This is a genomic window from Proteus alimentorum, assembly GCF_002607735.1.
Classification (GTDB): domain Bacteria; phylum Pseudomonadota; class Gammaproteobacteria; order Enterobacterales; family Enterobacteriaceae; genus Proteus; species Proteus alimentorum.
This window is the reverse complement of record NZ_NBVR01000010.1, coordinates 1-57671: the sequence shown is the minus strand read 5'-3', so window position 1 is coordinate 57671 and position 57671 is coordinate 1. Positions and strand designations below refer to the sequence as shown.

At 38.1% G+C, this 57671-nt stretch carries 48 protein-coding genes and 13 tRNA genes (1 of these 61 running past the window's edge); 19 read left to right on the top strand and 42 right to left on the bottom strand.

The annotated features are described in order from the left end of the window. Nucleotides 1-427 carry the 3' portion of a LacI family DNA-binding transcriptional regulator gene (locus B6258_RS01505; protein WP_099073792.1) on the top strand. Its footprint begins 620 nt before the window's first position, so the window shows 427 of its 1047 coding nt (coding positions 621-1047); its start codon lies off the left edge, out of view; its stop codon occupies nucleotides 425-427. Here B6258_RS01505 and yfcD read toward each other — a convergent pair. After that, nucleotides 424-966 carry an NUDIX hydrolase YfcD gene (yfcD, locus tag B6258_RS01500; protein ID WP_099073791.1) on the bottom strand — a complete coding sequence of 181 codons (543 nt, stop codon included), beginning with the start codon at nucleotides 964-966 and terminating at the stop codon, nucleotides 424-426. The two genes, B6258_RS01505 and yfcD, sit on opposite strands and share 4 nt — an antisense overlap. Nucleotides 967-1164: 198 nt before the next feature. On the opposite strand from yfcD, the gene B6258_RS01495 reads away from it, so the two are divergent. Together B6258_RS01495 and B6258_RS01490 are read left to right on the top strand one after the other, a co-directional pair. Then, nucleotides 1165-1779, top strand: coding sequence for a glutathione S-transferase N-terminal domain-containing protein (locus B6258_RS01495; RefSeq protein ID WP_099073790.1), 615 nt, complete (start codon nucleotides 1165-1167; stop codon nucleotides 1777-1779). Nucleotides 1780-1845: 66 nt separating this feature from the next. Further along, on the top strand, nucleotides 1846-2751 hold the full coding sequence (locus B6258_RS01490) for a TIGR01777 family oxidoreductase (protein ID WP_099073789.1): 906 nt from the start codon (nucleotides 1846-1848) through the stop codon (nucleotides 2749-2751). 163 nt (nucleotides 2752-2914) lie between these two features. Here B6258_RS01490 and B6258_RS01485 read toward each other — a convergent pair whose 3' ends face one another. The 11 genes from B6258_RS01485 to B6258_RS01435 all read right to left on the bottom strand — a co-directional run bounded on the left by B6258_RS01485 (nucleotide 2915) and on the right by B6258_RS01435 (nucleotide 13678). Next, complete coding sequence (locus tag B6258_RS01485; RefSeq protein WP_099073788.1) at nucleotides 2915-3496, bottom strand: UbiX family flavin prenyltransferase; 582 nt, start codon at nucleotides 3494-3496, stop codon at nucleotides 2915-2917. Between the two features lie 130 nt (nucleotides 3497-3626). Beyond that, a complete protein-coding gene (gene purF / locus B6258_RS01480; protein ID WP_099073787.1) occupies nucleotides 3627-5144 on the bottom strand; it encodes an amidophosphoribosyltransferase in 1518 nt (505 codons plus the stop codon). A 30-nt stretch (nucleotides 5145-5174) separates the two neighbouring features. Then, nucleotides 5175-5666, bottom strand: a complete 492-nt coding sequence (gene cvpA, locus B6258_RS01475) for a colicin V production protein (RefSeq protein ID WP_023581692.1) — start codon at nucleotides 5664-5666, stop codon at nucleotides 5175-5177. Nucleotides 5667-5852: 186 nt separating this feature from the next. Continuing rightward, on the bottom strand, nucleotides 5853-6518 hold the full coding sequence (gene dedD / locus B6258_RS01470) for a cell division protein DedD (RefSeq protein WP_099073786.1): 666 nt from the start codon (nucleotides 6516-6518) through the stop codon (nucleotides 5853-5855). Beyond that, a complete protein-coding gene (gene folC / locus B6258_RS01465; protein WP_099073785.1) occupies nucleotides 6508-7806 on the bottom strand; it encodes a bifunctional tetrahydrofolate synthase/dihydrofolate synthase in 1299 nt (432 codons plus the stop codon). The genes dedD and folC overlap by 11 nt, the downstream gene beginning before the upstream one ends. Further along, nucleotides 7799-8767, bottom strand: a complete 969-nt coding sequence (gene accD / locus B6258_RS01460; RefSeq protein WP_099073784.1) for an acetyl-CoA carboxylase, carboxyltransferase subunit beta — start codon at nucleotides 8765-8767, stop codon at nucleotides 7799-7801. The genes folC and accD overlap by 8 nt, the downstream gene beginning before the upstream one ends. Before the next feature lie 169 nt (nucleotides 8768-8936). Continuing rightward, nucleotides 8937-9638: a DedA family protein gene (locus tag B6258_RS01455; protein ID WP_099073783.1), complete on the bottom strand. Its 702-nt coding sequence runs from the start codon at nucleotides 9636-9638 to the stop codon at nucleotides 8937-8939. Nucleotides 9639-9662: 24 nt separating this feature from the next. Next, the gene (truA, locus tag B6258_RS01450) at nucleotides 9663-10547 is read right to left on the bottom strand and encodes a tRNA pseudouridine(38-40) synthase TruA (protein ID WP_240531505.1); all 885 of its coding nucleotides are present in this window, start codon (nucleotides 10545-10547) and stop codon (nucleotides 9663-9665) included. Continuing rightward, a complete protein-coding gene (locus B6258_RS01445; RefSeq protein WP_099073782.1) occupies nucleotides 10547-11557 on the bottom strand; it encodes an aspartate-semialdehyde dehydrogenase in 1011 nt (336 codons plus the stop codon). Before B6258_RS01445 ends, truA begins: the two co-directional genes overlap by 1 nt. A 45-nt stretch (nucleotides 11558-11602) precedes the next feature. Then, the gene (pdxB, locus tag B6258_RS01440) at nucleotides 11603-12745 is read right to left on the bottom strand and encodes a 4-phosphoerythronate dehydrogenase PdxB (protein WP_099073781.1); all 1143 of its coding nucleotides are present in this window, start codon (nucleotides 12743-12745) and stop codon (nucleotides 11603-11605) included. A gap of 150 nt (nucleotides 12746-12895) precedes the next feature. After that, complete coding sequence (locus B6258_RS01435; protein WP_099073780.1) at nucleotides 12896-13678, bottom strand: AraC family transcriptional regulator; 783 nt, start codon at nucleotides 13676-13678, stop codon at nucleotides 12896-12898. Nucleotides 13679-13799: 121 nt separating this feature from the next. Between B6258_RS01435 and B6258_RS01430 the strand changes: the two genes are divergently transcribed. After that, on the top strand, nucleotides 13800-14720 hold the full coding sequence (locus tag B6258_RS01430) for a DMT family transporter (RefSeq protein ID WP_099073779.1): 921 nt from the start codon (nucleotides 13800-13802) through the stop codon (nucleotides 14718-14720). A 564-nt stretch (nucleotides 14721-15284) separates the two neighbouring features. On the opposite strand, the gene fabB is transcribed toward B6258_RS01430, so the two are convergent. After that, the gene (fabB, locus tag B6258_RS01425) at nucleotides 15285-16496 is read right to left on the bottom strand and encodes a beta-ketoacyl-ACP synthase I (protein WP_099073778.1); all 1212 of its coding nucleotides are present in this window, start codon (nucleotides 16494-16496) and stop codon (nucleotides 15285-15287) included. 205 nt (nucleotides 16497-16701) lie between these two features. Here fabB and mnmC point away from each other — a divergent pair, with 205 nt between their 5' ends. The 3 genes from mnmC to B6258_RS01410 all read left to right on the top strand — a co-directional run bounded on the left by mnmC (nucleotide 16702) and on the right by B6258_RS01410 (nucleotide 20152). Next, nucleotides 16702-18753 (top strand): bifunctional tRNA (5-methylaminomethyl-2-thiouridine)(34)-methyltransferase MnmC2/FAD-dependent 5-carboxymethylaminomethyl-2-thiouridine(34) oxidoreductase MnmC1, encoded by a 2052-nt coding sequence (mnmC, locus tag B6258_RS01420; protein WP_099073777.1) that lies wholly within the window; start codon nucleotides 16702-16704, stop codon nucleotides 18751-18753. A 144-nt stretch (nucleotides 18754-18897) separates the two neighbouring features. Further along, nucleotides 18898-19332 carry an STM0539 family protein gene (locus B6258_RS01415; RefSeq protein WP_099073776.1) on the top strand — a complete coding sequence of 145 codons (435 nt, stop codon included), beginning with the start codon at nucleotides 18898-18900 and terminating at the stop codon, nucleotides 19330-19332. A gap of 1 nt (nucleotide 19333) precedes the next feature. After that, nucleotides 19334-20152 (top strand): DUF2145 domain-containing protein, encoded by an 819-nt coding sequence (locus B6258_RS01410; protein ID WP_240531504.1) that lies wholly within the window; start codon nucleotides 19334-19336, stop codon nucleotides 20150-20152. Between the two features lie 64 nt (nucleotides 20153-20216). On the opposite strand, the gene B6258_RS01405 is transcribed toward B6258_RS01410, so the two are convergent. The 7 genes from B6258_RS01405 to prmB all read right to left on the bottom strand — a co-directional run bounded on the left by B6258_RS01405 (nucleotide 20217) and on the right by prmB (nucleotide 26214). Next, nucleotides 20217-20768 (bottom strand): GNAT family N-acetyltransferase, encoded by a 552-nt coding sequence (locus B6258_RS01405; RefSeq protein WP_099073775.1) that lies wholly within the window; start codon nucleotides 20766-20768, stop codon nucleotides 20217-20219. Nucleotides 20769-20875: 107 nt separating this feature from the next. Then, entirely contained in the window at nucleotides 20876-21772 is an 897-nt protein-coding gene (locus tag B6258_RS01400) for a hypothetical protein (RefSeq protein ID WP_099073774.1), read from the bottom strand. A 327-nt stretch (nucleotides 21773-22099) separates the two neighbouring features. Next, nucleotides 22100-22372, bottom strand: a complete 273-nt coding sequence (locus tag B6258_RS01395) for a YfcL family protein (protein ID WP_006533359.1) — start codon at nucleotides 22370-22372, stop codon at nucleotides 22100-22102. A gap of 153 nt (nucleotides 22373-22525) precedes the next feature. Next, nucleotides 22526-23080 carry an elongation factor P hydroxylase gene (locus B6258_RS01390; protein WP_099073773.1) on the bottom strand — a complete coding sequence of 185 codons (555 nt, stop codon included), beginning with the start codon at nucleotides 23078-23080 and terminating at the stop codon, nucleotides 22526-22528. Nucleotides 23081-23097: 17 nt separating this feature from the next. Then, nucleotides 23098-23898 carry a sulfite exporter TauE/SafE family protein gene (locus tag B6258_RS01385; protein WP_099073772.1) on the bottom strand — a complete coding sequence of 267 codons (801 nt, stop codon included), beginning with the start codon at nucleotides 23896-23898 and terminating at the stop codon, nucleotides 23098-23100. A gap of 169 nt (nucleotides 23899-24067) precedes the next feature. Beyond that, a complete protein-coding gene (gene aroC / locus B6258_RS01380) occupies nucleotides 24068-25153 on the bottom strand; it encodes a chorismate synthase (RefSeq protein WP_099073771.1) in 1086 nt (361 codons plus the stop codon). Between the two features lie 140 nt (nucleotides 25154-25293). Then, on the bottom strand, nucleotides 25294-26214 hold the full coding sequence (gene prmB / locus B6258_RS01375) for a 50S ribosomal protein L3 N(5)-glutamine methyltransferase (RefSeq protein ID WP_099073770.1): 921 nt from the start codon (nucleotides 26212-26214) through the stop codon (nucleotides 25294-25296). A 580-nt stretch (nucleotides 26215-26794) separates the two neighbouring features. Here prmB and smrB point away from each other — a divergent pair. After that, nucleotides 26795-27337 (top strand): endonuclease SmrB, encoded by a 543-nt coding sequence (gene smrB / locus B6258_RS01370; RefSeq protein WP_099073769.1) that lies wholly within the window; start codon nucleotides 26795-26797, stop codon nucleotides 27335-27337. 119 nt (nucleotides 27338-27456) lie between these two features. Here the strand turns inward: smrB and sixA are convergent, their stop codons facing one another. The 4 genes from sixA to B6258_RS01350 all read right to left on the bottom strand — a co-directional run bounded on the left by sixA (nucleotide 27457) and on the right by B6258_RS01350 (nucleotide 32309). Further along, a complete protein-coding gene (gene sixA / locus B6258_RS01365) occupies nucleotides 27457-27930 on the bottom strand; it encodes a phosphohistidine phosphatase SixA (RefSeq protein WP_099073768.1) in 474 nt (157 codons plus the stop codon). 387 nt (nucleotides 27931-28317) lie between these two features. Beyond that, the gene (gene fadJ / locus B6258_RS01360; RefSeq protein ID WP_099073767.1) at nucleotides 28318-30474 is read right to left on the bottom strand and encodes a fatty acid oxidation complex subunit alpha FadJ; all 2157 of its coding nucleotides are present in this window, start codon (nucleotides 30472-30474) and stop codon (nucleotides 28318-28320) included. Further along, on the bottom strand, nucleotides 30474-31778 hold the full coding sequence (fadI, locus tag B6258_RS01355) for an acetyl-CoA C-acyltransferase FadI (RefSeq protein WP_099073766.1): 1305 nt from the start codon (nucleotides 31776-31778) through the stop codon (nucleotides 30474-30476). The genes fadJ and fadI overlap by 1 nt, the downstream gene beginning before the upstream one ends. A gap of 234 nt (nucleotides 31779-32012) precedes the next feature. Beyond that, complete coding sequence (locus tag B6258_RS01350; RefSeq protein ID WP_099073765.1) at nucleotides 32013-32309, bottom strand: YfcZ/YiiS family protein; 297 nt, start codon at nucleotides 32307-32309, stop codon at nucleotides 32013-32015. A gap of 345 nt (nucleotides 32310-32654) precedes the next feature. Between B6258_RS01350 and fadL the strand changes: the two genes are divergently transcribed. Beyond that, a complete protein-coding gene (fadL, locus tag B6258_RS01345; RefSeq protein WP_099073764.1) occupies nucleotides 32655-33962 on the top strand; it encodes a long-chain fatty acid transporter FadL in 1308 nt (435 codons plus the stop codon). An 82-nt stretch (nucleotides 33963-34044) separates the two neighbouring features. On the opposite strand, the gene mlaA is transcribed toward fadL, so the two are convergent. From mlaA to B6258_RS01330, 3 genes are all read right to left on the bottom strand, one after another. Next, nucleotides 34045-34785, bottom strand: coding sequence for a phospholipid-binding lipoprotein MlaA (gene mlaA / locus B6258_RS01340; protein WP_099073763.1), 741 nt, complete (start codon nucleotides 34783-34785; stop codon nucleotides 34045-34047). A gap of 389 nt (nucleotides 34786-35174) precedes the next feature. Next, a tRNA-Arg gene (locus tag B6258_RS01335) sits at nucleotides 35175-35246 on the bottom strand. A 195-nt stretch (nucleotides 35247-35441) separates the two neighbouring features. Further along, the gene (locus B6258_RS01330) at nucleotides 35442-36218 is read right to left on the bottom strand and encodes an AraC family transcriptional regulator (protein WP_099073762.1); all 777 of its coding nucleotides are present in this window, start codon (nucleotides 36216-36218) and stop codon (nucleotides 35442-35444) included. A gap of 104 nt (nucleotides 36219-36322) precedes the next feature. Here B6258_RS01330 and B6258_RS01325 point away from each other — a divergent pair, with 104 nt between their 5' ends. The 6 genes from B6258_RS01325 to B6258_RS01300 all read left to right on the top strand — a co-directional run bounded on the left by B6258_RS01325 (nucleotide 36323) and on the right by B6258_RS01300 (nucleotide 45134). Further along, nucleotides 36323-37126 (top strand): sulfite exporter TauE/SafE family protein, encoded by an 804-nt coding sequence (locus B6258_RS01325; RefSeq protein WP_099073761.1) that lies wholly within the window; start codon nucleotides 36323-36325, stop codon nucleotides 37124-37126. An 883-nt stretch (nucleotides 37127-38009) separates the two neighbouring features. Further along, nucleotides 38010-40289 carry a thiosulfate reductase PhsA gene (gene phsA, locus B6258_RS01320; protein WP_099073760.1) on the top strand — a complete coding sequence of 760 codons (2280 nt, stop codon included), beginning with the start codon at nucleotides 38010-38012 and terminating at the stop codon, nucleotides 40287-40289. Between the two features lie 14 nt (nucleotides 40290-40303). Continuing rightward, complete coding sequence (locus tag B6258_RS01315) at nucleotides 40304-40882, top strand: 4Fe-4S dicluster domain-containing protein (protein WP_023581663.1); 579 nt, start codon at nucleotides 40304-40306, stop codon at nucleotides 40880-40882. Beyond that, nucleotides 40879-41658: a thiosulfate reductase cytochrome B subunit gene (phsC, locus tag B6258_RS01310; RefSeq protein ID WP_099073759.1), complete on the top strand. Its 780-nt coding sequence runs from the start codon at nucleotides 40879-40881 to the stop codon at nucleotides 41656-41658. The genes B6258_RS01315 and phsC overlap by 4 nt, the downstream gene beginning before the upstream one ends. A gap of 275 nt (nucleotides 41659-41933) precedes the next feature. Beyond that, nucleotides 41934-44075 carry a TonB-dependent receptor gene (locus B6258_RS01305; protein ID WP_240531503.1) on the top strand — a complete coding sequence of 714 codons (2142 nt, stop codon included), beginning with the start codon at nucleotides 41934-41936 and terminating at the stop codon, nucleotides 44073-44075. Nucleotides 44076-44087: 12 nt separating this feature from the next. Beyond that, nucleotides 44088-45134, top strand: a complete 1047-nt coding sequence (locus tag B6258_RS01300) for an ABC transporter substrate-binding protein (protein WP_099073758.1) — start codon at nucleotides 44088-44090, stop codon at nucleotides 45132-45134. 590 nt (nucleotides 45135-45724) lie between these two features. On the opposite strand, the gene B6258_RS01295 is transcribed toward B6258_RS01300, so the two are convergent. The 11 genes from B6258_RS01295 to B6258_RS01245 all read right to left on the bottom strand — a co-directional run bounded on the left by B6258_RS01295 (nucleotide 45725) and on the right by B6258_RS01245 (nucleotide 49305). Continuing rightward, nucleotides 45725-46027, bottom strand: coding sequence for a helix-turn-helix domain-containing protein (locus tag B6258_RS01295; RefSeq protein ID WP_088495080.1), 303 nt, complete (start codon nucleotides 46025-46027; stop codon nucleotides 45725-45727). 2191 nt (nucleotides 46028-48218) lie between these two features. After that, nucleotides 48219-48294, bottom strand: a tRNA-Val gene (locus tag B6258_RS01290). 14 nt (nucleotides 48295-48308) lie between these two features. After that, nucleotides 48309-48384 (bottom strand) — tRNA-Lys (locus B6258_RS01285). A 30-nt stretch (nucleotides 48385-48414) separates the two neighbouring features. Further along, nucleotides 48415-48490: transfer RNA gene (locus B6258_RS01280), tRNA-Lys, on the bottom strand. A gap of 40 nt (nucleotides 48491-48530) precedes the next feature. Then, nucleotides 48531-48606, bottom strand: a tRNA-Lys gene (locus tag B6258_RS01275). Between the two features lie 38 nt (nucleotides 48607-48644). Beyond that, nucleotides 48645-48720: transfer RNA gene (locus tag B6258_RS01270), tRNA-Lys, on the bottom strand. Between the two features lie 41 nt (nucleotides 48721-48761). Next, nucleotides 48762-48837, bottom strand: a tRNA-Val gene (locus B6258_RS01265). A 43-nt stretch (nucleotides 48838-48880) separates the two neighbouring features. Continuing rightward, nucleotides 48881-48956 (bottom strand) — tRNA-Val (locus B6258_RS01260). Between the two features lie 43 nt (nucleotides 48957-48999). Then, a tRNA-Val gene (locus B6258_RS01255) sits at nucleotides 49000-49075 on the bottom strand. Between the two features lie 39 nt (nucleotides 49076-49114). Next, nucleotides 49115-49190 (bottom strand) — tRNA-Val (locus tag B6258_RS01250). 39 nt (nucleotides 49191-49229) lie between these two features. Next, a tRNA-Val gene (locus tag B6258_RS01245) sits at nucleotides 49230-49305 on the bottom strand. A gap of 321 nt (nucleotides 49306-49626) precedes the next feature. Between B6258_RS01245 and gltX the strand changes: the two genes are divergently transcribed. The 3 genes from gltX to B6258_RS01230 all read left to right on the top strand — a co-directional run bounded on the left by gltX (nucleotide 49627) and on the right by B6258_RS01230 (nucleotide 51381). Continuing rightward, complete coding sequence (gene gltX, locus B6258_RS01240) at nucleotides 49627-51045, top strand: glutamate--tRNA ligase (protein ID WP_099073757.1); 1419 nt, start codon at nucleotides 49627-49629, stop codon at nucleotides 51043-51045. Nucleotides 51046-51202: 157 nt separating this feature from the next. Next, nucleotides 51203-51278, top strand: a tRNA-Ala gene (locus B6258_RS01235). Nucleotides 51279-51305: 27 nt separating this feature from the next. Beyond that, nucleotides 51306-51381: transfer RNA gene (locus B6258_RS01230), tRNA-Ala, on the top strand. A 259-nt stretch (nucleotides 51382-51640) separates the two neighbouring features. Here B6258_RS01230 and B6258_RS01225 read toward each other — a convergent pair. The 4 genes from B6258_RS01225 to zipA form a co-directional block, all read right to left on the bottom strand. Then, nucleotides 51641-51856: a DUF3820 family protein gene (locus B6258_RS01225; protein ID WP_099073756.1), complete on the bottom strand. Its 216-nt coding sequence runs from the start codon at nucleotides 51854-51856 to the stop codon at nucleotides 51641-51643. A gap of 166 nt (nucleotides 51857-52022) precedes the next feature. Next, nucleotides 52023-53207, bottom strand: coding sequence for a NupC/NupG family nucleoside CNT transporter (locus B6258_RS01220; protein WP_099073755.1), 1185 nt, complete (start codon nucleotides 53205-53207; stop codon nucleotides 52023-52025). Nucleotides 53208-53434: 227 nt separating this feature from the next. Continuing rightward, nucleotides 53435-55462 carry an NAD-dependent DNA ligase LigA gene (gene ligA, locus B6258_RS01215; protein ID WP_099073754.1) on the bottom strand — a complete coding sequence of 676 codons (2028 nt, stop codon included), beginning with the start codon at nucleotides 55460-55462 and terminating at the stop codon, nucleotides 53435-53437. Between the two features lie 55 nt (nucleotides 55463-55517). After that, nucleotides 55518-56546: a cell division protein ZipA gene (zipA, locus tag B6258_RS01210; RefSeq protein WP_099073753.1), complete on the bottom strand. Its 1029-nt coding sequence runs from the start codon at nucleotides 56544-56546 to the stop codon at nucleotides 55518-55520. Between the two features lie 223 nt (nucleotides 56547-56769). Here zipA and cysZ point away from each other — a divergent pair, with 223 nt between their 5' ends. After that, nucleotides 56770-57540 (top strand): sulfate transporter CysZ, encoded by a 771-nt coding sequence (gene cysZ, locus B6258_RS01205; RefSeq protein WP_099073752.1) that lies wholly within the window; start codon nucleotides 56770-56772, stop codon nucleotides 57538-57540. Nucleotides 57541-57671: the final 131 nt, after the last annotated feature.

The window sequence follows — 57671 nt, the reverse complement described above, 5'->3', positions numbered from 1 at the left end:
AGGTTGGTCACGAGCGTTACTCAAAAATTATTTAAATGCTGAGCAAAGTGTCACTACACCTGATCCTGCGTCTATGGCATACGGCCGACAAGCATTAACAGAAATTTTATTGCGTCAACCCGAACTGGATGCGGTTATTTGTAGCCATGAAAGTATTGCACTCGGTATGATTTTTGAGTGTCAACGTCGATTAATTAAGATCCCACAAGATCTGGCTATCGCTTGTTTAGAAGGTTCTGAAAATAGTGATCAGATATCCCCTTCTCTCACATCAATTCGTTTTGATTATCACAAAATGGGAAAAGAGGCAGGAAAACATCTGATAGCACTTTTACAACGTTTAAGAGACGAAGATGATAACGCTATATTCGAAGATACCGTTATCAACTATGCTTATCGATTTGAATTAGGGCAAAGCACCCCTTAGTCTACGGTTTCTCTACTTTCTAAGCGTGTACTGTTGTTACGCGTCAACCAAAGAGAAAGGGCTTTTAATGAATCAGGCGTGAATTCATCACAACGTTCAGTAATTTCAGAGGGAGTTAACCAACACACTTCCTCAATTTCTTCTGCTTGTAGTGCGAAAGGTCCATGAGAAACACAGCTAAACAAGCTTCCCCATACACGACAACTTTCATCATCATAATAAAACTGACCATGCTCCGCAAAAGGGACACCAGCAATACCTAACTCTTCTTCGGCTTCACGACGCGCGCTTTCAAGTAAATTTTCACCTTGTTGAACCACACCGCCCGCCGTCGCATCTAACCAACCGGGATAAAAATCTTTTATTTCAGTTCGACGCTGTGCCAAGATTTTCCCCATGCCATCATGAACAACGATATAAGTTGCTCTATGTCTTAGATTTTCAGCTCGCATTTGTTGACGTGTTGCTTGTGCAACGACTTCATTTTTGTCATCAACGATATCAACCCATTCAACCAATGCCGTCTTTTCTTGTTCCATCCTCAACAAACCTTTTTTAACCGATACTAAACGATCGTAATTTTTATCCTGAATATACCAAAATCACTATTTTTCACCACTACAATAATCATACGTGACTTGTTTTATCCATCTTGCACTTTTTTGCTTTTTATGATTTTAGAAGGCAGACTGTGATTATATTGTGTATTGAGTGCCTACTTTATTTTGGAGCCTTTAATGATTGACTTATATTATGCAGATACCCCAAATGGCCAAAAAATAACGCTTTTTCTTGAAGAAACTGGCATACCTTATCAGTTACATCGCATCGATATTAGTAAAGGCGATCAATTTAAACCTGAATTTTTAGCAATTTCGCCCAATAATAAAATTCCCGCGATTGTAGATAACTCACCTATTGATGGAGGTGAGCCTATCTCTATTTTTGAATCAGGTGCTATTCTTATCTATCTAGCTGAAAAAAGTGGCAAATTGCTCAGTCAAAATTTACGAGAAAAAACAACACAACTACAATGGCTGTTTTGGCAAGTGGGTGGATTTGGCCCAATGTTAGGACAAAATCATCACTTCACCCGTTATGCTACAGAAAAAGTCCCTTATGCGATTAAACGTTATACTGAAGAAACACAGCGTCTATATAGCGTATTAGAGAAAAGATTAGCGCAATCACCTTATCTTGGTGGAAAAGAGTACAGCATTGCGGATATCGCCACATATACATGGGCTCGTCTGCACGATCACCACAATATTGATTTAGCAAATTATCCAGCAATTGATAAATGGCTAAACAACATTAACCAGCGCCAAGCGGCGAAAAAACTCTTTGGCTAATATAAGCAATTTATATATCAGGATGATATTTATTCTTTATCAAGCAAGTCAATCAGGAGGATTGTGATGAAAATACTTATCACAGGTGGTACAGGATTAATTGGCAAAGCATTAGTTTGTGAGCTTGCACTCGCCAATAATGATATTACGGTGCTTTCTCGTTCACCTCAAAAAGTTTATTCGCATTTTTGTAATGAGATCACCTGTTGGACTCAACTCAACGATAAACAAAATCTTAATGGGTTTGATGCCGTTATTAATCTTGCTGGAGAGCCTATTGCTGATAACCGTTGGACACCTTCTCAAAAACAAAAGCTGGTTAATAGCCGTTGTCATTTAACCCAGAAATTGGTTGATTTGATTAAAGCTAGCGATTCGCCCCCAGCTGTTTTTATTTCTGGCTCTGCAGTCGGTTTTTATGGTGATCAAGCTGATACTCGAGTCACAGAAGAGACGCCAGCAAATCCTGAATTTACACACGAGCTTTGCGCTAAGTGGGAAAGTATCGCCCTTGAAGCACAAACTCCATTAACGCGAGTTTGCTTATTACGTACTGGGATTGTACTTTCAACACTTGGTGGCGCACTGCCTAAAATGAGCAAACCCTTTAAGTTAGGATTAGGTGGCAAATTGGGTAGCGGAAAACAGTATATGCCGTGGATCCATATTGATGATATGGTCAGTGCAATTGTTTTCTTGCTTAAGACCCAAGATGCTAAAGGCGCGTTTAACTTAACAGCGCCTAATCCTGTACAGAATAAAGAGTTTACTCGCCTATTAGGAAAAGCGTTTAATCGCCCAGCCTTAATGACCGTACCTGAAAGCATATTACGTTTAGTCATGGGCGAAAGCGCAACATTGGTATTAGGTGGGCAACAAGCGATCCCAGAAAAACTACTCAAGGCTGGTTTTGAATTTCGTTACCCACAATTAGAAGTAGCATTAAAAGATATTGTTACCACAGGAAAATGATCTCTTTTAATTAGAAATAGGTATTCTACTAAATAGATACTCTAAATAATTCAAGATGCAGCTAGGCGACAAGTGAATGAGTCGCTAGTCACATACAATAGTATGTGACTAGCGCGAATAAACGCAGTCAACAACGCTGCAACTTGAAGTATGACGAGTATACTTAGCGAGTTGGCTTATCGCCCTCCCACCGTTGAAAAAGATCATCAGGTAGATCAATCTCAAACTGATCGAGCACACGATTAACCGTTTGATTCACAATATCATCAATTGTTTTAGGCTGAAAATAGAATGCAGGTACAGGCGGCATAATTACGGCACCTAACTCAGAAGCGTGTGTCATTAATCGCAAATGACCTAAATGCAATGGCGTTTCACGCACGCATAACACTAACTTACGCCCTTCTTTTAATACCACATCCGCAGCACGAGTGACTAAGGTATCTGTATAGCTATGAACAATACCTGACAAGCTTTTGATTGAGCAAGGTAATATGACCATTCCATTGACACGAAATGAGCCTGAGGAAATAGATGCACCAATATCGCGATCGTCATAGATCACATCCGCTAAAGCATGAATATCTTTTAGCGAATAATCGGTTTCTAATGAAATCGTACGGCGTGCAGCTTGGCTAATCACTAAATGTGTTTCAACTGACGGTACAGATTTTAGTATCTCTAATAAACGTATACCGTAAATTGCACCACTGGCACCTGTTAGCCCAACTATCAGCTTTTTCATTATAATCCTCAGAATATATACCTTTGTTAATCATTATGATGATTAACCCTCAAAAAACAAGCGTCGATGCAGAACACACTGGCATCGACGCTTTATAAGGAGACTATGTTACCGAAAAATTACCGAAAAACTAACCTTCGTTATAGATTTCCAAATTTTCTATTTCATTCTGATCGCGAATTTTATGTTCATCATCACGACGTAGATTTTCTAAATAATCTAAGTAATCTTGGTCAATATCTTTCGTAATATAAACACCGTCAAATACAGAACATTCAAACTGACTAATATCAGGATTCTCTTCTTGTACTGCGGCGATTAAATCAGTGAGATCTTGGAAAATAAGTCCATCAGCACCAATTAATTTACGAATTTCATCCACTTCACGTCCATGAGCAATAAGTTCATTGGCATTTGGCATATCAATGCCATACACATTAGGGAAGCGAACTTCTGGCGCAGCTGAAGCAAAATAGACTTTCTTCGCACCCGCTTCTCTTGCGAGTTCGACAATTTGCTCTGACGTTGTGCCACGGACAATAGAGTCATCAACCAACAGAACATTTTTATCACGAAATTCGGCACGATTTGCATTTAATTTGCGTCTAACTGATTTACGACGTTCTTGCTGACCCGGCATAATAAAAGTACGACCAACATAGCGATTTTTTACAAAGCCTTGGCGATAAGGTTTATTGAGAATATGCGCAATTTCTAAGGCAATATCACAAGATGTTTCAGGGATTGGGATCACGACATCAATGTGTAAATCATCCCATTCTTTGGCAATTTTAGCGCCTAATTTCTGTCCCATGCGTAAACGTGCATTATAAACCGAAATTTTATCGATAAAGGAATCAGGGCGAGCAAAGTAAACATATTCAAACAAACAAGGCATTAACTGCGGATTTTCAGCACATTGGCGAGTAAAGAGTTGCCCTTGCTCTGTGATATAAACCGCTTCACCCGGTGCAACATCACGTAAGAATTCAAAGCCTAAAGTATCAAGCGCGACACTTTCAGATGCGACCATATATTCATGACGACCATCTTCTAAGCTACGTTTACCCAATACTAAAGGGCGAATACCAAAGGGATCACGAAAAGCCAGTAAGCCATGACCGATGATCAAAGCAACACAAGCATAAGCCCCGCGAAGTTTTTTATGCATCGCTGCAACGGCTGCAAAAATATTATCAGGCTCAAGTGGGAAATGGTCAAAACGGTCTAATTCGTATGCCAATACATTGAGCAGGATTTCAGAATCAGAGGTGGTATTGATATGGCGACGCGCTGTTTCAAATAATTGGCGACGTAATAAATGCGCATTGGTTAAATTACCATTATGCGCCAACGTAATACCAAAAGGTGAATTCACATAAAAAGGCTGCGCTTCTGATGCACTAGAACTACCCGCTGTTGGATAACGGACATGCCCTATCCCGATAGTACCTTTTAAACGCAACATATGACGGGTTTCGAATACATCTTTAACCAGTCCGTTTGCTTTGCGAAGACGGAAACCGTTGTTACCGTCTATCGTTGCAATGCCTGCTGCATCTTGACCTCGGTGTTGTAACACCGTTAACGCATCATAAATTGATTGGTTTACTGGATTAGCTCCAGCGATACCGACAATACCGCACATGAATAGATCCTCATCAGCCAGACGGAGAGGTTATATTCTCTCCGACACGAAACTTGACGCATTTTGCAGGTAGTCAAAGAACCACCTAATAATATGGTTGAATTGAGGAATAAGCTCAGAACGTTGCCAATCAGCGCTATCTGCCATAGGCGTAAACGCACCTAAAACAAAAAGTAATGCTGAGACTATCAGCACGCCTCTTAAAGCCCCGAAACAGACCCCCAATACACGATCTGTACCTGATAACCCTGTGCGTTGAACAAGAGAGCTAATCACATAATTCACAACAGCCCCGACAATCAGTGTTGCAATAAATAGTGTGACTATTGCAATCCCGTTACGAACCAGCTCATCTTCAAACCGGGTAAAATAGACGGCAAGATAAGGATAAAACTGACTAGCAACAAAGAAACCACAACCCCAGGTGATGAGTGACAATGCTTCACGAACAAAGCCACGGATCAGGCTGACTAATGCAGAAAAACCAATAATGGCAATAATGGCGTAATCTATCCAGACCATAAATTCTCTATCCAATAATGATGCTCCGCATTAATACGGAAGCATTCTAACAGAAAACGAAAACGTTTGCGTAATGCTAATTTTCGCTAAATTCAAAATAATTTACGGCGATATGAAAAATCATAATCGCCGCAATAAGTTAACGCTTTGTTATATCACTCATCTGATGACTCGTTTAGAAAAAAATTAAGGCTTATATGCCCTTACCTCGCCTTGTAAGCCAGTAAGCTCTTTTAAATGAGGCAAAATAGCCTGTAATTCTGACTTAGATGCACTAGGGCCAATGTAAATTCGAGTCACTTGTCCTGCAACTGGGCGGGCGGGTATTGTATATACTGGATAACCTGAGAAATGCATTTTCGCAATAATTTCTTCTACCTTTGCCGCATTTTTCAACGCACCTAATTGAACAACCCAAGCTTCGCCTTTCGGTGGCTGAGTTTCTTGCACTGGTGGTGCTGGTGGTTGTACTGGTGGCGTAACCACAGTCGGAGGCGCTGGTGTAAGCGTTGGCTGTTGTTGTGGTGGCTGTTGTGGTTGTACCGGTGGTGTAACAGGTACAACAGCAGGAGGTTCAGGTGTTGTAACAGTAGGTTGCTCAACACCAGTCACAGCTTCAGAAATCATACCTTCAGATGCCCCTTCTGATGGAGTAGAAGGCACTGAGGTTTGCTCTATCGGAGCAATGGATTCTATTTCTTGCTCATCACCTGGTTTAGGTACTAAAGGAATAGAGGCGAACTGGTCTTCGTTATATTTCTTATCGCCGTCGAGCAGTGCAGGTAAAAAAATAACCCCTACTGCCACCAATACAACGGCACCGACTAAGCGATTTTGAAATTTACTTGCCACCCACACTCTCCTTTTCCAAAAGTTCCATCACATGCGCGACAGTATGAAATGAGCCACAAACCACAACAATATCGTTAGGAGCAGCATCAGACATTGCTTGTAGCCATGCCTTTTCAACACTATCGAATACCATTGGTTTCTCAAGATACTGAGCTAACACATCAGCAGAAGCACCACGGAACTCATTAAGTGGCGCTACATACCAATGATCAGCCAATGGTGTTAAGCACGCTAATGTTCCTGCAATATCTTTATCACCCAGCATACCAACAACAATACGCACCTGAGTATCAGATTTTTGTGGTAATTGTGATAATTTTTCCGCTAAATATCCGGCAGCATGTGGATTATGAGCCACATCAAAGATAACTAAAGGATGTTGAGAAATTACCTGAAAACGACCGGGTAATTGTGCTCGAGACATACCTTCAACAATACTTTGCTGTGTTATTGCTTGGCTGACTTTATCATCAGATTTGAGCAAGCAACGAATAACACCCATCGCTGTCGCCGCATTGGCTAGCGGAATATTAGGGATTGGTAACGCATCAAATTCACAATCAACACAACGCCAATGCCAGTGATCACCTTCAATAGCAAAAGACCAATCCGTTCCACGACGGAAAAGCTTAGCTTGTTTTTCATTGGCAACTTGGGCAATAGAATGAGGCATATCTGGCTCACCCACAACAGCATAGTGATTGGCTCGGAAAATACCGGCTTTCTCGTGACCAATATGCTCTCTATCTGCACCTAACCAATCAGTATGATCGAGTGCAATACTTGTAATAGCAGCAATATCCGCATCAACGATATTCGTCGCATCTAACCGACCGCCTAATCCCACTTCAAGAATAACAACATCAAGTTGTGCTTGTTGAAATAACTTCAGCGCAGCCAGAGTGCCATATTCAAAAAAGGTTAGCGAAATATCGCCCCTAGCTTGTTCAATTTCTGCAAAAACTTCACAAAAAGCATCTTCGGGGAGTTCTTTGCCTTGGATACGAACACGTTCTGTATAACGAACAAGATGAGGGGAGCTATAAACGCCAACGTTCAATCCTGATGCCATCAAGATTGACTCTAGCATATGACAGGTTGTGCCTTTCCCATTTGTACCTGAGACAGTGATCACCTTAGGTGCAGGACGTAACACGTTTAATATTTTTCCTACCTTGCCTACTCGCGTTAACCCCATATCGATAGCGCTGGAGTGCAAATGTTCAAGATAAGAAAGCCACATCGACAAAGGCGATGTGGCTTTAGGAGCAGTTATGATATTAGACATCTTCTTTTTTATTCGTTTCGATGTTAATTTCTGGCTCGTTTTCTGTAGATTCAATTTCATCAGCAATCATTTTTTCACCGATGATTTCATCTTCATTTTCATCTTCAACTAAATCATACTGAGTCAGCTTAGCCAGTAATTCAGCCAGCTCATCACGCATTTCAGGGCGGCGAATAATCATATCAATCGCCCCTTTTTCTAGCAGGAACTCACTACGCTGGAAACCAACAGGTAGTTTTTCACGTACTGTTTGTTCAATAACGCGAGGACCTGCAAAACCAATCAGTGCTTTAGGTTCAGCAACGTTGATATCACCTAACATCGCTAGACTTGCAGAAACACCACCCATTGTAGGGTCAGTCATGACTGAAATATAAGGTAAACCACGCTCTTGCATTTTTGCTAATGCTGCGCTGGTTTTTGCCATTTGCATTAATGACATCAGGGCTTCTTGCATACGCGCGCCACCACTCGCAGAGAAGCAAATTAATGGGCAGTTATCTTCTAGTGCTTGTTCAACAGCACGAACAAAACGTGCACCCACAACAGAAGCCATTGAACCGCCCATAAACGCAAATTCAAAGGATGCTGCAACAACTGGCATCTTTTTCAGCGTTCCTTTCATCACGATTAATGCGTCTTTTTCTTGCGTTTGTTTTTGGGCTGCGCTGATTCTGTCTTTGTATTTTTTAGAGTCGCGGAATTTCAGAATATCTTTAGGCTCTAATTCGCTACCTAATTCTGTCGTGCTTCCAGTATCAAGGAAAGTCTCAAGGCGACGGCGCGCTGAAATGCGCATATGGTGATCACATTTAGGACAAACCTCTAAATTGCGCTCTAATTCTGCGCGATAGAGTACCTGCCCACAGCTGTCACATTTCGTCCAAACCCCTTCAGGGATATTGGCTTTACGTGAACTTGTGATAGTGCTTTTGTTTAGAATTTTTTCAATCCAGCTCATTAATGGACCTTTTCGTCTGAATCTGACCTTCGCCAGTAAAATTATTGTTAGCGTATCAACCACAATGCACTGGCTGTGTGGTTAGCAAAGTTTATGATGATACCGCTTACTGAATTTCAGCGCATCTCTTTATTATGGCTATTCTACGGCAAAAACTTATGATAACTGCTCAAACCTCTTTGTTATCACTTTCTTTCTTTGCTTTTGCACTCGATCTGCGGTGGCGTAGGATCTCAATAACGCCCGGTAAAATAGAAATAACAATAATGGCAACAATTAGCAATTTTAAGTTCTTTTGAACTATATCTAAGTCACCAAAAAAGTATCCTGCATAAGTAAATAATAGTACCCATGCAATTGCCCCAGTAACATTATAAAAGGCAAAGTGACGATATGACATTTTACCCATTCCTGCAACGAATGGCGCAAAAGTTCGGATAATCGGCACGAATCTTGCCAAAATTATGGCTTTACCACCATGTTTTTCATAAAAAGCATGGGTTTTATCTAAGTATTCACGACGGAAAATCTTTGAATCAGGTTTACTAAATAGTTTTTCACCAAAAAGTCGCCCAATAGAATAGTTAACCGCATCACCTAGAATGGCTGCACAAAGCAACAGTAAAACAATAATATGAACATTCACATCATTGGTTTCTAATGAAGCTAAAGCACCAGCAACGAATAATAAGGAGTCTCCGGGTAAAAAAGGCGTTACCACAAGCCCTGTTTCACAAAAAACAATAAGAAACAAAATGGCATAGACCCATGTACCATATTGCGCGACAAGCTCTGCTAAATGCGCATCAATATGCAAAATAAAATCAATCAGAAATTTAATTAAATCAACAAGTTGCGTTAATATTTCCATAAATCCTCAGAAAACTGGGTGTTTTTATGATTGAGATATCTCAATAGGGTTATCCGCTAAAAATAGTGGGCCCATTGCAGGTTTTGGTAATTCAAAATGATCAGGATAATCCACAGAGACTAAATACAATCCATTCGCTTTAGCTGTTGCCGCAGCTTTAGTTCTGTCTTTTAAGGCTAATAATTCAGCCATCCAAGTAATATCCTGATTGCCACACCCTATTTCTAAAAGGCTACCAACAATATTTCTCACCATATGATGAACAAACGCATTCGCTTTAATATCCACAACAACATAGTCACCATATCGAGAAACATTGACATGCATAACGTTACGCCATGGCGTTCGCGATTGACATTGGACAGCTCTAAAAGAAGTAAAATCGTTTTCACCCAGTAAACATTGTGCTGCTTGATGCATACGTTCAGCGTCTAAAGGATAATGAAAATGAGTCACCCCTGATGACAAAATAGCGGGACGATAGCGATGATTAAAAATCACATAGCGATAACGCCTTGCCGTTGCACTAAAACGAGCATGAAAATCATCAGAAACTGTTTTTACCCAACGTACAGCGATATCCGCGGGTAAATGTGTGTTAACGCCCATTGTCCATGCGGGATCTTTTCGGTGCGCAGTTGTTTCAAAATGAACGACTTGCCCCGTAGCATGTACACCAGCATCCGTTCTTCCCGCACAAAATACGGATATAGGCTCATTAGCCACTTGTGAAAGTGCTTTTTCTAACCGTTCTTGTACACTACGCACTTCATTTTGGCGTTGCCAGCCATAATAGCGGCTACCATCATATTCAACGCCCAAAGCAATTTTGATTGTTGTGCTTTCAGATACAACCGTTGACTCCGTCAACGGTTGTTCTGCCACTTCAGCACTCACTTGCGCATTCATTAGTAAAACTGCTCCTGCATTAATTGCTCTGCGACTTCAATCGCCATTAATGCCCCGCCAAAGCGCACGTTATCTGCTACTGACCAAAACTGTAACGCCTCTGGCATACCATAATCATTACGGAAACAGCCTAAATTTAAACTCACATTACCAGATGCATCGGTGACTTGAGTTGGAAAATCATTTTCATCACTGATATTAAGATCTTCATTTTCTTGTAATGTTTCACGCGCTTCGTCACTTCCCATTGGGCGTGAGGTTTCTAATTGTACAGACTGTGCATTACCATAGAAAACAGGTGCTTGTAGCGTAGTAACGGAGATTGGTAAGCCTTCATCTTGTAAAATTTTACGAATCTGGTCAACCATCCGACGTTCTTCTTGTATAGAGCCTTCGTCATCAACCATTAAAGGTAAAATGTTAAATGCTAATTGCTTATTAAAACGACCTAATTCAGGAGGAATACCGTTAAGTAAACGGGCACTTTGCCCTGCCAGCTCATCTACGGCTTGTTTTCCAAAACGAGAAACAGACATTAAGTTTGTCACGCTAAGACGTGTTAAACCTGCAGATTCTGTTAATGGATTAATGGCACGTAATAATTGGCTCACCATGCTATCAGCAATTGAAACAATATTACGAGTCCGGTATTCCGCTAACATTGCACTGTTCACGCCAGGAACAACCAACGGCACATCCCAATCCATTGCAAAGATGCCACTACAATCAATAACAATACAGCCAGCATCAGCCGCTTGTTGTGCATATTGCGCGCTGATTTCTGTTGGTGCGGCAAAGAACGCTAATTGAATATCTGCCCACTCGATATTGTGAATACCTTGAACTGCAATACTTTTGCTGTTTACACGCACCGATTTCCCAATGCTATCTTCACTTGCAATTGCCGTTAATTCACCAATGGGAAATTCACGCTCTTGTAGCAGTTCTAAAATCGCGTCACCAACAGCGCCTGTTGCACCAACAACTGCAATATTCCAACCTTCTCCCATAAGATATCCTCCAATACCATAAAATTTTTAAAATAATATTTTGCTTTATTTGTGTGTAGCACTTTTATATGTAGCACTAAAGCCAATTGCATTTAATGTGTTAGCTGTAGCTTGATTATCACAAATGACCTGTAGTGAAGACCACTCACGACGCACAGGATAAAATTTGCGTAATTTATCAAACTCGCCTTTTATTCCTGCCACTTTTCGTAACGGGGCATCATCACGACGCACATCATAAACAAGATGAATAAGTTGTTTTAAAAGTGTTTGTGTTAACTCACCTTGTACTGAAATGGTAGAAATAGTAGGGGCAGGCAATAGTGTTGATAACTCAACTTTTTGAGACTGCCCAATAAAATCACAATAAGCTTCAAAAACTTGAGTTGTACCGCGCGCCTTACCTTCTAAGGTATAACCTGCAATATGTGGTGTTGCGATATCAACTTTATTTAATAACGCAATAGAGAGATCTGGCTCTGGCTCCCAAACATCCAATACAACACGTAAGCATTTGCCTTTCTCAAGTACAGACAATAATGCTTGATTATCAACAACCTCGCCACGGCTTGCATTAATTAAAATGCGTCCTTCAGGTAATTTTTCGAGGTTGCTCTCATTAATTAGATGATAACTTTTGTATGGACCTGATTTATTGAGAGGTGTATGGAAAGTTAGAATATCTGCTTTTTCTAACAATGTTTCCAATGGATAAAACTCTTCATCATCACCATTATCCGCTCTTGGTGGATCGCAAAGTAACACATTCACACCCAATACGCGAAGGCGTGTTGCTAATCGCCCCCCCACATTTCCCACACCAACAATACCGACGACTTTATCGGTTAATTGAAAGTTATCTTGCTCTGCTAGCATCATCAGTGCAGAAAATACATATTCAACAACCGCGATAGCATTACAGCCAGGGGCTGATGAAAAAACAATTTGTTGCTGTTCTAACCATGCAATATCGACATGATCGAAACCCGCAGTCGCCGTTCCAACAAATTTCACTGGCTTGCCTGATAATAAGGATTCATTGACTTTAGTAATTGATCTCACCATTAAGGCACTAGAATCATTAAGCTCATCAGTAGGTAATGGGCGACCAGAAACAGCTTTTACCTCACCTAATTGGCGGAAAAGTTGTTCCGCATAAGGCATATTTTCATCAACCAGAATTTTCACGGTGTTATCTCACTGATTTGGTATTTATGTGTGTCAACAATCAATCGAAAAACAAAATTAAGCGGTCTATTTTGCCACTTATTCACAGCAAAGCCTAATTATTGACAGTAAAATCCACCTGGATTTTAAGTAAATATATGAAAAGAAAGCTTAACAATTGGGTAATCGACGAAAACGTTCCGGTGTTGTGCCAGCAAATTGTTGAAACATCGCAATAAATGAAGACGAAGAGCTATATCCCACATCAAATGCAATTTCATTCACGCTTTTCCCTTGCTCTAATAAAGAAATTGCATGTAAAAAACGTAGGCGCTTACGCCATTCACTAAATGACATCCCTAATTCTTGTTGGCAACGACGAGAAAGTGTTCTTTCTGAGGTATAACGTTTTTTAGCCCACTCCTCTAACGAGGTATTATTCGCTGGATCCTGCTCTAATACAGAAAGTATAGGAGCGAGTAATTTATCTTTAGAAGACGGTAAATAAGTATGATGTATTGGCGACACTTTAAGTTGATCAATCAATACTTGAGCCAAACGAAAATCTTCTTCTGTTTGTGGTTTACACACACCACGATGAAAAAAGTCAGAAAATATGGTTGAAAAAATAGCACTTAATTGAATCAAACAAGGTTTATCTAATAATCCTTCACACCAACTTGGCGCGATATCTAGCACCTTAAAAGAGAGTGTTTTTTTATTGTAACTGGCATGCCCTACATTTTTGGGGATCCATACACTAAATTCTGGTGGGGCTAAAAACCGCTCTCCTCCAGCTTCTAAATCCATAACACCAGAAATCACATACAATAACTGACCAAAATCATGTTGATGATAAACAAACTCTGTTTCAGCTAATAGTTGCTCATCACGAAATCGAACCGTATCTGGATCAGACAATAACCATTGCATTTTTTGTTGTTCAATTGTCATCTTTATGTTGTTCTCTTGTCATGTTGTCTTTATTGGCCTATCTGTTGTCTGATTTTCATTATATATATCTAATCAGACAGGCTTACAATAGCGATCTGGTTTAAAAATAGATGTGAGAACAATGAAAAACGCAATTTTTCCGCTTTTAGCGGTGTTAATCTGGTCCATTAATGCAGTCGTCAATAAAGCAGCCGCGTCTGTTATCGATCCTGCTGCAATCTCTTTTTATCGTTGGTTCCTTGCCTTTTTAATTATGACACCTTTTTTGATCATGCCAGTTTGGCATCATCGTAAAACCGTCAAACAATATTGGTGGAAATTATTTATTCTTGGTGCATTAGGGATGGTGATGTACCAAAGTTTGGCTTATTATGCAGCGCATTATGTTAGTGCAACATTTATGGGGATCCTAAACTCTCTCATCCCATTATTAACCGTGATTATTAGTATTTTTGTTTTACGTGTTGTACCTACAGTAGGTATTGTTTTAGGCACAGTGCTTTCGATTAGTGGCTTAGTTTGGCTAATTAGCCGTGGCGAACCCTCTCAGTTACTTTCCCAAGGTTTGGGTTATGGTGAGTTGATGATGTTTATTGCTTCGGCGTCATACGCCCTTTATGGTGTATTAACAAAACGATGGTCAATTGCACTCCCTAACTGGCAATCACTTTATGTGCAAATTGGATTTGGTGTTCTGTTATTATTGCCAAACTTCTTTCTTGCCGAAAGTGTTGCGTTAACAAAAGATAATATTGGATTAGTTATCTTCGCAGGTATTGGAGCTTCTATTCTTGCGCCTTATCTGTGGATTTTAGGTGTGATGAAATTAGGTGCAAATACGACCTCTATTTTTATGAACCTAATGCCATTATTTACTGCAATGATTGCTATCGCGCTTCTTGGTGAAGAAATGCATAGTTATCACTTAGTGGGTGGTGGTATTGTGTTACTCGGCGTGCTCTTAGTGCAACAACTTAGAACACCACTGAATTTCCGACGTCAGCCTGCTCAGAAAAAAGCAGATTGTCATCAGGAGATGTGAGTCAATGTCAAAAAGACAACAATAAAAAAATGCCGGCTAAATTCTTAGCCGGTCACATTCATAATGTTAGATTTAATAAATAAAACTGACATAAGAAATCAAAGTATAAAATATAAAGTAATACAAGTATCCGTGGCAAACATTACCAACTTTTATATTAAATAGCTCCTACTTATTTGTAATAAAATAACCCAGATCAATTTTTTTTCACTCTTTTTGTCTTATTCGACTTTTCCATTTGCCTAACCCCATATAAAACAAAACATTTAATGGCTTTGAGTAAAATTAAATTAAACGATTGAAATAAAATGAACACAATTTATTTTTATTAATATAAACAACACACTAATAAGAACTGTCTATTTTATTAGAATAATAAAATGAGCAACTATTAGGAAAGGTATTTTTAAGCATTATTTATATAATCTTTTTTTAATGATTTTTATTCGAAAGATATCTTTATTAGAAGAATAAACTATTTTGCATAATGAATTTCAAATAAAAAAGCAGACTTCATTAAAATGAAGTCTGCTTTTTTTAATAAGAAAATATAAGTATATCTAACTACTTTTTATATTTACTCATAACTAATGAAGCATTTGTACCACCAAAACCAAAGCTATTTGACATTACAGTTTCCAGCTTCTGTTCTGTTGGTTGAGTAATGATGTTCATACCCATTGCTTTATCGTCTAATTCTTCAATATTGATGCTTGGTGCAATAAATCCATGCTCTAACATGAGTAAGCTATAAATTGCTTCATGTACACCAGCAGCACCTAATGAGTGACCAGTCATTGCTTTTGTTGCTGAGATAGCGGGTGTATGCGAACCAAACACTTCTGTGATAGCTTCAAGCTCTTTTAGATCGCCAACTGGCGTTGAAGTACCATGTGTGTTGATATAATCAACTTTATCAATCCCTTGCATTGCCATTTGCATACAACGTACCGCACCTTCACCTGAAGGAGCAACCATATCTGCACCGTCAGACGTTGCACCATAACCTACGACTTCACCATAGATATGTGCACCACGCGCTAATGCGTGTTCTAACTCTTCAACAACCACAATACCGCCACCGCCTGCGATAACAAAACCATCACGGTTTTTATCGTAAGTACGAGAAGCTTTGGTTGGAGTATCGTTATATTTAGTTGAAAGTGCACCCATTGCGTCAAATTCGCAGGTCATTTCCCAACTTAACTCTTCACCACCACCAGCAAAGACAACATCTTGTTTGCCTAATTGGATAAGCTCAACAGCGTGACCAATACAGTGTGCTGATGTTGAACAAGCAGAACTGATTGAATAGTTAACGCCTTTAATTTTGAAAGGTGTTGCTAAACAAGCTGAAACACCTGATGCCATTGCACGAGTAACCATATAAGGACCTACACCACGTAGACCTTTTGCTCTCATGCCATCAGAACCTTGAACTTGGTTACGTGGCGAACCACCACCAGAACCAACGACTAAGCCAGAACGAATATTAGAAACTTGGTCTTCTGTCAGACCTGAATCAGCTATCGCCTCTTGCATAGATAAATAGGCATAAACCGATGCGTCGCTCATAAAACGGCGGATTTTACGGTCAATAAGACCTTCAGTATCAAGCTTAACGTTGCCCCAAATGTGGCTACGAAGCCCCATCTCTTTAAATTCTTCTGAGAAAGTTATCCCGGAACGACCTTCCTTTAAAGAATCCAGCACTTCTTTCTGGTTATTACCAATGCTCGAAACAATACCCAGACCCGTGATCACTGCGCGCTTCATTTATACCTCTTTACAATAATAGTTGTAGCTGCGGGATTTCTGAGTAGCACTTTAGCTTACAGTTGTACGCCGAACAAGTCCGATCAGGATCTTTTTTACAAAAATACAGATAAGCCGATAAAACACTTTCCCCTTCAAGGCTGGCACAAGCCACTTAACAGCGCTAAGATATTGCATAATTTTTTCGTGAAATACAGGCAGTTCCGTGAATAATAGCCCAATAAATACTGCGTCTTTAAGTTGGAATGAACTTGGTACGCCGATCTCTGAACAATTTGGCGACATTTACTTTTCAAACCAAGATGGTCTAGAAGAAACTCGACATGTGTTCTTACATGGAAATCATTTTCCATCACGTTTTGGTACACATGTACGCTCTGAATGTATTATCGCAGAAACAGGTTTTGGAACTGGGCTTAATTTTTTAACACTGTGGCAAGCTTTCGAGCAATTTAGGCAAACATCTTCTGACTCTCGTTTAAAACGCCTTCATTATGTCAGTTTCGAAAAATTCCCTCTGACTAAAAGTGACTTACAATCTGCACATGGCCATTGGCCTGAACTCGAAAAATATTCACAAGCGCTTTGTTCTCAGTGGCCATTGGCCATTGCGGGTTGTCACCGCATTCTTCTTGCTGATGGAACAATTACATTGGATTTATGGTTTGGTGATATCAACACCTTGTTACCCCAAACTCGCCAAGCGCTACATAACAAAGTGGATGCATGGTTCTTAGATGGTTTTGCACCTTCTAAAAATCCACAAATGTGGAGTGAAACACTTTTCCAATCGATGGCTGATTCAATGAGAGAAAACGGTACATTTGCAACGTTTACCGCCGCAGGGATTGTCAAACGAGGTTTGCAAAGTGTGGGTTTTGAGATAAAAAAAATCAAAGGATTTGGTCAAAAAAGAGAGATGCTGACAGGTGTTTTTCCACATCCTCCATCGCCTGAGATTCTCCCTTACTATGCAAGACCAAGAGCAACCAAAGCACAGAATATTGCCATTATAGGGGGTGGTATTGCCAGTACATTTACGGCGCTTGCCTGCCTAAGAAGAGGCGCCAATGTCACCTTATATTGTGAAGATAAACAACCTGCAACGAATGCATCAGGCAATCGACAAGGTGTGTTATATCCTTTACTTAATGGCAAATCCGATGAGCTAGAACAATTTTTTACAACCGCATTTCTATTTGCTCATCGCACTTATGACAATCTGAGTCAAGCAGGTATTCCTTTTTCACATCAATGGTCTGGCGTTGCACAGGTTATTTATAACGAGAAAGTGCGTAAAAAAGCACAAAGGATTATGGATCATTCTATACCTTTTGCTCAAATAGCGTGTTATCTCAATGAAGACGACGTTAATAAATTCAGCGGAATAGACGTTAATTGTGATGCTTTGTTTTATCCGCAAGCGGGCTGGCTTTCACCGACGCAACTCACAATCAATACATTAAAATACGCTGAACAATTAGGTTTAACGTTGCGATTTAATCATCAAGTCACTCAAATACGTGCACAAGAAGCATCTTGGTGCTTAGATGTTGTTCATCACGATGGAGATTGTACGACCCAAATTCAATCACGACATGATTGCGTTATTTTAGCGAATGGGCATCGTATTGCAGACTTTACCCAAAGTGCAAAATTACCCATTAGTGCAGTTAGAGGCCAAGTTAGTCATATTCCAACAACAAAGACATTATCACAACTAAAAACGGTACTTTGTTATGATGGCTATTTTACGCCTGTTGATCACCAAGATAATTTGCATTGTGTAGGGGCAAGTTTTCGCCGCGATCGATTAGATTTAGCTATTTCGACTCAAGAGCAAGAAAATAACCAAGCTCATCTTATACAGTGTTTAGCAAAAGCCCCTTGGGTTAAAGACGTTGATTTTAGCCGAAATGAAGCACGAATTGGTATTCGTTGCACTATTCGCGATCATTTGCCGTTATTAGGTGAAGTACCTGATTTTGAAACATTGCGAGTGGCATACACGCATTTAGATAGATTTAAGCGTAGAAAACAAACACCCGCTTTGGCGCCTGCTTATCATCAACTTTATATTATCAGTGCATTAGGCTCTCGTGGATTATGTTCAGCGCCGTTATCGGCCGAAATTCTTGCAAGCCAAATTTTTGATGAACCTTTTCCCGTTGAAGATAGTGTGTTAAATGCCTTACACCCTAATCGTTTTTGGGTAAGGCCATTACTTCGAGGGAAACCAATAGAAATAAAACAATAGAATTATTTATGAATATAAAATAATATCTTATTAATAAAGGTAAGAATGAAAACATAACCAATTAATTAAACTTTGTTTTTTTAATTTACTAATGGTTTTTAGATGTATATTTGATTCAATTTTATTACTTAATAAGGATATTATATGAAAAAATCACTTTCATCGTTACTTATTGGTTCTATTGCATTTATCTCATTACCAATATCTGCAGGTAACCATTCAGCAGGTGAAATTTATTCTGTTATGAGTGTAGCAAGTAGCGTAGGAAGTTCAGCGCTTGTCAGTGGGATCCTTTTATCTCCTATTGTATTACCCGTCATATTGGTACAAATTTCGGTTGAGAAAAGTAATAAACCAGATGAAAAAATCATTAAAGCAAAAACAGAAAAAGGTGAAGATGTCGAAATAATTGTTCCGGCCGATGCGTTAGAAAAAAATCCAATTAAACCTGATGATAAACTCACTCTCGAACCCGTTGAAAAAGGCATTGGCGCATATTTGAAGAAAGGCGATACCATTATTTCCCATGTTGTAACACAAGATGAGCGCTCACTTTCTCATCAAGAAAAACTGAATTAAGATGCGTACAAATAAAATCAAAATGATTGTTATGCTTATTAATTTGGGCATAACTTCTTTTTCTTATGCGAGTAGCCATAACTGTGTCGATAAAATATCATCAACACCTCAAGATATCGCCTTACGCACTGAACAAGCTAAAATTCTACGACAATATCTAGATAATAGTGGTGATCGAGTTATTGCCCTTTTTCGTCAAGGACAATCTTTATCTGATTATGGTTTAACATTTTCTCATGGCGCTTATGCAATAAAAACATTGTCGGGTCATTGGCGTGTTTATCATAACCTGAATGAATGTGGCACCGATAAGTCGAGTTTGTATATTCAAGGGCTATATCAATTTCTCGATGATGACTTATCAGAAAATATAGTAGCAACTCTGCATTTTCCTTCAGATTTACAACAGCAGCTACTCACAACACTCACTAATCGCCAAAAACGCCAAGATTTGCACCAATCTCACTACAATATGATTGCCTATCCATTTTCAACTGAAATGCAAAACTCTAATGGATGGGTATTAATGATTTTAGGTGCGGCTATTTCTTCACAAGTCACCTCGCTTTCAACTGGCGTTGATTGGTTAGTATCTCAACGTTATGTCGCATCTTCGACAAATGTTAGCGTTGTAAAACGCACTATGGCTAATATGTTTATTCCTCATATATCAACGAGTGATCAACCCGATGCTAGCCTTATTTATTTTAATTCAGGCGATAGTTTACTTAATTTTATGAACAACTACGGGGAAAAACAGATCAATTGTGAACATGGCAAGTGGGGAGCATCTATCTGCTTATTGGCATTACCTAAATAAGGTAACTACATTATCGTTACCTCTATCGACTGAGTAAAATAGGGACTAAACGCTAAACTTAGCGTTATTTAATTTCAAACTTCATGGCACAGCGCGTTTCTTTTACAAAACCCCCACTTTCAACTTCATCATCTAAGATTTCTTGCAGAGAATGAGAAATTTCGCTTTGGGGTAAAATAGAAAAACCTAAGCGTTGATAATACGGTGCATTCCAAGGGACATGGCGAAATGTCGTCAACGTAACAGCATCAAACTTATGTACTTTTGCTTCATCTTTTACTTTTTGAATAAGTAATTTACCAATCCCCCTATTTTGCCAATCTTGGCTGACGGAGAGTTCATGAATAAATAAACTTTCGGGTAACGGTGTCGTCATAATAAAACCAACGGGCTCATTATCACTATTAACCGCAACCCAATGCCCTTGCTGGTTAATAAAGGCTAAATGTTTATCAACACTTTGTACGCCACTTTCACTTATCCAGCGTAAATCTTCTAAAGTACTAAAGAGTTGCCCTGCCAATTGCTCAATAGCAGGCAGTTTAATGGCATCATCGACTTGTGTTTGACGGATCGTAATATCATTATTTTTTATTTTTTTTTGTGTTGTTGTCATCTTTTTTCCAGTTCAGGTGTTTTTATATTTTTATGCTTAACTTATTAAAAAGCCATCTCATTAGATGGCTTGTGTTATTACTAAAATAATGTCTTATTTTTAAGTCATTAATTTTTAGGCAATATGCCGTAAGATTGGAATTTGCTACTCTCTTCAATAAAACGATTATAGTATTTATTATCTTCTACTGAGTCTTTGACTGCCCGATTACCATACGCGCTAGAAACAGCAAGTGTCGCCTTATAAAGTTTATCTTTTAATATGTTATGGATCTTCGGATCTTCACTTTCTTGAACTTGATTTAATAATGAAACGAGCTCTTCTGCTTCAGCTTGAATATCAGGATCAGTAAATTCTGCTGTCGGTAACATATAGTCTAAATCAAGATTAACAGAATCGTTATATTCATCTTCTTGAGTAAATGGCGCTAAATCTTTATTATATTCCACTGAAATATATTTAATAAATTCAGGTTTATCAAAGCATTTATTTTTTATGCTGCCATCATTATTTTTATTGCGAGTGCGAATTTCATTAGGAAATGGCTCTCCTAAGGCATAAGTACACTGAAAAACATTACCATCAATTAATGTGGCATTAGTACTACGCACTGGAAGTTCAAATTCATAACCATTAATAATAACTGGGTAATCAACGGGTTTAAATTGATCCGTTTTTCCCTTTACTGCATAAACTTCAGAAAGGGTGTAATACATAAAATTATCAGGATTTAATATGCCACCATTATTATGATCATAAACCATAAATCGAGCATCATTACCGGCGCTATCTTTTAAATTATGCTCACCAGGTGACAGTGTTATGTAACCATTTTTACCCGGCTCAACCTGATATTCTTTACCATCAACGCTAAAACTAATGACTTTTTCGCTTGGATTACTGTAATAAAACTTATTTTTTTTATTATCTAAGTCAAATTGATCACAAGCAGATAAAAATAAAACAGCGCTAGTCAGTAGGCCTATTTTAAAGAAATTTTTCATCGTATTGTTATCCTTATCATAAATATTCTATGCAAATCATTTGCATCCCGAGAAACATTCCTAAAAAACATTTAAAAGTAATTTTACAGAAATGGCAAGGAGTTACAAAAGATAGCACTATTATGCTTAATCAATGAGAGATACATCGACTTTGAAAAATCAAATAAAAACAATTGATAAATAGTAAGGATCAATCTTTGTATAAAAACCAATCTAATTCAACAGTAAATATCTTAAATATAACGTAGAGGCTGTGATTTTAATAAGATATTAAGAAAGGAAAAACAACCGATTTATGCCGGTTGTTCTCTTAGTAGACATGCCGACTTAATTAATTGAGTTAACTAAATCATGCCATGTAGATAAAACTAATGCTTGATCTGGTGGTGAAAGCTCGCCTGCTTTTATCGCCTTTTGAATGCTCTCTTCTACACGCGCTCTTAACGCTTCTAACTGTGTATTATTTTCTTGCTCAAGTTCAGCAATAGCCAGTGTAATATGGCCTTGTAAATATCCACCTGCAAATAACTCATCGTCAGTGGCATGTTCAACACGGCTATCAATTTTATCTAATAAGTACGCTTCATACTCAGAAAGCATTATTTATCCTCAATATATAATGTTGCCATCTTTTATATTTGCCCTGTATTAGCAAAGCATAAATATCTATGTTCCAGCAACCTTACTACTTCAGACTCCACCCTATTGGGTAAAACCTTCACAGTGGATAGGCGATAGTTATTCTCGCAATCCTTAATTAACTAAAGGATTTTCCTGATAAGGAAACATCGCTTCCGTTAGTTCTGGGGTATTGTAAAACAAATGTAACGCATTAATAAATAGCTGTGCGCGAGGTGGCGTGTTTTTGTCTCGTAAATAAGCGAGTACTTGTTCTCTAACTTTATTCCTAAATTCATAACGATCAGGTTCAAAGTTACCTTCTAAATTGTCACAACTGACATTGAAAGGATAACCAGCCGCTTGGCAAAATAACCAATCCAACGCTTGAGGTTTGATTTCTACAACTTCAAACTGCCCTTGAGTCGTTTCATCTCGTCCATCAGGGCAATACCAGTAACCATAATCAACTTGTTGGCGACGAGCCTCTCCAGCGATACACCAATGTGATATTTCATGTAATGCACTGGCATAAAAACCATGAGCAAAAATGATTTGGTGATAAGGTGTCTCTTCATTTGCAGGCAAATAAATCGGCTCATCATCCCCTTTAACTAAACGGGTTTGGAAACTTTCGCTAAAACATTGATTAAAGATATCAATTAACTGTTGATAATGATGTGCTGACATTTAAAAACCATCTATTCCTAATTAAAAAGTGCAGAAAACCAAAGTGCAATAGTATCGCCATGATTGTCATATATGAGTTTGATGCTCATCAAAAAGGAGATAATGACCAGCATAGGTCTTATTAATTTTTGCCCTTTTGTTAATACTAGACCTGCACCTAAGCGAGCACCAATAAACTGCCCACAAAGCATGACTAAACCAATAGTCCAAATAACCTGCCCACCAATAATAAAAAACAGTAAAGAACCAAAGTTAGAGGTGAAGTTAAGTAACTTAGCATGCGCTGTTGCTTTTGAAAGATTATATCCAAGTAACATAACATAACCTAAAGCGAAAAAAGAGCCCGTACCGGGTCCAAAAACACCATCATAAAAACCAACACCTCCCCCTAATATTGCACCAAAAGTATAGTAGCCAATACGTTGTTTACTATCTTGAGCACCGATTGATGGAGTAAGAAGAAAATAAAGACCGATCGCGATGGTAAGAATAGGAAGTGCTTGTTTAAGGATTTCTGGATTAATAAACTGCACCAACATGGCGCCAGAAACGGCACCAATGAAAGTCATTAAAATGGCAAATCGTTGCGCTTTTAAATCAATCACTTTTCGACGTATAAAATAGAGGGTTGCCGAAAACGAGCCACCTACTGATTGCAGTTTATTCGTTGCCAGCGCTTGGACAGGCGGGATCCCCGCTGATAACAAAGCTGGAATAGTGATTAATCCACCACCACCAGCAATTGAATCAATAAAACCAGCGATTAAAGCAACAAAGAAGAGAAGAAGGTAGATGCCATCTGAAAAGAGCCAATCCATTTATCTATCCGAGTTATTAGGAATGAAGGGCGTGTTGCTGTGTTGATCTTATTTATTTTAAAAAAGCCACAGCAACACGATCTGAGCATAATAAAATTAGGCGCTCACACCTTTAAAGCTAACATCAAACTTACAACAGTTTATCGACCACGTTATTGACGTAGAATGATTACCATTGCATTAGCGGAGGTACAACATCACCACATTGACCACGTTGGCGCAATGCATGATCAAGCAATACAATTGCCATCATTGCCTCTGCAATAGGAATAGCGCGTATTCCTACACAAGGATCGTGACGACCTTTGGTTATCATATCGACTTCTTCACCATCACGATTAATCGTTTTACCTGCAATAGTAATGCTAGATGTTGGTTTTAAAGCGATATGAGCAACAATTGGCTGACCACTGCTAATGCCACCTAAAATGCCCCCTGCATGGTTGCTAGTAAAACCATTCTTAGTGATTTCATCTCTATTTTCAGTGCCTTTTAAGGTGACAACACCGAAACCATCACCAATTTCAATTCCTTTAACAGCATTGATGCTCATTAGTGCATGTGCTAAATCTGCATCGAGTCTGTCAAAAACTGGCTCACCAAATCCTGCTGGTACACCCTCTGCAACCACCGTCACTTTTGCACCAATCGAATTGCCTTCTTTTTTGAGCGCACGCATATATTCATCCAGCGCATCTAAACGAGAAGGATCTGGACAGAAAAACGGATTGGTTTCAACGATAGACCAATCAACAAGATCACAAGTAATTGGGCCTAGTTGAGAAAGATAGCCTTTGACTTCAATACCCATTTTCTCTTTTAGATATTTTTTTGCGATTGCCCCCGCAGCAACACGCATCGCGGTTTCTCGTGCAGAAGATCGCCCACCGCCACGATAATCACGCAAACCATATTTTTGCTCGTAGGTATAATCAGCATGACCAGGACGAAAAACATCTTTGATTTCACTGTAATCTTGAGAACGTTGATCCGTGTTTTCAATCAGTAAACCAATGCTTGTTCCTGTTGTTACACCATTAAATACACCTGATAAAATGCGAACTTGATCGGGTTCACGGCGTTGAGTGGTATAACGTGATGTTCCGGGTCTACGTCTATCTAAATCAACTTGTAAGTCGGCTTCTGTTAAAGGCAATCCAGGAGGTACACCATCAACAATGCAACCTAATGCAATACCATGAGATTCACCAAAAGTCGTGACTCTGAATAATTGTCCGATACTGTTTCCTGCCATCCCTTTATTCCTATCTTTTACTGTGTGATGTTATCAATATGTTATTTGCAATAAATAACAATCTACCGTCTCATTGCTGTTACATCAACAATTATGGTCATTGATTGATATAAACAATGACCATAAAAGGCCAACACGCCCTAGGAAAAACGCGCTGAATGTTCGATGAGTTGTTCACGAGTCAGCATAAAGACACCGAGTCCACCATTTTCAAACTCAAGCCATGTAAATGGAACCTCTGGGAATTGCTCAATAAGATGAACCATACTATTACCCACTTCACACACTAAAATACCTTTTTCACTCAGATATTCGGGGGCTTTTAGTAAAATTTGTCTCGTAATATCTAGGCCATCAACACCCGAAGCTAATGCTAATTCAGGTTCAACTTGGTATTCATCCGGTAAATCGCCCATATCTTCGACATCAACATACGGAGGATTTGTTACAATAATATCGTAAGGTGTTGGGACAATAGCGTTAAATAAATCTGATTGCATTGGATAAACACGATGCACTAAACCATGATTTTCAATATTAAACTCAGCGACTTCCAGTGCATCTTCAGAAATATCAACCGCATCAACTTCAGCATCTTCAAACTCATGAGCACAAGCAATTGCAATACAGCCACTTCCAGTGCATAAATCGAGGATACGTGTTGGCTCTTGCTGAATTAAACCATCAAAATGGTTATTGATTAATTCACCAATAGGAGAGCGAGGAATAAGGACACGTTCATCAACATAAAATTCGTGACCACAGAACCAAGCGCTATGAGTTAAATAAGGGACTGGAATTTTTTGCTCAATCCGGCTTTCGATAAGCGTAATGATTTCCATCTTTTCAGAAGTAGTTAGCTTCGTTGATAACAGTGCATCTGGAATATCTAAAGGAAGTGCAATGGTCGGTAATACAAGCTGTAATGCTTCATCCCATGCGTTATCTGTGCCATGACCATAATAAATGTCAGATGAATTAAACTGACTCATAGCCCAGCGTAACATATCTAGGATCGTGCTTAGCTCAGCAACCGCTTCCTCTTTTAGTATTATATCCAAAACTGTTGTCCTCTGAAGAAATAGAAAGTCTGTAGTTTGCCATGAAGATGGCGATAAATCAGCGGGAAACCATAAAAAAACATCACTGCATTATTATTCTCTTTACCATAACCATACACTCACTATGGTTTTAAGCTTCAATCAGGTAATTAAAAGCAAAATTTACGTTCTATTCATAAATAAAAATTAGAATTTTATACTTTTAATTTAACTTTTATTAGCAAATGAATGAAACCGAACCATACTTAGAGCATGAAAGAATTAACTGTGTACCAAAATGCGCCTATAGATGTTTTTCATTCAACATGCAGTCACTTGAAAGCAGATAACTCATTTTGAAAACTATTTTGATATCTCTTTATCGCAACCTGAAGATATAGCCACGTTTTGTGTTTCGTAGATATCATGAGTAGAGCAACTTGTTAACCAGCCTATATTTGCTAACTATGTGACTATTTCGGCAGGGTAAATTCCCTGCCTTTTTTTATGCTAAATTTATAGCCTATACTTTTTTATCTCTGACGCTATTTCATGTACTATTGCCTGATAAAAACAGTAACACTATGAAGAATCGTAAAAAATGAATAAAAAATTTTCATTACCACCTTCTGAAATTGAGTTATTTCAGGAGATGATAAAAGGCACAAAAAAATTACCTCAAGATAAAATACTTCATCCCCCAAAACGTAAGAAAGTGACACACTACGCTGTTGAACGCCTACAACAAGAGCAAGTTGATGCTTCTTATTATTTTTCAGATGAATTTCAGCCTAACTTAGCCACAGAAGGCCCAATGCGCTATTTAAGAGAAGGCGCTAATGCTTATGAATTAAAAAAACTACGTCGTGGTGATTATGTCCCTGAATTTTTTCTAGATTTGCATGGATTAACACAGCTAATTGCAAAACAAGAGATTGGCGCATTAATTGCGGCATGTAGACGAGAGCATGTTTATTGTGCCTGTATTATGCACGGGCATGGCAAACATATTTTAAAACAGCAAACACCACTTTGGTTAGCGCAACACCCTGATGTTATTGCTTTTCATCAAGCCCCAAAAGAATGGGGAGGCGATGCTGCATTATTAGTATTAGTAGAAAACGACGATATTGCTCGTCGCTAAATCCCAAAACTCTATTGCATTAACCCTTTATTGCATTAACCCTTTATCGCATTAACCCTTAAATCACCTATCCGGTGAAATAAGGTGTTAATTACTTACTTAGCTAATTGATTTAAATTTTATTTCAATGTTGAGGGGGACACTTGCCATAACAACTCCCCTGCGCCTTTTGATAAATCAAAATCAACACAAGCAATGGTTGATGTTGAAAACATAGGGGCACATACCGCCGGACAAAGTTCAGCGACAACATAGCCCACTAAAGGTAAATGAGAAATAACAAGAATATTTTTATATCCAGAGTCTCCCAAGGCACGTAAGTAATGTGCAACATGTGAAGGATTTCCTCCAGGGATAATTCCATCATCTGTTTCTATTTTACTAGGTAGTGCTAAATCTGTTTTTACTGCATCTAATGTCTGTTGAGCACGTAAATAAGGACTGGCTAAAACATAATCGATTGTATGTCCCTGCTTTGTCATCCATTCAGCCATTTTTATTGATTCACTTTTTCCACGCTCAGTCAGTGGTCTTAGTGCATCGCTAGCAGCATCAAGAGCGGCTTCTCCGTGGCGCATAATAAAAATTTGCATAGTAAATTATTAAACCTATTTTATTTTTGTAATTACTGGTATTTACACTTTTAAGATACTTAATTTAATTCAGTTTAAATCAATATATCCTCATATAAAATCTTCAATACCCTAATTGCAATAGCATTATTAATCTTTTTAAGATCATGCCGTTGGTTTACAAATTAACATCCTTTTCAGAATTTTATTTTAAAAAGTTTCATTTTTAAATTTATTTTCAAATAACTATTTTGCCATATCTGGCTATCATTAACACTTTCGACCTCTTTTTCCATTAAAAATTCACCAATTATTAATTTGACTCAAAAAGTACAAGAAAAAAGGCGCCTAAGCGCCTCAATCAAAACAAATGTCACAAAAGGAAAAAGCAATGGTAATACAATGATATTAATCGTAAAAACGTTCATTTCGTTTAGCCATTTCAACTAAACGCTCACAAGGGCGATATTTTTCTCCATATTTATCGGCAAGTTGGTTAAGCTTTTCTGCTACCTTTGTTGTTCCCATACTGTCCATATAACGGAATGGGCCACCAAAAAAAGGAGGGAAACCGATACCAAATACAGCACCAATATCACCATCTCGTGGTTGCTTTATAATATTTTCATCTAAACAACGAACGGCTTCATTTAACATTAATAATAAACAACGTTCTGTAATTTCAGAGGAAGACAGTTGGTTTTTAGGCTTAATTTGTAATAGTCGGTATATCGCTGGATCAGGCTGCTTTTTACTTTTACCTAATGAAAAAGGTAATGCATGTTTTGCATAAAGATAAAAACCTCGTCCATTTTTACGACCTTTTCTATTATCAGCAATAATGGTATCCACAGCAGGAGGAGAAGCAAATCTTTCACCAAATGCATTCACTAATATCGGTGTTATTTTTGTGCCGATATCAATACCTACCTCATCCAATAACTGAATAGGCCCTACGGGAAAACCAAACTGAACAAGTGCTTTATCAATATTCTCAATAGGCTCTCCTTGTACTAAGCATGTCAATGCTTCACTAATATAAGGAGCAAGAATACGGTTAACATAAAATCCTGGTTTATCACCAACAACGATTGCAACTTTGCCCTGTTTTTTAGCAAAAGCGACTGTTGTAGCAATCGTTTTTTCATCCGTATTTTCATGTGGAATAACTTCAACCAAAGGCATTTTTTCTACGGGACTAAAATAGTGAAGCCCGATCACTTTTTCAGGGTATTTTGCTGTTTCTGCAATTTTATGAATAGGAAGTGAAGAGGTATTTGAAGCAAAAATAATTTTACCGTTCCCTACTTCTTCAATATCTGCGACCATTTTCTGTTTTAAAGCGAGATCTTCAAAAACCGCTTCAACAATAATATTTGATTGATAAAAACCGCTGTAATCCAAAGAACCTGAGAGTAGCCCCATTTGGCGCTGACGTTCGCGTGCAGATAATCTTTTTTTACTTACTTTGGCAGAAAGCGCCTTCCAACTATAATTAAGTGCCTGAGCAATTCCTTTATCGCTGATATCTTTAATTCTTGCTGGTAAATTACCTTTTGTCGCCGTGACAAAGGCAATACCTCCCCCCATTAGCCCCCCCCCTAAGATACCAATATGATGCAAATTATCCGGATTTTCAGATGATCCCGTTTCATTTTTAAGTGCCGTAGAAGCAAAAAAGAGGTGTCTTAATGCAGATGAAACTGGCGTCATAGCGAGTTCACCAAACGCATTTGCCTCTTCTTTAAACCCTGTTTGAATATCTTTTTCAAGACCGCGTTCTATAACATGAAGAATACGCTCTGCTGCTGGATAGTGACCTTTTGTCTTAGCTAATGTGCGTTTTTTGGCTTGCCCAAACAGTATATTCCTACCTAACGTTGTGTTTGCCCAAAAACGATCCATCATCGAATGCTTTTTCTGCTCTTTTTTACCCGATAAAATCCATTTAGCAGCAACGTCTAATAGAATATCTTGTGAGACAACATCATTTACAAGGCCTAATTTTAAGGCTCGTTTCGCATTAACTTGTCTACCCGTTAAGATCATATCTAACGCAGATGTCACACCAATAAGACGAGGTAAGCGTTGAGTTCCACCAGAGCCCGGTAGCAATCCAAGTTGTACTTCAGGAAGTCCTAAACGTGTTTTGCTATTATCAGAACAAATTCGCCCATGACAGGCTAATGCCAATTCAAGCCCTCCGCCAAGGCATGCGCCATTGATAGCTGCCACAACTGGCAATGGATAGTTTTCAAGTTGAGTAAAAAGATCCTGTCCTGCTTTTGCTAATGCACTCGCTTCTTCTTTAGTTTTACAACCCGCAATCATGGCGATATCCGCACCGGCAATAAAACTGTCTGTTTTACCTGAAGTGATAATTAATCCTTTTACTCCGGAGTGTTGCTGAGCTTGCCTTAAAACATCTTGAAATTGCTGTACGAACTCTGCTTTTAGTGTGTTTACTTTTTCACCAACAACATCAATGGTAATGACACCCACTTTGTCATTGCGTACTGAGAATTGAAAAACAGATGATTTTTCTAGTGTTGTTTGTTGTTCCATTATTCCACCTCCAAAATCATCGCTGCACCCAATCCACCCGCCGCACAAGCAGTGGTTAACCCAAACCCACCACCTCGACGTTTAAGCTCATGTAGTGTCTGTGTGACCATTCTTGCGCCAGTCGCAGCAAAAGGATGCCCATAAGCAATAGAACCGCCTAGCACATTAAATTTATCCATATCCACTTCTCCAATTGCCTTGGATAATCCTAGTTGCTCTTTAGCAAATCGTTCACTAGCAAATAACGTCAAATTACTTAATGTTTGTGCGGCAAAAGCTTCATGCATATCAATTAGCGTTAGATCACTCAATGCAAGACCTGCGCGAGAAAGTGCAAGTGGTGTAGCATATGATGGTCCCAATAGCATATCTTTCCAGACATCTGTCGCTGTAAAAGCATAACTACGTAAATAACCCAGAGGTTGATAACCAAGACTTTTAGCAACAGATTCTTTCATCATTAATACAGCCGCTGCGCCATCAGTTAATGGTGTACTGTTTGCGGCAGTGACACTACCATGACGACGATCAAAAGCGGGTTTGAGTTTGGCATAAGAATCAAGAATAGAGTTTTTTCGAATATTGTTATCTTGATGAAAGCCTTCTTTGTAAGGCGGAAAAAACGCAGTCATGACTTCATCATCTAATTTACCCATATCCCATGCTTTCGTTGCTAATTGATGAGAGCGATGCGCTAATTCATCTTGATCTGTTCTTGAAATATGGTAAGTCTTTGCCATTTGTTCCGCCGTATCGCCCATACGTAACCCAGTTGAATATTCAGCAACAGCAGGCGCTACAGGAAGGAGATCACGAAGCCGTAATTGGCTTAAATAACTTAATCGTTGACCTAATGATTTGGCCTTATTAAGGCTTAATAAAACATCTGCAAGCTTTTTACTAACACCGATAGGCAAAACTGAAGACGAGTCTGCACCACCAGCAATACCGACAGAGACATGCCCAGCCATCATACTTTCAGCAACATTAGCAATCGCCTGAAAGCTTGTTGCACATGCTCTTGTTACACTATAAGCATCCGTTTTTACACTTAATCCTGCGCCGAGCACAATTTCTCTAGCAATGTTAGGTGCTTCTGGCATTTGAACCACTTGTCCGAAAACAAGTTGATCAATAATTTCGGGAGGAATTTCATTGCGAGTCACTAATTCTTGAACCACTGAACGCCCTAATTCAACCGCAGGTATTCCTCGATACGCAGTCGCTTGTTTAGCAAAAGGTAAGCGTAGCCCGCTGACAATGGCGATGCGATCTTTCATAGCACTGTTCGTTGATGACTTCATAACGGCTCCTGACAAAATGATTTCCTAACACCAAAGAGGTCTGACCTGATAATAGTGTTAACAAAAATTTCACTTTCCAGAAACGTTATTTTACGAGAAGTGGGAGTTAGCGCTCAATATTTCGATGAAATGTCTGAAACTTAACAATAATGATAGAAAAGATAATAGCGAGATGAAGGGATATAAAAAAGGCCGTTGAATTTCAACAGCCTTAAATCTATTAATTTCAGAGGATTAACGTAATCCCAACTGGAAAATTAGGTTTTCTGCTTCACAAGAGAATGTAAAATCAGCGGTAAGTTGAACACCACCTTCAACATCAGCAAATTGTTGATTGATTTTGCAAGGCTCTGAAGCGATAGATTGTGCTTTTGCACTGAGTTGATCTAACATTGCTTGCGCTTGTACTTTATCAGCGAAGACATGCTGATATGACGCTGTGCAATTCTTATTGTCAATAATAGTACCCACATCTACACAACAGCAAGCAGCGGTTTCTTCTGCACTACAACGATTAATTGCGTCTGCCATTTTAGTCTCCCAACGAAAGAAATGTTAATTATCTATCATAATCGCAAAAAAATAAAATAAACTGCTTTAGCTCAAATTTTATTACAATCTTACAAAAATAATTGATTATTCTGTTTATTTAACAATCAAAAATATCTTTATTGGGATGTTTTGTGAAAAATATGTTAACCAAATCCCAATTATTGAATCCAAATGGCAATATTTATAAAACATACTTGCAACATTTGGGGTAATCAACTTTATACTTAATCAACTGGTCTGATTTGTCATAACGACAACCGCACCTAAAATCCAGCGCTTCTAATCAGAAGTTACTAACTTAAAAAAATGATGAGGGTTTAGGTCATGAACCGTAAAAACCTGTTTACTCGCACAGCACTAGCTGCCATTGTAGGAGCAATTTCCTCTCAAGCAGGCGCTGCCGGTTTTCAGTTAAATGAATATTCTACTTCAGCACTAGGGCGTGCATTTTCAGGGGAAGGCGTTATCGCCGATGACGCAAGCGTAGGTAGCCGAAACCCAGCTGCACTCACGATGTTTGATCGCCCCGAATTTTCTGTCGGTGCTATCCACATTAACCCAAGCGTTGATATTAAAGGTAAATCACCACTTACAGGGGCAAGTACTAACGCAGGTGATATTGCACCCAGTGCATTAGTCCCTAATATCCACTTTGTTGCCCCTATTAATGATAAATGGGCCATTGGTGCATCAGGCACAACAAACTTTGGTTTAGCCACTGATTTTAAAAAAGATTATGCTGCAGGTATTATTGGCGGTAAAACTGATTTAAAAACCATGAATCTAAACTTAAGTGCAGGTTACCGTGTCAATAACCAATTTAGCGTCGGTTTAGGGTTAAATGCTCTTTACGCAGATGCTGAAATCACTCGCCATGCTGGTGAATTACCAGGAATGCTTGGTCTTCCAGTATCACCTTCAGCTCGAGTTGCCCAACTTAAAGGTGATGCATGGGGCTTTGGCTGGAACGCGGGTTTATTATATGAATTTGATGAAGGTAACCGCGTTAGTTTCACTTATCGTTCTAAAATCAAAGTGAAATTTAAAGACGGTGAATATCAAAATGATCTACCGCCACTGCCAGCTCTCGATTCGATGGGGATCATTGGTACCAGTGGTCAAACTATCCCAGGCAAGCTAGATTTAAATTTACCTGAAATTTGGGAATTTGCCGCTTATCACCGTGTTGCACCAAAATGGGCTGTTCACTATAACTTCGCTTACACAAGCTGGAGTGCCTTTGAAGAGTTAAGAGCTACACGTAAGAGTGATGGTCAACAACTCTTCAAGAAAGAAGAAGGCTTCCGTGATGCATGGCGTGTGGCTTTAGGTACTACCTATTATCACAATGATAACTGGACATTCCGTACTGGTATTGCCTTCGATGATAGCCCAGTTCCGGCTGATAAACGCTCAATCTCTATTCCAGACCAAGACCGTTTCTGGTTAAGTGCAGGTACAACTTATGCATTTAACAAAGATATGTCTGTTGATGTTGGCTTAGCGTATATGCATGGTAAAAAAGTCACAATTAAAGAAAAATTGGCAGAATCACCACTTTCACCTACGTATGAGTTTGAATCATCAGGTAAAGCATGGTTATACGGTATGAACTTTAACTACCGTTTCTAATTTTTCGCTATACTTTTTATACAAAAAATGGTCTTTTTTAAGACCATTTTTTATTTATTCATCAAGCTAAAAAGATAATTCACTAATCAATGGAATCTAAATCATCTTCAATGGCTTTCGCATTAGGGTTTTCTTTTACCATGCCATCTGCTTGGAAATCGTTACGTTGGAAATAGGCTTCACGCATCATTAAATAAGGATCAGATGAGTTTTGTAAAATAGCATCAGAATCGAGTAATTGTGCTCGTGTTTCAATACCTTCTAATGCCCATTTACCTGCTGACATCCAAAACGTTAAATAGCTCAACATTGGATAGGTTAAATCAGCCCAATCACCACCCTCTTCACGGACAGTAAAACTACCATAGCCCGGTACAACCACATAAGGGCCATAGTCCATACCATAATGACCTAACGTACTACCAAATCGCATTGGGACTTCTTTTTCCATTGTTTCTTTAGACATACCCGCGACATCTATTAAACCACCCATGCCAAAGACGGTATTGATCCAGAAACGACCAAAATGTTTTGCACCTTTTTCAAAATCACCGCGTAATACACTGTTCACCATACTTGCAGGCTCTTCTAAATTACCTAAAAAGTTAGATAAGCCATTTCTTGCGGGTGGTGGCACATAATCACGCCAAACAACGGCAACTGGACGTAAGATATAGGGGTCTAAAACATAGTAGTTAAAATCAAACATCTGGCGGTTAAACCCTTCCAATGGGTCAGAGCGCCCCTCCCCATTATTAGGGGTACTTGCACATCCTGAAAGTAAGGCGACTGAAAGAGCAACACCGCACAGGCGATACTTCATAATGTTCTCCGCTAATTATCTTATGATGAGCAGCATCATAGTTCGCATATTCATAAACTCTATACATAATACTGTCAATGCGTAACAAGTGGTACTTTTATTAAGCGTTGATCTTATAAGATAATTCAGTTTTTGTGATTATCTTATCGAGCTGATTTAAAATATTATTGGGTTAATATAAAAATATATGATGTGATTTAATTATATTCTTTTATCACTAATAGCTCTTCTGGTTCGGGATACGAAAAATGCGGGGTAAAAAATTTACCCAATAAAGATAACGGTTATCAACGAACTAATACAAACTATAACGGAAAAGAAATTACTGTGAATATTGAGTTTTGAGGGATTTTGCGAACTAAGACGAACTAATGAGAATGAATTTAGAGCGTTCCCTACAGGAATCGAACCTGTAATTAGCCCTTAGGAGGGGCTCGTTATATCCATTTAACTAAGGGAACATACTTGGAAAGATATCGCACAAATGATATACGGGGCATATTTTACCCCTCTCAGCTTATTTTAATCAAGTTTTAACGCACTGATATTGGAAGGAATTTTTTTGTTTCTTTTTTGAACAGTATAATTTGACTTAAAAATCATCTGATAAATATCAGCATCAATGATTATGGTTATTCCTATATATGTTAGTTTTATTAAAACTCTTTCAATTGTTTTAAAAACAATTTCGGTGAATATCCCATCTCTTTATTAAACATTGCACTAAAAGCGCTCGGATTTTCATAACCCAACTCTAAAGCCACTTCAGTGACTGAATCACCTTTCTTTAAAGCCGTTAACGCATACATTAAACACGCTTTTTGACGCCAATCTCGAAAAGAGAGGCCTGTTTCTTTATGAAAAAGACGGGTAAAAGTACGTAGGCTCTTATTTAATTTTTCAGCCCACATTTCTGGTGTCGTGCGAATATTGGGTTGTGACATAAATTCAGTACACAATTCATCTAATAAAGCATGTTGTGGTAATGGCGTAAAATAAGGTAATGGCTTAGCCTGAGCTAATTCATGACAAAGCAAAGTCAGTAATGCGCTATCTCGCCCACCTAAATCATAAAGTAAAGGAAGTTCATTGGCTGAAAGTAATAGTTGATGAAGCAGAGGCGAAACTTGTAAAACCTCACAATATTCTGAGTGACGTGGAATTTTATTAGGCTCAATATAAAGACTATAAGTACAACTACCCAACATTAGCACTTGATGTACTTTTTCTGCGGGGATCCACACGCCACTGTAAGGTAATACAATCCATTGACCATCTTCTGTTTTAACTTTCATTACCCCGTTAGGGGCATATAAAAATTGTGCTCGTCGATGATGGTGAGCTTCAAGTAATGTGTCATAAGGATAATCAGAGCCTAATGCCAAAATATCACGAGGAAGAGTATCCACACTGTTGATATCGATATTACCCATAATATTAAAATTGTCCTAAATTCGTATAAACTTGTCATTATTGAGTGGGTAAGCCATCACTTTATTCTATATTGTTAATCTCCTGACTCAACAGGAGATTTGAAATGACACTCTGGCTGATTTCTTTTGGTTTAATTTCAGGCATCACAACATGGTTATTTGGCTTTGGCGGTGGTTTTGTCACTGTTCCCTTACTCTATACTCTTATTCTGACACTCTGGGGAATAGACAGTTTACCTGCTGAGCATGCTATGCAAATTGCAGTTGCTACCTCTGCATTAATTATGTTGTTTTCTGCGATAGTCACAACCATTAAGCACCATAAAGCCAAAAGGCTTGATTGGAATATCATGTCCATACTGTTTATTGGTATCGCTTTTGGTGGGATCTTAGGTGCTCTTCTCGCCTTAACGGTTGAAGGTACGTGGATCAAATGGATCTTTATTGGTTATCTTCTTATCACTATTTTAGACTGCTATTTTCGCCCCGGCTTTATGTCTCCTACTCACAACATAAAAAAAGTCACTAAAGCAAAAGAAAGCATCAATGGCACAGTAATTGGTATTATTGCCGCTTTTCTAGGGGTTGGAGGAAGTGTGATGACAGTACCTTTATTGCGCCGTAGAGGAACACCAATGGTACAATCAGCAGCAATGGCCAATGCATTAACCTTACCTTTAGCACTCACTGCAACCTTCACTTATGTTGCCCTTTCTTTTACGTCACCTTTAAATAGTGAATCTGGTTTTATTGGTTATATTTGGCTAAAAGCTGCACTTATTCTGATTTGTAGCACTTGGGTTGGCTTGAAGATCTCTGAACGCTTTTTATCCCGTATTCCCGATAAATGGCACGCAAGAGTTTATCCTCTGTTACTGAGTCTTGTTTTAATTGTCATGCTGTTTTAAATCCTTCCTTCTATATAGAAGATACAAAGACAACAAACAACGAAAAAAAACAAGAATAGCTACACATAAAATAATGGCTAATGGTGACCTATTGTGTTCAATAAGTCGCCATCTTTTTAACATTTCGCCCTATCGTTTCCTACGCATCTTCACCTAGTATTAATGCAATTAAGACACATAAAACAAAAAATATCTCTTTTTGACAATCATGATACAGTTTTATAACGATTAATATCATTAATTAATATTTAAACATAATGAATAATAATTTATAAATTGTCTCGTGTTTAGTATCAGTCTGATCACGTTTAATCGATCATTTCTCGCACCATTGTTCACTGATTTATTTTTTTATTTTATTTGTATTTATCATCAAAATAATAAGTTAGCTATTTTTCATAAGAAGATAATTTAAGAAGAAACTGGATTTAAATAGCGTCAATATTATTATTTATTTTGATTTTTAAATAACAAATAAATTACAATAAAACCAAATTTCGATATATAAATAATTATATATCGATGGGCTTTTTTGTCAAATTTTAATTATTATTAATCATATATTCCAAATACACTTTAATAAAACAGATTGATGACATAAGTTAATGAATTTAAAAGAACAAACAACAACTACTATATCCATTAAAATCCCTGACTCCCTCTCCAATCTTTTATAATAGCATTCAATAAAAGAAAATAATTCTCATTTAATTTTGTCTATTTTAGTTAATTTATTTAGTGACATTTATTAACTTCTTATTCTCTATTATTTATTATTTACAACTAACTTATCACTTATGGATTAATAAAATGGAGACGCCATCAAATATTTATTTAACCGTCCGTATATAATATTTAGCTATAAGAAGAAACTGGAGGTTATATGAGTATTAGTCGTCGTTCTTTCATTAAGGGGATGGGGATAGGATGTGTGGGTTGTACCATGAGTAGTTTACCACCGGGTGCACTTGCATTTAATCCTGTAGATTCTCTTAAGGGTCAATCAAAATTAACACCTAGCCTGTGTGAAATGTGTTCTTATCGTTGTCCGATAGAAGCTCAGGTTGTTAACAACAAGACCGTTTTTATCCAAGGAAATCGAAACGCTGAACATCAAGGTAGCCGAGTTTGTGCAAGAGGCGGAAGTGGTGTTAGCTTAGTTAATGATCCAAACCGGATTGTCAAACCCATGAAACATAAAGGTCCCAGAGGGGCTGGTGAATGGGAAGTGATAAGCTGGGAACAAGCTTATAAAGAAATTGCCGAAAAGATGAACACCATAAAACAAAATTATGGTGCGCAAAGTATCTCTTTTTCATCTAAATCAGGTTCACTCTCTTCTCACCTTTTCCATTTGGCCGCTGCGTTTGGCTCTCCAAATACTTTTACACACGCTACCACTTGCCCAGCGGGTAAAGCCATTGCTGCATCCGTTATGATGGGTGGTGATCTTGCAATGGATTTAGCGAATTCTAAATATATTCTCTCTTTTGGCCATAATCTTTATGAAGGTATTGAAGTTGCAGAAACTCATGAATTAATGACAGCACAAGAACGTGGTGCAAAATTAGTCAGTTTTGACCCTCGTTTATCTGTTGTTTCAAGTAAAGCAGATGAATGGTTTGCGATCCGCCCAGGCGGGGATTTACCTGTTTTAATGGCAATGTGTCATATCTTAATTAAAGAAGATCTCTACGATAAAGATTTCGTTGAGAAATTTACTGTTGGTTTACCACAATTAAAAGAAGTTCTACAAGACACAACGCCTGAATGGGCTCAAGCACATTCTGATGTTCCAGCTAAAGATATTGTTCGTATTGCTCGTGAGATTGCAGCCAAAGCACCTCACGCACTGATTATGCCTGGTCACCGCGCAACTTTTAATAAAGAAGAAATTAATATGCGCAGAATGATCTTCACCTTCAATGCGTTACTCGGCAACATTGAACGTGAAGGCGGTATGTATCAGAAAAAAGCCGCGACAAAATACAATAAATTAGCTGGTATTCATGTTGCGCCTGAATTAGCAAAACCAAGCGTGAAAGGTATGCCTGAAATTACGGCAAAACGTATTGATGCAACAGCGCCTCAGTTCAAATATATCAATAAAGGCGGCGGTATCGTTCAGTCTATTATTGATTCAACATTAGAAGGCGTACCGTATCAAACAAAAGCATGGATTATGTCTCGTCATAACCCATTCCAAACAGTAAGTTGTCGCCCTGAGCTAGAAAAAGCCGCACAGAAATTAGACTTAATTGTTAGCTGTGATGTTTATTTAAGTGAAAGTGCCGCTTATGCCGATTATCTTTTACCTGAATGTACCTATTTAGAACGTGATGAAGAAGTTGCTGATGTTTCAGGTTTAAACCCAGCTTATGCATTACGTCAGCAAGTTGTTGAACCTATTGGTGAGACTAAACCAAGTTGGTTAATTTGGATGGAACTAGGTAAAGCATTAGGATTAGAAGCTTGTTTCCCTTGGGAAAATATGGGCGTAAGACAGCTTTATCAAGTCAATGGTAGCGAAGAACTTTATAAAGAGATGCATAAAAAAGGCTATATCTCTTATGGCGTTCCACTGTTATTACGCGAACCATCTTATGTAAAAGCCTTTGTTGAGCAATATCCAGATGCCATTAAGCATGTTGATAGCAACAATACAATGGAAAAAGCACTCTCATTTAAATCACCAAGTGGTTTAATTGAAATCTACTCTGAAGAATTAGAAAGCCGTTTAGAAAACTACGGTATTCCACGCTTCCACAACTTCCCATTAAAAGAAAAAGACGAGCTTTATTTTATTCAAGGTAAAGTCGCCGTTCACACTAATGGTGCAACACAATACGTACCATTATTAGCTGAATTAATGTGGGAAAACCCTGTTTGGCTTCACCCTGAAACAGCTAAAAACCATGGAATTAAACATGGTGATGAAATCATTCTGGAAAATAGTATAGGCAAAGAAAAAGCACATGCTTTGATCACTGAAGGCATTCGCCCTGACACCGTATTTGTTTATATGGGATCAGGTGCAAAAGCAGGTGCGAGAACAGCAGCGACTACAACAGGCGTTCACTGTGGCAACTTATTACCTCATGAAATTAGTCCTGTATCAGGTACTGATGTGCATACATCAGGTGTCAGAATTAGTCGGGCTTAAGGAAAAAAATAACGATGAACAATAATGATAAACAATTTGTCATGTTACATGATGAGAAACGTTGTATTGGCTGCCAAGCTTGTACTGTCGCGTGTAAAGTCATCAATGACATTCCAGAAGGATTTAGCCGACTTCAAGTCCAAATTCAAGGTCCTCATGACGACGAAGCGGGTAATCCACATTACCAATTTTTCCGTGTTTCTTGCCAACATTGTGAGGATGCACCTTGTGTTTCTGTTTGCCCTACTGGTGCCTCTTTTATTGATGAAAATGGTATCGTTCAGGTGAAAAAAGAGTTGTGTATCGGTTGTGATTACTGTGTTGGTGCTTGTCCTTACCATGTTCGTTATATCAACCCAATGACGCATATCGCAGACAAATGTAATTTCTGTTCTGATACTCGATTAGCTGAGGGTGAATTACCAGCATGTGTATCGGTATGCCCAACAGATGCACTTGCTTTTGGTCGCATCGACTCACCTGAAATTCAGGCATGGATCAAACAAAAATCCGTTTATCAATACCAATTAGATAATGTCGGAAAACCAAGTTTATTCCGTCGTAAAGAAATCCATCAGGGAGATAAAGCATGACTAGTATCTGGGGAGCAGAACTCCATTATACGCCAGATTATTGGCCTGTATGGTTAATGGCAGCAGGTTTATTAATCGTTGCTATGATAGCAGTATTAGTTATTCATGGTTTACTACGCTATGCCCTTGCACCAAAACACACTGGTCATTATGAAGAAGAGCGAGTTTATTTATATTCTAAAGCAATTCGTTTTTGGCACTGGGGTAATGCTTTACTGTTTATCCTATTACTATTGAGCGGGTTTTTAGGGCATTTCTCTATCGGAAATGTCACTTCAATGGTGCTATTACATAAGATCTGCGGTTTTGTTCTTATCGCATTCTGGATTGGTTTTATCCTGATTAATTTAACGACCAGTAACGGTGTCCATTACAAAGTAAGATTTAATGGATTAATTGGTCGTTGTATCAAACAAGCTCGCTTTTATCTTTACGGTATAATGAAAGGCGAACCACATCCTTTCGCAGCAACTGAAACTGATAAATTTAACCCACTTCAACAACTCGCTTACTTAGGTGTGATGTTTGGTTTAGTGCCGCTGTTACTTGTTACTGGATTACTATGTTTATATCCTGAAGTACTTGGTGAAGGCTATTGGATGTTAAAAGCACACTTAGTATTAGGGATCGTGGCATTAATGTTTATTTGTGCACACTTCTACTTATGTACACTGGGGGATACTTTTACTCAAACATTCCGTAGCATGGTCGATGGTCATCACCGTCACCAGAAACATGATGATCATGGTTCTGTAGCAGAAAAAACAGAGCATTAATTTCTCAATATCCCTTCTGTTATGTTTCATTTTCTAAAATGCCCGGTTAAACGGGCATTTTTTGATCTTAATTCAGAAACAATTTCATAATCTTATTATTAGCAAATATATCATTTTATTTACATGTTATTCGGTGTATAGTCGGCGCCCATCCTCGTTATATACATGTTTATACAATGATATACATTGCATTACATTTGCGATGAGCATCGTTGTATAAATTTTTTAATATCGATGGATTTAAATAACTAAAAAATACATTTTGGGAGTCTATCGTGAAGAAATTTATCATTTCGACAATAGCTTGTGCTATAGCACAAACATTAGCTATATCAGCAAGTATAGCCGCTGAAAATGCTGAAAAAATCGTCGTTACTGCACAACCAGTGAATAATAGTGAAGCCGGTGCTGGATTTGTTACTCGTGAAGTTGATATGGGGCCATTAGGCGAGAAAAAATGGCTAGATACACCTTACACAACAAATACTTTTACTCAATCTATGATTGAAAATCAACAAGTTACCAGTGTTGCGGATATCTTAAAATATAATGCTTCTTCCCAAATGCAAGCTCGCGGAGGAATGGATGTTGGACGTCCTCAAAACCGTGGGATGCAAGGTAATGTTGTTGCTAACTCCCGCTTAGATGGTGTAAATATTATTTCTACCACAGCTTTTCCTATCGAAATGCTTGAGCGTGTGGATATTATAAACGGTCTAACGGGTTCACTTTATGGGCCAGCAAGCCCAAGTGGACAATTCAATTTCACTCAAAAACGTCCAACCTTAAAACGTTTAACTTCACTTAATGCAACTTATGTCAGCGATAATCAATTTAAAGGTCATCTTGATTTAGGTGGTTTTATTGATGACAACAACACTTTTGGTTATCGCATTAATCTAATGCATGATGAAGGTAAAGGTTATGTCGCAGGTAGCAAAACACGTCGCCAGTTAATCAGCACTGCATTTGATTGGAATATCTCTTCTGATACCGTGTTAGAAGTGAATTTTAGTGATTATTGGTTTAAAAAAATGGGCTTCCCTGGTGCGTTTTCGTATTCTAAAGATGTCACCAAATTACCTGATGCGCCAGATCCAACGAAAGCGGGCTATGGTCAAGCTTTTGCGGGTGTTGATCTTCACACCAGAACGGTCAGTAGCCGATTAAAGCACGATTTTAACGAAGATTGGCAAATGAGCGCAGCAATTGGTTATCAAACCGCTGATCGTGGGTTTCGTTCTGTCTCTAACCAATTAACTAATGATGGTAAGCAATTCCAACAAGAATTATCCGTTCCATCAACTTATGGTCGTTTTACTGTTTTAAGTCATTCTGTCAATGTTAATGGTCATGTGATGACCGGCACACTTTCTCATGATTTAGTTCTCGCCACTAGCGGTTATCGTTGGGATATTTATGGTGCAAATGGTAGTGACCGTAAATTCCCATTACCAACTCAAGACATCAATAATCCTCATCGCTACGATGATCCTTCTAATGAAGGCTTCTATACAGGTGCTGCTCGCACTAAAAACAGCCGCTCTCAAGTTCAATCCGTTACTTTAGGCGATACCGTTACCTTTAATCCTCAATGGTCAGTAATGGGATCATTAAGCCAAAACTGGATCAAAGAAACGTCTTATCGTGCTGGTGGTGGAAATCACACTGAAAATGGTTTAAGCCCTGCTGTCGCATTAATGTTTAAACCTATTCCTGAAGTGATGACTTATGTTTCTTATGCCGATTCATTAGAAGAAGGTGATGTTGCGCCAGATAACGCTAAAAATAAAAATGAAGTGCTAAAACCTTATCGCAGTGAACAGTGGGAAATGGGGGTTAAATCGCAAATTGGTGACCTTAATTTAAATGCGGCTATTTTCCAATTAGAGCGCCCTTTTGCTTACGCTGGGGAAGATAAAATATTTAAAGAACAAGGTAAACAACGTAACCGTGGGTTAGAGCTTATTGCTAACGGAAAAGTCACTGATGAACTTTTCGTATTCAGTAGCATGACATGGTTAGATCCAACATTAACTAATACAGGTAATGCGAAAACTCAAGATAAAGACGTTGTGGGTGTACCAAAATACCAAGCTAATTTATTAGCTGAATACCATTACCCTACTTTGCCAAATGTTATCTATAGCGCCAATATTCATTACACAGGTAAGCGTGCCGCTAATACCACCAATACAATGTGGGCAAAAGCCTATACTACGCTCGATCTAGGTGCTCGTTATCAAACACAATATTGGGATAAGAAAACGACCTTCCGCCTCAATTTAGATAACGTGACTAATGAGCATTATTGGGCATCTATTTTCTCAGGTAACCAAAACGGGGCTATTGGTGGGGCTAATGCCTTCTTAGGTACACCTCGTCAAATATCTGCATCTGTTAGCATTGAACTCTAAGAGGATCACAAAATGTATCAAGGGTTTTTCAAAACCCTGTGCATTACATTACTGGGAGCTTTGGCTCTCAGTATCTCCTTTAATGTACAGGCGCAAAGAGTTGTTCAATATTATCAAAACCAATCCATTACGGTTCCTGATTCGCCCGAAAGAGTCGCTACAAGTTGGAATGCTCAAAATGCGATCCTTGCTATGCTTGGGGCGGGAGATAAAATTGTTTCCACAACTGACTTGGTCAAAACTATTCCCTTTTTTACTGAGATTGTCCCAGCAATAAAAACAGCTTCAATATCCAGTAAAGGTAATAATGACACACTAAATATCGAGACATTAATCATTAGCCAACCACAAATCTTTTTTGCAACAGGAAAGCTATCTGATGCACAAATGACAGCGCTAAAAAATGCAGGGATCAGTGTTGCATTATTAAAATCAGGTTCAATGGATGCGTTGCTAGAAAGAACGTTGATCACGGGTGAGATTTTGGGTTCAAGTAGCCACCAATTAGCAAAAGATTACTTGGCCTACTTTCAGCGTAATAAATCGCTTGTAAAAAGTGCGGTAAGCGAAATAAGTGCCAATAAACCAATGAAGGTCTATCATGCTTTTGGTTCACCATTAAGAACATCAGGCTCGCCTTCACTAAATCATGATTGGATAGCGCTTGCAGGCGGTGTTAACGTGGCAGAACATTGGTTTGATAATGTACCAAGCCGAGCAGGTGATGTTTCCTTAGAACAAGTTATTCATGCCAATCCTGATGTCATTATCACTATGTATGCAAGAGACACTGAAATCATTAAAAATGCACCTGAATGGCAATCTATTACTGCGGTACGTGAAGGTCGAGTTTATACAAATCCTAAAGGTTTATTTTGGTGGTGCCGTGAAACCACAGAAGAAGCCTTACAATTTTTATGGTTAGCAACTGTTTTATATCCAGAACAAACAGCGCATATTGATATCTCTAAAGAGACTCAGCAGTTCTATAAAACGTTTTTTAATATCACCCTCACCGATCAGCAGCTCGAACTCATTCTTAAACCACTCAAAGACTAATTGTTACCGCCTCTTCATATTCACGATGAAGAGGCAACAATAATCCACTCTAATGTAATACTAACTATCATTATCCAGATAGTCATTTAATGATAAATACTTAATTTTTGATCTGATAACCTATTTTCACCAACGCGCACATTTTGCTTTTATCATATTAACATTCACTCCTTTTAAATTTATTGGTGTGATATGCATAAGTTATACGTTTAATCACTTCAAAAATGTTATCAGGAGGTGAAATCGTAGTCGGTAATATAAGAAGTAATTTTATGGGTAGCTTATTCTAAACAAGCATTAATTGACTGGTTTTTTCGCATACAAATAAAGACGAGTATATATTTCTCCAAGCATGAAAATCTCAATTCATTTGCAATACAATTATTCTTTTTTTTGTAAAAATTAAAAGTTCTCATTCTCTATAAACGTAAAATGCCCTAATCAGGGCATTGGTTTCATATAGAGGCTTTATTTCATATATTAAGAAAATTCTTATTATCAACTAGCTAAAGAGAAATACATATATATAAGAATTATCTTACTCAATTTAGTTATTCTAAAATGAGTTGCTTTCTAATTTAAGAATATTATTAGAAGATAGAAAGAGCCTTGCTATCGAAATGAGCTGGAATATGTTGTTCATTACGCTCAGTTTCTTGAGTCATTCCACCTGTTACTTCTTCAAAGAAGCTACCAATATTAACGCCTAGTACTTCAAGTACTCTAACTAAGCAATCAATATCAATACGATTTACACCACGCTCATAACGAAATAACTGTTGTTCACTAATATCAATCTCTTTTGCTAACTGAAATACAGTATAACCTTGAGATTTTCTTAATGACTTAATTTTTTGTCCAACAGCATAAGCGACTGGATACTTGCTACTCATAATATTGTTCTCGCTTTTCACTTTGATTGATATCTAATTTTATAATGGTGTGTTCCTGCTCAATAATATGTAAAACTATATATTATCGAGGACACCTTTTTGTTTTAATAAAATATTATTTTTAGTAGATAAGAAATATTACAATTCATAACATGACTTATCATATGTAAATAATATACTACGCATTTAAACACTTTCAACCAGTCAAAAAAAGACAATGCAAACACAATGGTTTACTCATACTAGTAAACAATACTTAGGATAATGATATATATCCTTTATTTTCATATAGTTAAAAAATTTTATTTATAAAATCACGCTTTTTTTTCTTAAACTTTACTCATTAATTAGAATTATCATCTAGCAAAATCCTGATTTAAAGTTTAATCATTTGAATTGTGCAAAAATAAATCAACTTATATCAGTCTAATTTATTTAAAATAATAAATTAACCTCATAAAGGTGACGATTTTCTTATTTTTATTAAATAGCTTAAGCAATATCAATGAAATCTGAGAAGTTGATAAACAAAAAAATATTACACTTAAAATCAATAGGTTACAAAACTTACATTAAAACAAAGATATAGATCACACTTTAAACATTTGTTAATTAATTTATATAAGTATAAACCCTTACTCTTTCAACTAAATATATTTTTAGAACCACTATTCATTATTACTCTAGAATAAATAAATAATAGATTTAATTACTCATTTTTTTTGAATTTTTATTAATGAATAACTTATTTTAATTTCCAATTAGATTAAAAATTTTCTTTGTTAAATAGAAAAAAGGCGAGTATCAATATAAATATTTTTTGTTTTATCAGTGAGTTATTCGAAGATTATGCTTATTATCATAAAAGTCGCTTCTTTTATGATCACTCAATACTATTCTTTCTTTTTCACTCAAATACGCGCATTTGGTATATTGCAAAAATAGAGTTATCGTCACATATTAAGTCAAATTCGCAAGGGAATGAACTGTTAAATATCAACTTTAGCATGATCTAATTTTGTTAAAAAAAGCAAAAATCAACCTTTTTACATCCTAAGTAATTACACCTATTCCATATAAGAGTTATTCTTAGGCTAAAATAAACATTAATATTTTTATATAATTTATATTTCCGCTAAATGCACAAATTTCTCCATTTTCCGTAAAAAATGAAATTAACCACTTCAGGACAAATCAATTACTGATTAAATAAGTGCTTTTTGCTTTATATCATTTATTATTCAGTTCATTGTGACGAAAAGATTGATAAATATCAAATTTTAAATTTAATTGCTTTTAAATCAAATAATTAAACAAAAATTTTCGCTCTATCATATCGTCAGAAAAGAAGAATAAAAAAGATAAAACATCATTATATTTAATGTTTCTTGTTGTTAGTACTATCTCACGCTTTATAAAAAATAAGAAAGATTAACTATAAATCTCAATTTTTGTCTTTTAATCTTCTGAATTTTTTCTTAAAAAATAAGTATCACATATTTTTCAATACCGCTTTAAAATGTTTTAACTTGCTCATTTTATGAGAGATTTTTCTCATAGAAAGTGTTCGAATAATTTATAACAGTGCATCTAAGGTTATTTAATTTTATTAATAAACTGAAAATACCGATATCTACTCTCAAAAGGAGTAGATTTTTCTTTTTCATTTAGAATAATTTTTTTTATCTTTCCGGATCAAATTTGAACCGCACTCAAAAATAAATACATATTTTCTACTGAGAAAAATTCTTCATGCAAAATGATTAAGTTAACAATAGAAGAGCGACTTTCTTTTTAAGCGACTCCACTTTAAATGATAAAAATATGACAGGATGTAAAAAAGCGTAACAAAGAAACTTATTTATGTTCTCTTTTCACAAAAAAAAACAATGCAATAGCAAGTTAAAACCGCCTTAGAAATTAATAATTCCAAAGAAACACTGGGTATTGTCTTGAGTATAAAAAGATGATGCCAATACAAGGGCTAGGAAAGAGCATGCGTGTAAGTATATGCGGTCATGAGTGAGGCCATACAATAAGTAAGATGCGAATAGAACAGCTGATACAGAGAAAGCGATTGAGGCTTAAAAGATGCGACTAGGCTGCAATAACATCAGTATTAAAAACTAAATCATTTTTGTTGATTATTTTAGAGAATTGCTAGGAATACAAATAAGAAGAGATAAAGAAGTGGTGGGCGGTATTGGGCTCGAACCAACGACCTCCTCCTTGTAAGGGAGATGCTCTACCAACTGAGCTAACCGCCCGCTTTATTATTAAATGGTGGGTCGTGGGCGATTCGAACGCCCGACCAATTGATTAAAAGTCAACTGCTCTACCGACTGAGCTAACGACCCATTTCAATAAAAACGGATGGTATTCGAAAATGGTGGGTCGTGGGCGATTCGAACGCCCGACCAATTGATTAAAAGTCAACTGCTCTACCGACTGAGCTAACGACCCATTTAATAATTTTGCGTAAATCTGTAAGTAGCGTTGTGAATGGTGGGTCGTGGGCGATTCGAACGCCCGACCAATTGATTAAAAGTCAACTGCTCTACCGACTGAGCTAACGACCCGTCACAATGTTCACTACTTTATGTTGTATTTTTAGGAATGGTGGGTCGTGGGCGATTCGAACGCCCGACCAATTGATTAAAAGTCAACTGCTCTACCGACTGAGCTAACGACCCATACCTAAATGTGTGATATTGCGCGAAATAACCGGATGAAGTGGTGGGCGGTATTGGGCTCGAACCAACGACCTCCTCCTTGTAAGGGAGATGCTCTACCAACTGAGCTAACCGCCCACTTCATGATGACTAAATTCTCACTACCACGCTTTAATGTAATTGGTGGGCGGTATTGGGCTCGAACCAACGACCTCCTCCTTGTAAGGGAGATGCTCTACCAACTGAGCTAACCGCCCACTTCATGATGACTAAATTCTCACTACCACGCTTTAATGTAATTGGTGGGCGGTATTGGGCTCGAACCAACGACCTCCTCCTTGTAAGGGAGATGCTCTACCAACTGAGCTAACCGCCCAACTACACTAAATCATACAACTTATCACAACGAAAATAATGGTGGGCGGTATTGGGCTCGAACCAACGACCTCCTCCTTGTAAGGGAGATGCTCTACCAACTGAGCTAACCGCCCAACTACACTAAATCATACAACTTATCACAACGAAAATAATGGTGGGCGGTATTGGGCTCGAACCAACGACCTCCTCCTTGTAAGGGAGATGCTCTACCAACTGAGCTAACCGCCCGTCGTGATGGGGTGCATTATAGGGATACTGCGCTATGAGTCAACGATTTTTATCAGTTTTTTATCGTGAAAATGATCGTTCGTTTTATTTTTAGTCAAGATGCTTTTTTTAGCACCATAAGTGACACAGCAATTAACCAAAGTAATCCTACGGATACTCTTCGTCAAACAAAAAATCATCAATTTGAAAATTTTATCTCTGTTAAAAGCTTAATGCCATTGAGGAATTAGCATCCAGTGATAAAATAAGACAACCATTTCGTTTTTTTGATAATCACGATTACTTATCTATATATAAGTAAGACGTACAAAGGCAATCCCAATGAGTAAAATAAAAACCCGTTTTGCACCAAGTCCTACTGGCTATCTACATGTTGGTGGTGCGCGTACCGCACTTTATTCCTGGTTATATAGCCGTCACAATAAGGGCGAATTTGTACTGCGTATAGAAGACACCGATTTAGAACGTTCTACACAGCCAGCCATCGATGCAATCATGGACGGTATGAATTGGTTAAATCTGAATTGGGATGAAGGTCCTTATTATCAGACTAAACGCTTTGATCGCTATAACCAAGTGATTGATCAAATGCTATCTGCGGGTACGGCATACCGTTGCTATTGCTCTAAAGAGCGTTTAGAGCAACTACGCGAAGATCAAATGGCGAAAGGTGAAAAGCCTCGTTACGATGGTTGTTGCCGTGGTGGTAACCATAATCACAGCGCTGATGAACCTCATGTTGTGCGTTTCTTAAACCCACAAGAAGGTTCTGTTATTTTTGATGACAAAATTCGTGGCCCGATTGAATTTAGTAACCAAGAACTTGACGATCTGATTATTCGTCGTACTGATGGTTCTCCAACTTATAACTTCTGTGTTGTTATTGATGACTGGGATATGGAAATCACTCACGTTATTCGTGGTGAAGATCATATCAACAACACACCTCGCCAAATCAATATTCTCAAAGCATTAGGTGCACCTGTACCTGAATATGCCCACGTATCAATGATTTTAGGTGATGATGGCAAAAAACTATCTAAACGTTATAACGCAGTCAGCGTAATGCAATATCGTGATGACGGCTATTTACCAGAGGCACTATTAAACTACTTAGTACGTTTAGGCTGGTCTCACGGTGACCAAGAGATCTTTACTATTGATGAAATGATTGAACACTTCACTTTAGAAGCTATCAGTAAATCAGCAAGCGCATTTAATACTGATAAACTGCTTTGGTTAAACCATCACTACATCAATACACTGCCAGCAGAGAAAGTCGCTGTTCATTTAGATTGGCATATCAAGCAACAAAATATTGATACCAGCAATGGTCCATCATTAGTTGAGCTGATCAAATTATTAGGCGAACGTTGTAAGACATTAAAAGAGATGGCTGAAAGTTGCCATTACTTCTATGTTGATTTCGAAACCTTTGAAGAAACTGCCGCGAAAAAACATTTACGCCCAGTTGCTCGTCAACCATTAGAAGTTGTTCGCGATAAGTTATCAGCAATTACAGAGTGGACAGCTGAAAATGTTCACCAAGCCATTCAAGATACTGCTGATGAATTAGAAGTGGGAATGGGCAAAGTGGGTATGCCGTTACGTGTTGCTGTAACAGGTGCAGGCCAATCTCCTGGCTTAGATGTTACTGTTCACGCTATTGGTAAAACTCGTAGTATTGCACGCATTAATAAAGCATTAGACTTTATTACTGAAAGAGAAAATCAAGCTTAATTACCACGTTAATCTTGCTTATTAAGAGAGATACATTCCTAAAATAGGGAATGTATCTTTTTTTTGTACTCTTTTTCAGCAATCAATAAATAATGTGAGATTAACTGATTGACAGTATTGTGCTTGTTGCCTATTATCAAGCCCGTTCCAGTATGTTGGGGCTATAGCTCAGTTGGGAGAGCGCTTGCATGGCATGCAAGAGGTCAGCGGTTCGATCCCGCTTAGCTCCACCAATATACTTCTAGAACAATCCAATATGTGGGGTTATAGCTCAGTTGGGAGAGCGCTTGCATGGCATGCAAGAGGTCAACGGTTCGATCCCGTTTAGCTCCACCAGAATTTTAAGATCCTGAAGAGAAATCTTCGGGATTTTTTGTTTTCTACTCCCTCCACTTTTTAATATCGCAGATATGCCCATATTCAAGCATAAAAAATGAATGGCCTGATCATATTAACTTTAGTTAACATAATGCATGAGTGGCATATTTATGAAAAAGAGTGAATTAGAAAATGTATTGTCATTATTTATTGAATTAAATCAGAAAATCATTAATGCATTAACACCTGAAAAATCAGGTGTGGATAATCCTTAACATCACCGCTTTAATGGCTTTAATAGCCCTTCTAAACCTTCAATTTTAATGGCAAGGGTCATTTCCATCAGTTGCCCCAACTTCCCTTCAGGAAACGTTCCTTTCCTTGCAAACCATAGTAGGTACTCTTCTGGTAAATCCACCAGCATTCGCCCTTTGTACTTACCAAATGGCATTTGTGTGTTTGCTATATCGATAAGGTGCTGTTTCTCTAACATGTTCTCTACCTCGTTGTTAGTGAAAGTATAAAACCGATTATAGGGTAATTTAAAGATAAAAAAAGCAGTACCCAAAGGCACTGCTTGATTTTCGGTTACTTGGTTAACAAGTGACTCCGTTTACATTGTTATTTTATTCACATGCTATCTGTTTTATCTTCAGAGATTAAACAAACAGACCTGCGATAGCTGCTGATAAGAAGCTTACTAATGTAGAGCCGAACAGTAGTTTCAGACCGAAACGAGAAACAACATTACCTTGTACTTCGTTTAAACCTTTAATTGCACCTGCAACAATCCCGATTGAAGAGAAGTTAGCAAATGAAACTAAGAATACAGATAAGATACCCACAGAGCGTGGTGTTAACTCAGAAGCGATATCTTGTAAGCTGCCCATTGCAACAAATTCATTAGAGACTAATTTCGTTGCCATCACACTACCAACACGTAATGCATCTTGTTCTGGCACACCAATTACCCATGCTAATGGATAGAAAACATAACCTAAACAATCTTGGAAGCTGATACCAAAAATCATACTAAAAATCGCATTCACAGCAGCGATTAATGCAATGAAACCAATCAACATTGCAGCAACGATTAATGCAACTTTGAAACCCGCTAAGATGTATTCACCTAACATCTCAAAGAAGCTTTGGCCTTCATGCAGACTCCCCATTTGAATATCTTCTTCATTCTCAACCGAATATGGGTTAATCACAGAAAGAACGATAAATGTACTGAACATATTCAGTACCAGAGCAGCAACAACGTATTTTGGATCTAACATTGTCATGTATGCACCAACAATTGACATTGATACTGTCGACATTGCTGTTGCAGCCATTGTGTACATACGACGCTGAGACATTTTGCCTAATACGTCTTTATAGGCAATAAAGTTCTCTGACTGACCAAGAACCAGTGAGCTCACTGCGTTGAATGATTCCAGTTTCCCCATACCGTTCACTTTAGAAAGCACAGTACCGATAATGCGGATCACGAAAGGTAATACTTTGATATGTTGAAGAATACCAATTAGTGCAGAAATAAAGATAATTGGACATAAAACATTCAGGAAGAAGAATGCTAAACCACCTTTCATCATGCCACCGAACACGAATTCAGTACCTTGTGCGGCATAACCTAATAAGTGATCAAATAATCCAGCGAAGCCACGAACAAAGCCTTCACCAACATCAGAGTTGAGGAAGAACCATGCTAATGCGATTTCAATAACTAATAACTGCACGATATAACGCAGACGGATCCCTTTGCGGTTGTTACTCGCAACGAATGCTAATGCGCCAATAACGGCGAGTGCTAAAACGAAGTGAATGATAGAGGACATGCATGCTCCAAAAATAAAAATAAATCTTGTAGAGCATTTTATGTAACGCGTAACATTAGGATGTGACTATTGTCACAATCTCATGAAACCGCATACACACTATTTATTAAATAAGATAGGTTGATCACACTTTGAAAGTTACTTAAGGAACATCAAATGTAAATTTGGCTTAAGTAAAAATGCCACTGAGAAGGTTTCCCAGTAGCATTTATTAAATATTAGAATGATTATTTCGATTGATCAAGTAATCGTATCATTTCATCTTCATCGATAACGGTTATCCCTAATTCGTTAGCTTTCACTAACTTAGAACCAGCCGCTTCACCCGCAATCACCATGTCGGTTTTTTTAGAAACACTTCCACTCACTTTTGCGCCTAACGCCACTAATCTGTCTTTTGCTTCATCACGCGTTAACTGTGAAAGTGACCCAGTTAACACAACGGTTTTACCTGCAAAAGGATTATCACCCGCTTCATGAGTCACAATAACAGGTGCTTGCCATGTAATACCAGCATCATTGATCAATTGATCAATAACCGTTCTATTGTGTTCCTCTTGGAAGAAATTAACGACATGTTTAGCCACGACATCGCCCACGTCAGGGACTGATTTTAGAGCGTCAACATCAGCATTTCGTAATGCATCAAGGGTTGAGAAATGCGTTGTCAATCCACTTGCTGTTGCTTCACCGACTTCTCTAATACCAAGTGCATAAATAAAACGTGCAAATGTCGTTGATTTAGCCTTATCTAAAGCCGTGATCAGTTTTTTAGCTGATTTTTCGCCCATTCGCTCTAAACCAGATAGGATTTTCTCATCTAAACGGAAGAGATCTGCGGGTGTTTTGACATATTCTTTCTCAACCAACTGGTCGATAATTTTATCCCCCATTCCATCCACATCCATAGCTCGACGTGAAACAAAATGTTTAAGCGCTTCTTTACGTTGCGCTCCACAAATTAAGCCACCAGTACAACGTGCAACCGCTTCGCCTTCAATGCGCTCAACATCAGAATCACAAATAGGACAATGTGTTGGAAAGATAATTTCTTGAGCATCATCAGGGCGCTTTTCTTCAATCACACTGACAACTTGAGGAATAACATCACCTGCTCGACGAATAACTACAGTATCGCCAATGCGTATCCCTAAACGTTCAATTTCATCAGCATTGTGTAACGTTGCATTGCTCACAACAACACCAGCAACTTGAACGGGCTCTAAACGAGCAACAGGTGTAATCGCACCAGTACGTCCTACTTGGAATTCAACATCTTTGATAATCGTCATTTGCTCTTGAGCTTGGAATTTATAAGCAATGGCCCAGCGCGGTGCTCTTGATACAAAACCCAGTTCTTCTTGCCGTGCAATATCATCAACTTTGATAACAACACCATCAATATCAAAACCTAAATTAGGACGAACTTCTTCTACATGGTGATAAAAATCAAGTACTGCTTTGCTACCAGTGCAAAGTTTTACAGCATCGCTAACAGGCAATCCCCATTTTTTAAATTGTTGTAGGCGCTCATAGTGGCTTGTAGGTAATTCGCCACCTTCGAGTACACCGACACCATAGCAGAAAAAGGTTAATGGACGTTTTGCTGTAATACGAGGATCAAGCTGTCTTAATGAACCAGCAGCGGCATTACGAGGATTAGCAAAAACTTTTCCACCAGTACGGCGCGCTTCCTCGTTTAAATACTCAAAGCCTTTTTCATTCATAAAAACTTCGCCACGAATTTCAATACGAGCAGGAATATCCTCACCATATAAACGCAGTGGAATGGCTTTGATCGTTCTCACATTCTCTGTGATATTTTCTCCTGTTGTACCATCACCACGCGTTGCCGCTTGTACTAATACTCCATTTTCATAAAGTAGGCTGACTGCCAATCCATCTAATTTTAACTCACAACAGAAAGTGATCTCTTCACTATTTTTTAAACGATCACGTAAACGCTTATCAAAAGCCAGATAGCTTGTTTCATCAAAAGCATTATCTAAGGAGAGCATCGGAATTTCATGTCTCACTTGCTCAAATGCTGTTAGAGGTAAGGCACCAACTCGCTGTGTAGGCGAATCAGAGGTAATTAATTCAGGATGTTCAGCTTCTAATGCTTTTAGCTCATTCATTAAGCGATCGTATTCAGCATCAGGTATTTCAGGTGCGTCCATGACATGATAGAGATATTCATGGTGACGTAGCGTAACGCGAAGTTTATCAATTTTTTGTTGAGTGTTTTTATTCATGATTATCACCAAAGAAGAAAAACCCCCGCAAGCGGGGGCTTTTTACAGACAAAAGCTATTGATTTAAATCTAGCGTCCTGCGGATCCTAGATTTATAAAGCTCGATTTTTTGTGGTGTTAAGAGTTTGCGTTCATCATCCAGCACAACACCACCTACATCAGATGCTATACGTTGAGCCGTAAGTAACATCAATTTAAAGTTTTGGTTAGCATCACCATAAGATGGCACCATCATAAACATCGATACACCGGGTGTCGTTAATTCAGCCATCGTATCAATGTTAAATGTTCCTGGTTTCACCATATTCGCTAAACTAAACAACACTGGCCCATTCGCTGTTGGATTGATATGACGATGGAAAATATTCATTTCGCCAAACTGAAATCCAGCTTGAATGATACTTTGCATCAACGCTTCACCATCCAGCATTTGACCATGATGTGCGCTTACGTTTAGAACAATAACCAGCTCTTTCTCTGCTTCTGTTGCTTGCGCAGCAGATTCAGCCTTTGGCTCTTCAGCCTGAGCATGATGCGAAGCCTCAGTTTCAACAGAAGTCACATGAGCCGTTGTCTCTGAAATTGAAGGCTCAAAACTTGCAGATGGGCTTACTGTATTAACGTGTGATTTTATTTCACTCGCAACATTAACCACAGGAGCTTGTTTTGGCTCATCCCTAACAATGGGTACAGGCTCTTTTTCAATAACATCAAAAACACCAAGACTAGGCTCTTGCTGTAATGAAGTATCATGAGAGTTCCCTTTTGTATCGGTTTCAGACATTAATGGGTCGCTATCTGCCACTGAAATTTCAGGTTCATGTAGAGGCTCCGATTTTATCGGTGGCTCACTCTCCCGCTTTTCAGTAGAGGATAAAGTTGATGTCTGATGATTAACCTCAGCATATTGTGGTTCGTCATCGTTCTCATCTGACTGATAATTCTGTTTCTGACGTTTTACTGGGCGATTACGGAAAAGCTTAGAACGCTCTTTTCGACCAATCCATAAGCCGTGTAATAACAAAGCTATGATTAAAATCGCACCAACAACGATTAATATCAGACGCAAATTTTGCTGCATCATTTCTATCTCTGTTGTCTTGAGGTTTAATAGCCACGTTGGCAAATATTACTTTTTACTAAGAGTATTTGCCAATGCTCATAAGTGCAAGCCAATACTTAATTTTCTTGTCACAAAGATACACACATCAATCTCTTATGCGCATTTTTTAGACAATTCATGACTAGTAAGGCTGATTATCTCCCTATATGATACTAGCTTGCCCTCATTGGAGAGAATAGGAAGTATGACAAATTTGACAGAAACGAATAAAAATTTAAATGGATTTCATTATTTTGCTCTTGGTTGGCGTTTAATTACACGCAAAGGGCTGAAACGTTTTGTTATTTTACCCCTACTTGCCAATATTATTATTCTCGGAAGCGCTTTTTGGTGGTTATATGGTCAAATTGGTGGCATGGTTAATTGGATGATGGAAAAAGTGCCTGATTGGTTACAGTGGTTGAGTTATTTAATCTGGCCATTATCCGTTATTTTTATCTTATTAGTGTTCACTTATTTCTTTAGTACCTTAGCCAACATTATTGCTTCTCCGTTTAATGGATTATTGGCTGAGAAACTAGAAGGCCAAATAACGGGCGTTACTCCACCAGATACGGGTGTTGCAGGTATATTGAAAGATGTTCCACGTATTTTAAAACGAGAGCTAACTAAAATAGCTTATTATTTACCTCGCGCTATTGTCTTGTTATTGCTCTATTTTATTCCGGCTATTGGACAAACTGTTGCTCCTATTTTGTGGTTTGCTTTTGGTGCTTGGATGATGGCAATTCAATATAATGACTTCCCATTTGATAATCATAAAATTTCATTTGCAGCGATGAAATCTTCACTTAAGCAGGACAAATGGAATAATCTTCAATTTGGTATGGTTATTAATATTTTCACCATGATCCCTATTCTAAATTTAGTCATCATGCCAGTTGCAATCTGTGGTGCAACCGCAATGTGGTGCGATCGTTATCGTAAACAGCATGTGCAAGATGGACAGTGGTAAATCTAATTTAGCGACGTATCGATAAAGATAAAAACCCCCCGTTTAAATTAATGAACTGACCCCAGTTTATTGGACAGTTTAAATTAGTTAGGTAAAGACTGAGTTCGGTATTGAACTGGACTCAGTCCTTT

Bases quoted from the DNA above. Each gene is read 5' to 3' on its own strand.
- yfcD (WP_099073791.1), bottom strand. From the start codon at position 966: ATGGAACAAGAAAAGACGGCATTGGTTGAATGGGTTGATATCGTTGAT.
- B6258_RS01495 (WP_099073790.1), top strand. From the start codon at position 1,165: ATGATTGACTTATATTATGCAGATACCCCAAATGGCCAAAAAATAACG.
- B6258_RS01490 (WP_099073789.1), top strand. From the start codon at position 1,846: ATGAAAATACTTATCACAGGTGGTACAGGATTAATTGGCAAAGCATTA.
- B6258_RS01485 (WP_099073788.1), bottom strand. From the start codon at position 3,496: ATGAAAAAGCTGATAGTTGGGCTAACAGGTGCCAGTGGTGCAATTTAC.
- purF (WP_099073787.1), bottom strand. From the start codon at position 5,144: ATGTGCGGTATTGTCGGTATCGCTGGAGCTAATCCAGTAAACCAATCA.
- cvpA (WP_023581692.1), bottom strand. From the start codon at position 5,666: ATGGTCTGGATAGATTACGCCATTATTGCCATTATTGGTTTTTCTGCA.
- folC (WP_099073785.1), bottom strand. From the start codon at position 7,806: ATGTCTAATATCATAACTGCTCCTAAAGCCACATCGCCTTTGTCGATG.
- accD (WP_099073784.1), bottom strand. From the start codon at position 8,767: ATGAGCTGGATTGAAAAAATTCTAAACAAAAGCACTATCACAAGTTCA.
- B6258_RS01455 (WP_099073783.1), bottom strand. From the start codon at position 9,638: ATGGAAATATTAACGCAACTTGTTGATTTAATTAAATTTCTGATTGAT.
- truA (WP_240531505.1), bottom strand. From the start codon at position 10,547: ATGAATGCGCAAGTGAGTGCTGAAGTGGCAGAACAACCGTTGACGGAG.
- B6258_RS01445 (WP_099073782.1), bottom strand. From the start codon at position 11,557: ATGGGAGAAGGTTGGAATATTGCAGTTGTTGGTGCAACAGGCGCTGTT.
- B6258_RS01435 (WP_099073780.1), bottom strand. From the start codon at position 13,678: ATGACAATTGAACAACAAAAAATGCAATGGTTATTGTCTGATCCAGAT.
- B6258_RS01430 (WP_099073779.1), top strand. From the start codon at position 13,800: ATGAAAAACGCAATTTTTCCGCTTTTAGCGGTGTTAATCTGGTCCATT.
- fabB (WP_099073778.1), bottom strand. From the start codon at position 16,496: ATGAAGCGCGCAGTGATCACGGGTCTGGGTATTGTTTCGAGCATTGGT.
- B6258_RS01415 (WP_099073776.1), top strand. From the start codon at position 18,898: ATGAAAAAATCACTTTCATCGTTACTTATTGGTTCTATTGCATTTATC.
- B6258_RS01410 (WP_240531504.1), top strand. From the start codon at position 19,334: ATGCGTACAAATAAAATCAAAATGATTGTTATGCTTATTAATTTGGGC.
- B6258_RS01405 (WP_099073775.1), bottom strand. From the start codon at position 20,768: ATGACAACAACACAAAAAAAAATAAAAAATAATGATATTACGATCCGT.
- B6258_RS01400 (WP_099073774.1), bottom strand. From the start codon at position 21,772: ATGAAAAATTTCTTTAAAATAGGCCTACTGACTAGCGCTGTTTTATTT.
- B6258_RS01395 (WP_006533359.1), bottom strand. From the start codon at position 22,372: ATGCTTTCTGAGTATGAAGCGTACTTATTAGATAAAATTGATAGCCGT.
- B6258_RS01390 (WP_099073773.1), bottom strand. From the start codon at position 23,080: ATGTCAGCACATCATTATCAACAGTTAATTGATATCTTTAATCAATGT.
- B6258_RS01385 (WP_099073772.1), bottom strand. From the start codon at position 23,898: ATGGATTGGCTCTTTTCAGATGGCATCTACCTTCTTCTCTTCTTTGTT.
- aroC (WP_099073771.1), bottom strand. From the start codon at position 25,153: ATGGCAGGAAACAGTATCGGACAATTATTCAGAGTCACGACTTTTGGT.
- smrB (WP_099073769.1), top strand. From the start codon at position 26,795: ATGAATAAAAAATTTTCATTACCACCTTCTGAAATTGAGTTATTTCAG.
- sixA (WP_099073768.1), bottom strand. From the start codon at position 27,930: ATGCAAATTTTTATTATGCGCCACGGAGAAGCCGCTCTTGATGCTGCT.
- fadJ (WP_099073767.1), bottom strand. From the start codon at position 30,474: ATGGAACAACAAACAACACTAGAAAAATCATCTGTTTTTCAATTCTCA.
- fadI (WP_099073766.1), bottom strand. From the start codon at position 31,778: ATGAAGTCATCAACGAACAGTGCTATGAAAGATCGCATCGCCATTGTC.
- B6258_RS01350 (WP_099073765.1), bottom strand. From the start codon at position 32,309: ATGGCAGACGCAATTAATCGTTGTAGTGCAGAAGAAACCGCTGCTTGC.
- fadL (WP_099073764.1), top strand. From the start codon at position 32,655: ATGAACCGTAAAAACCTGTTTACTCGCACAGCACTAGCTGCCATTGTA.
- mlaA (WP_099073763.1), bottom strand. From the start codon at position 34,785: ATGAAGTATCGCCTGTGCGGTGTTGCTCTTTCAGTCGCCTTACTTTCA.
- B6258_RS01330 (WP_099073762.1), bottom strand. From the start codon at position 36,218: ATGGGTAATATCGATATCAACAGTGTGGATACTCTTCCTCGTGATATT.
- B6258_RS01325 (WP_099073761.1), top strand. From the start codon at position 36,323: ATGACACTCTGGCTGATTTCTTTTGGTTTAATTTCAGGCATCACAACA.
- phsA (WP_099073760.1), top strand. From the start codon at position 38,010: ATGAGTATTAGTCGTCGTTCTTTCATTAAGGGGATGGGGATAGGATGT.
- B6258_RS01315 (WP_023581663.1), top strand. From the start codon at position 40,304: ATGAACAATAATGATAAACAATTTGTCATGTTACATGATGAGAAACGT.
- phsC (WP_099073759.1), top strand. From the start codon at position 40,879: ATGACTAGTATCTGGGGAGCAGAACTCCATTATACGCCAGATTATTGG.
- B6258_RS01300 (WP_099073758.1), top strand. From the start codon at position 44,088: ATGTATCAAGGGTTTTTCAAAACCCTGTGCATTACATTACTGGGAGCT.
- B6258_RS01295 (WP_088495080.1), bottom strand. From the start codon at position 46,027: ATGAGTAGCAAGTATCCAGTCGCTTATGCTGTTGGACAAAAAATTAAG.
- gltX (WP_099073757.1), top strand. From the start codon at position 49,627: ATGAGTAAAATAAAAACCCGTTTTGCACCAAGTCCTACTGGCTATCTA.
- B6258_RS01225 (WP_099073756.1), bottom strand. From the start codon at position 51,856: ATGTTAGAGAAACAGCACCTTATCGATATAGCAAACACACAAATGCCA.
- B6258_RS01220 (WP_099073755.1), bottom strand. From the start codon at position 53,207: ATGTCCTCTATCATTCACTTCGTTTTAGCACTCGCCGTTATTGGCGCA.
- ligA (WP_099073754.1), bottom strand. From the start codon at position 55,462: ATGAATAAAAACACTCAACAAAAAATTGATAAACTTCGCGTTACGCTA.
- zipA (WP_099073753.1), bottom strand. From the start codon at position 56,546: ATGATGCAGCAAAATTTGCGTCTGATATTAATCGTTGTTGGTGCGATT.
- cysZ (WP_099073752.1), top strand. From the start codon at position 56,770: ATGACAAATTTGACAGAAACGAATAAAAATTTAAATGGATTTCATTAT.